This window comes from Zhongshania sp. (assembly GCF_041584495.1).
GTDB lineage: Bacteria > Pseudomonadota > Gammaproteobacteria > Pseudomonadales > Spongiibacteraceae > Spongiibacter.
Genome location: NZ_JBFHDY010000015.1, coordinates 1 through 43,880, shown reverse-complemented (window position 1 = coordinate 43,880; position 43,880 = coordinate 1). Strand labels below are relative to the sequence as shown.

The window sequence follows — 43,880 nt, the reverse complement described above, 5'->3', positions numbered from 1 at the left end:
TTTGCTCCCGGATATTGCCAGTGCCTGGAAGTCGGTAATAAAAACTGATCCGACAATTGCCGCGCAATACAACGACCCGCGCATGCTCGACACCATTAGCGAAGCAGATTCCTTAGTTGCCACCCGATTTACAATTAATATCGGCGATTTTGTTGGCGGCCTGTGGTCGATTGTGCCATGGAGTGCCATTGATGCAGTGCGCGACAGCCTAAGTGATCCCGCGCAAAGTAAGCGCAAACCTTCTAGTGATGATTGGCGAGATCGTTTGCTGGAAGGTTTGGCGTCGGCCCCGATAGAATTGGTGGCGGTGTTAGCGCAAACCAAACTGAGTTTGAAAAAAGTCGCCGGTCTCAAAGTTGGCGATATTATTGATTTGCCCTCGCCAGATGAACTGATTTTGGAAGTTGATGGTAAGCCGTTTATGCGGGGGCGATTTGGCAGTCACCAGGGAAATTTAGCGGTGAAACTCGAGGGACCAGTGCCGAAAAAGCGGCCCCAGCGCTGAGGAGGATGCATGACAGACGACGTCAATAATCAAGAATCAGTGGCAGCGGCCACTAATCGAAAAGAGGCGGTAAGCGCCGCAGAAATTAAGGAATTAAATGAACACACAAGCGCTCAGCAAACAAAGCCAGCAGCTAGCCAGTCGGGGAGTGGACGTATGAGTAATGATATGAGCCTCGATATGATTATGGATGTCAGCGTCAATGTCGCTGTTGAAGTTGGGCGAACTAAAATGAGTATCCGAGATTTGCGCGAACTTAGTCAGGGCGCGATTATTGAATTGGATCGCGCAGCAGGTACGCCGCTTGATGTTTTGGTAAACGATACGCTAGTCGCGCGTGGCGAAATTGTCGTGGTTAAAGACAAATTTGGCATTATGCTCACCGAAGTCGTGGGCCAAGAAGAGCGTGAGCGCCGGGGATGATGGTGTCATTGCGTAGGGCGGTTTATGGGGGCGGTGGCATTATAACCGCGACTGCTTTGCCCGCTTGGTGCGAGGACGTTGCCGAAACGGCAGAGCCATTAGCGATGGCAAAGACCAGTGCGGCAGCGCCAGTCTTGCCGGCGGTTGCGCCGGGCTTGGGGCAACTCGATATTAGTGGTTTGCTTGGCAGTCTATTGCTGGTGTCGCTGTGTATTGTGGTTCTAATGTGGTTGTTACGTAAAAGCCGTTTAGTGGCGGGGCCTAATCAAGCTGGCGTCGCGGTGGTTGGCCAGATTCCGTTGAGTATGAAAGAAAAACTCTTGGTGGTGCAGGTCGGTGATGAAAAACTGCTGCTAGGTTGTACCGCAACGGCGATCAATACATTGCATACCTGGTCGTCGCCGCAAGGTAGCGACGAGGTGATTCCTCAAGATTCGCCCTTTGCTAAATTATTAGCGCGCTTGCCCAAACAATCTGCACCTAAGACCTCAAGCCGCGATTCTGGGGGTGCATCATGAGTCGCATAGCTAAATCGCTGTTATTCATAGCAACGTGTCTGCCGTTATTCGCCAACGCAGCGCAGCTGTCTTTGCCCGCCGTAACCGCTATGCCTGCAGCGGGGGGAGGGCAAGAGTATACGGTATCGCTGCAATTGCTGGCGGTAATGACGGCGCTGACCTTATTGCCCGCGTTACTGTTAGGAATGACTGCGTTTACGCGGATTATGATTGTATTGTCGATACTGCGCCAAGCACTAGGCACGGGGCAGACTCCGTCAAACCAAATTTTGCTGAGTTTGGCGCTGTTTCTCACCATGTTTATTATGCAGCCAGTGGCAGAAATTGCATATAACGATGCAATTAAACCGTATATAGCGGAAGAAATACCCTTTGAACAGGCCGTTGAAGCTGGCTTTAAACCTTTTCGCGCCTTTATGCTAAGGCAGACTCGTGAAGAAGACATTGCCCGGTTTGCTGAGATCACCGGTCAAAATACCTTTGACAAACCCGAGGACGTACCCTTTGCCATTTTAATGGCCTCGTTTTTAACCAGTGAGCTGAAAACAGCCTTCCAAATTGGCTTTCTATTATTTATCCCTTTTGTAGTCATTGATTTGGTGGTCGCCAGTGTGTTGATGTCGATGGGTATGATGATGTTGTCACCGATGATGATATCGCTGCCCTTTAAAATTATGTTGTTTGTGCTAGTAGACGGCTGGAGCTTGGTAATGGGCTCATTAGCAGCGAGCTTTTACCAATGAATGCCGACACGGTTATTGAACTTGGCCGGCAGGCCATGAATGTAACGGTGTTATTGGCCGCGCCCTTATTGCTGTCGGCGCTGGCTGCTGGTTTGATGATTGGTATGTTTCAGGCAGCCACCCAAATTCAAGATATGACCTTAAGCTTTATTCCAAAGCTGGTAGTGCTTGTGGTGGTGCTGGGTATAGCGGGCCCGTGGATGCTACGTCAATTAATAGACTACACCACCCAGCTGTTTGAAATGATCCCGAGCCTGGTGGGGTGACCTTATCGTGATGGGGCTCACTGCAGACCAGCTCAGCGCCTTGCTGGCGAGTGCATGGCTGCCTTTTATACGGGTAGGTGGGGCCATGATGACGGCTCCCTTATTTAGTGCTGCTTATATTCCCGCCCGCGCTCGAATTATGGTGGCGGTGTTTATCACTGCGGTTCTGCTACCGATTTTGCCTGCCCCCCCGTCAATGAATTTACTGGGCCTAGAAACCATGCTCCTTATTGCCAATGAGTTTCTCATTGGGCTATGTCTTGGTTTTATTATTCAGCTGGTGTTTGACGCCATCATTTTGGCGGGGCAGTTAATCGCCATGGGTATGGGCTTGGGTTTTGCGATGATGGTCGACCCGCAGCGTGGCGTGCAAGTGCCGGTTTTGTCTCAGTTCTTATTGATATTTACCATGCTGCTCTTTGTCGCCATGAATGGCCATCTGGATTTTTTAGATTTATTGGCGCGAAGCTTTGAGTATTGGCCAATTGGCGGTGGCGCCTTATCTGGCGACCAGCTTGGGGTGGTTATTGTACGCGGTGCGGAGTTGTTTACCGGTGCAATTCGAGTGGCTATTCCCGCTGTGGTGGCACTGTTAGTGGTGCAGCTTGCGATGGGTGTGGTTAGCCGCGCAGCGCCCACCTTGAACTTGTTTGCGGTGGGTTTCCCAATCGCGATGTTAATTGGCTTTATGGTGGTGGATCGTCTGTTACCAAATTTATTGCCACTTTTGTCTTCTGGTCTCGGTGCTGCCTTTGTGGCCGCCGAGCAATTTCTCGGGATGTAAATCATGGCTGAGAACGAAGACGGCCAAGAACGCACAGAAGACGCATCGGAGAAAAAACTCGCCGACTCCCGCAAAAAGGGGCAGGTACCGCGCTCAAAGGAACTCACCACCATGATGGTCACCCTGTCGGGCGCCGCTATTTTGCTATTTACTGGCGGGCAGTTGGCGGTGGCATTGCAAGACCTACTGTCGAGTAGTTTGTCGCCGAGCTTTCTCATTGCTGACGAGCGAGAATTAGCAAGTCGACTCTACCAAACCTTGGTTCGTGGCTTACTAACAATTTGGCCATTAGTGCTAATCGCCATTATTGCCGTGGTGTTTTCTTCTACTATCTTAGGTGGTTGGACATTTAATTTAAGCGTTAAGCCATCGCGCATGGACCCGATTAAGGGGGTCGCTAAGTTATTTTCTCTGCGTAGCCTCGGTGAATTAGCTAAGGCGCTTATGAAAATGGTGTTTATTGGCGCGGCGGCGATATTTCTCCTCTCTGGGTTGGCCGGCGATATTCTCGGCTTGGGTTTGCAAGAGCCAAAAGAGGCGATTAAAAACAGCGCATCACTGCTGGTTTGGTTCTTTTTTATTGTGAGCCTGCCGCTACTCGCAATAGCGGCCATCGATGTGCCCTGGCAACTGTGGAATTACCACAAGGAATTGCGCATGACCCGCCAAGAAGTGCGGGATGAGCACAAAGAATCTGACGGCCGCCCAGAAGTAAAAGCCAAACTGCGGGAAATGCAGCAAGCCGCTGCCAATAACCGGATGATGGAAAAAGTCCCCACCGCCGACGTTATTATCACCAACCCCACCCATTTTGCCGTGGCCCTGAAATACGATGAAGCCCGCATGGCGGCGCCGACCTTGTTAGCAAAAGGTGCTGACAATATTGCCGCTAAGATCCGTGAGTTGGCTATGGAACACGACGTTCCCATTGTTGAATCCCCCCGTTTAGCTCGTGCCGTATTTGCGAGTACTGATTTGGACGCGGAGATTCCTGGCGGACTTTACCTAGCCGTTGCCCAGATCCTGACCTATGTCTATCAGCTGCGTAGTTGGGAGACCCTCGGTGGCGACTACCCCGAACCACCAGAACCAGAAGTGGATGATGCGTATTTGAAAGATTTGCTGTGAGCTGATCCGCGAGTTTGGCGGCAGCGTGGCGGTGATTGGTGCCATAAATTCTGCGCTGAATGCTTGACGGGAGACGTAAGACGCTAAATCAGAACGCAGCTCTTCGCGAAGCTTGTGCGTCTCCCTTCTCCCGTCAAGCCTTCTGCGTCTTCGTAGCAAGTTGGCCCTGTTGTTGCAATTACTCTCGGTAACGACGAAATTTTGGCGCTTTTGCGCGCTGAGAAATCCATCTTAAAGAGAGTGGGTATGGCAGCAGCGACACAAACTATTGCAAGGAATGGCTGGCTGGAGAAAGTCGCCAGTAGTGGCGTTGGCGTGCTGGCCATGCTTATTGCGTGCCTCGGGATGCTGGTTATCCCAATGCCGCCATTTCTGCTCGATTTACTGTTTACCTTCAATATTGCCCTGTCGCTCGTCATTATTCTGGCGGTGATTTACGTCGAACGGCCCATTGATTTTTCGGTGTTCCCCACGGTATTGCTGCTCGCGACCTTGTTGCGCTTGTCACTGAATGTCGCCTCAACTCGAGTGGTATTGCTTGAAGGCCACACTGGTCCCGGCGCCGCGGGTAAAGTAATTGAGTCCTTTGGTGAATTTGTTATTGGCGGCAATTATGTTGTCGGTATTGTTGTTTTCATTATCTTGGTTGTTATTAATTTTGTGGTGGTCACCAAGGGCGCGGGTCGTGTTTCAGAAGTCACCGCCAGATTCACCCTAGACGCGATGCCGGGTAAGCAAATGGCTATCGACTCAGATTTAAATGCGGGGCTGTTAAATCAGGAAGAGGCCAGTCGGCGCCGCGAAGAAGTGCGCACTGAAGCGGATTTCTACGGCTCTATGGACGGTGCTAGCAAGTTTGTGCGCGGCGACGCTGTGGCTGGCATTATGATTCTGTTCATCAATGTTATTGGTGGTCTGGGTGTGGGCATGAGCCAGCATGGCCTGAGCTTTGATCAGGCCATGCACAACTATACTTTGTTGACGATTGGTGACGGTTTGGTGGCGCAGCTACCGTCCTTACTGCTGTCGACCGCCGTGGCGATTATTGTTACTCGCATTTCGCGTCCCCAGAATATGGGCGAGCAGATGGCTAGTCAGATGTTTGCCAATCCCAATGTCTTGTATTTGTCGGCGACTCTAATGGCCTTAATTGGCGTTATTCCCGGCATGCCCAATTTGGTGTTTTTAATGCTCGCTGCGGCCTGTGGTGGCAGTGGCTGGTGGCTCCAAAATAAGAAAAAGAATGCCCCAGAGTTTGTTACTGAAGAGGAGTCGAATGAAGACGTGGCAGCGGCGCCCCGTGAACCCAGTGAACTGAGCTGGGATGAAGTGACGCACATGGACGTGGTGAGCTTAGAAGTGGGCTATCGCCTAATTCCCTTGGTAGACCGCAATCAAGGCGGGGAATTAATCGGCCGGATTACTGGGGTACGTAAAAAGCTCTCTAAGGATTTGGGCTTTCTGATTCAGCCGGTTCATATCCGCGATAATTTGGAGTTATCACCAGGAAGTTACCGCATTCTGCTATTGGGCGACACCATTGCCCAGGGCGATATTCAGGTCGGCAAAGACTTGGCTATTAATCCCGGCGGCGCCCAGCCCGGCTTACGAGGTGCGACCACGAAAGACCCGGCCTTTGGTATGGAGGCGATTTGGATCGACTCTAGTCAGCGCGATCAGGCGCAAACCATGGGTTATACGGTGGTTGACCCCTGTACGGTCATCGCTACTCACCTTAGCCAAGTGATTAAACAGCACGCGCACGAGTTATTGGGGCATGAAGAAGTACAGCAGCTCTTAGACAGATTAGCCAAAACGGATCCTCGCTTGGTAGAGAATGTGGTGCCCAAACAATTGCCGCTTAGTATTGTGGTTAGGGTTCTGCAGAGCTTGCTAAAAGAAGGGGTTTCGATCCGCAGTATACGAATGATCGCCGAAAGTTTGGCGGAGCAGGCACCGCGTAGCAAGAACCCTGACGAATTATTGGAGGGTGTTCGAGTGGCTTTGGGACGAATGATTGTTCAAGAAATCAATGGCTTAGATGATGAATTGCCAGTTTCTGCGCTGGATGCTGATCTGGAACAGTTGTTGCAAGATATGCTCAGAGGCAGTTCTGGGGCGGTTGGTTTGGAGCCCGGTATTGCGGAGCGATTGCAAAATGAATTGGCCGATTTCAGCCATCGTCAGGAGTTATCAGGTCAGCCTGCGGTAGTGCTGGTGTCACCGTCGATACGGGCTTGGTTATCGCGCTTTACCCGGCGCAGTGTTCCTGGCTTATCGGTGTTGTCGTATAACGAAGTACCAGATAGCAAGCAGGTGCGTTTGCTGTCTACCATTGGGCAACAGGCGCGCTTAGCGTAAAACGCGGCTTGTAGGAGAATGAGTATGCAAGTAAAGAAATATCGTGCTGCCGACAGCCAGCAAGCCATGCGCTTAGTGCGAGCTGCCCACGGCCCAGATGCGGTTATTCTGGATTTTCATACTATAGATGGCGGGGTCGAGGTGGTTGTAAGCCTTGATGACAGCAGCGACTCTATGATGACGCCGCCGCAAAATGCGCCGACTGAAACTGCCGCGCAGCAGATGGCCAGACAAATTACCCAACAATTTGCACCGGCGCAGGCCCCAGCGCCACGCCGCGAGCGCACGGCGCTCGATGCCTTATTTGATCGCCAAAAGAAGGCGACAGCATCGGCAGAGCTGCCCATGGCTGAACGCCAAGATCTTGGCGCCAGTGCACCCCAACACCACCAAAGTGAGCGCACTGCGCCGCTAGTGAGTCAAAGTCCACAGCTGGCGTGGTCGCAAAAAGATGAATTACTTACCCTTAAACAAGAGTTGTCGTCGATGAAGTCGATGCTTATGGATCAACTCAAGGGCCACAATTGGCAGCAAGCCAGTTTTAAAGCACCAGAACAGCGAGAGTTGAATTCTTATTTGGCCAGTTTGGATGTAGACCCCAGCTTAGGGCGTCGCTTATGCGCGGAGATACCGGGGGACGAGAGCGATGCGCTACAGCGTGAAATTCTCAAAATGTTATTAATCAAACAGCTGCCAACCATGACGCCACCCAGCGTCGGCGCAGTGTGCCTGGTAGGCCCCCAGGGCGCGGGTAAAACCACAACCATCGCTAAAATTGCCGCCCAGCACGTCTTAACTCATGGTCGCGAGGGCATTGCGATATTGACGACGGATGTCGCTAGAGTGGGTGCCCAGGAGCAGCTTCGAGCCTATGGTCGTATTTTGCAAATTCCAGTGCATACGGCGGTCGATCTAGAAGAGGCGGTTAAAACCTATCGTATTTTGCGTAAGAAAAAGTTGGTTTTGATCGATACCGCTGGCATGTCCTTTCGCGACAGCCGAGGTATCAATGAATTACTGCAATTGACTGCGGCTATGCAAGATGTCCAGGTTTTTGTCACCGTGCCTGCCGACGCGGAGGCCTATGTGCAAAGCGAGATAATTGATGCCTACGCGCCATTGGCGCCACTGGGCGCAATTGTGACACGCATCGACGAGGCGATGCGCTTGGGTGGCGTGATTTCTAACTTAATCCAACATCGCCTGCCGGTAGCGTGGTGTGCCAATGGTCCCAAAGTTCCACAGAACTTGTCTGCAGCAGATGGCGCTAAGCTTGTGAACATGGCGGTGCGTATGGCGCGGGCCTTTGAGCTAAAGCTCGGGCCAGAAATTGAGCATCAACCTGCGTTCGCTGAGGCTGCTCAGCAAAATGCAAATGTTGCGCCAATCGCAGTGCAAGGTGGTTTGAGTTTACGGGTGTAACGGCGTTCGACCGGCGTGCATGGACATTCAGGTTTAGTGCGGGCTTATGCGTAGAGTATTTTTGCCGGTACCGGCCTAAAATAAGCTGCGATGGTGTTTACGGGAGAATGATAATTAGATGAGCGCAGTAAAAGTAATAGCGGTAAGCAGTGGTAAGGGTGGGGTGGGTAAAACCAATGTTTCGGTTAATCTAGCCTGTCAATTAGCGCGTCGTGGCCGCCGTGTACTGTTGATGGACGCAGACCTAGGTTTGGCAAACGTCGATATTATGCTGGGTTTGCGTCCGAAATGGAATTTGTCTCATGTGTTGGATGGCCAATGTGCAATTCAAGATATTCTCGTTCCAGGGCCAGTGGGTATTACGATTATTCCGGCCGCGTCGGGAGTCAAGAAAATGGCAGATTTGGGCACCGACCAGCACGCTGCCATTGTTCGTTCGCTCAGTGAATTAAAGGACGATTACGACGTATTAATCGTCGATACTGCCGCTGGCATTTCCGATAGCGTAGTGACTTTTTGTCGCGCCAGCCAATATGTCATGGTGGTTGTTACTGATGAGCTAACGTCCATGGCCGACGCCTACGCGCTGATTAAAGTCATGAATCGTGACGCGGGTATTCGGCGGTTTAAAGTATTGCGCAATATGGTGGACAGTCATGATCAAGCCCGCGATGGCTTTGAGCGACTTAACGAAGTGGCACGGCGTTTTTTAGACGTTAGTCTAGAGTTTGCCGGATTTATTCCTCGCGACCCCTATTTAATAAAGGCCGACTCACGGCAACAGGCCGTGAGTGACTTGTATCCTGGTGCTGAATCTTCACTTGCCTTTCGCAAGTTGGCGGAGACCGTCGATAAGTGGGAAGGGCCCGCCGGACCGAGTGGCAATATTGAATTTTTTGTCGACCGAATGTTTGATAATGCAAATGCTGCAGAGTCTACGGCGGGAGTGCCAATGTGAACGGTCACGCCGCTTACCTCGATGTTCAAAACGGCAGTCGCGAAGACCTCGTTAGCCGACATGCGCCTTTGGTAAAGCGGATTGCCTATCATTTGGTTAGCCGTCTGCCCGCCAGTGTTGAGGTAGACGATTTGATTCAGGCCGGGATGATCGGTTTACTCGAGGCGGGTAGCCACTATCAGGCCGATAAAGGCGCGAGTTTCGAAACCTACGCCAGTATTCGTATTCGCGGTGCCATGATTGACCAAATGCGCCAGAGCGGCTGGGCGCCGCGCTCAGTAACTCGCCAGTTGCGCGAAATGACCGAGGCGGTGCGCCGCACCGAGGCTCGTCTAGGGCGCGAAGCGGGAAGCGCAGATATTGCTGCAGAAATGGGGGTTTCCCTCAATGAATACCATGAGCTGTTACGCGATACCAGCTCAGTACGCTTATTTAGTTTGGAGCAAGTTGGCGAAGGCGAGCAGGAACCCGCTGACATCGGCGGCGGTGACGATCGCTACGCCCCGCTAGAAAATGTATTAGAAGATGATTTTCAGCAGGCCCTCGCGACCCATATTAATAGCCTGCCCGAGCGCGAAAAGCTGGTCATGGCGCTGTATTACGACAGTGGTTTAAACCTCAAAGAAGTCGGTGAGGTTATGGACGTTAGCGAGTCACGGGTATGTCAGATTCATAGTCAAGCGATAGTGCGCTTAAAATGTCGACTTACCGACTGGACGGCAAACTAGCCTTGCGGAGTGAATATTATGGACACGAATCATCAGTTTTCCGCTTTAATTGGTAATTGGTTTGGTAGCTTGAGCGAGGTATCACTGCTCGGTTTACTGCTGAGTGTCGTCGGTGTGGGCTTATTATTATTTGCACTGAAAGCTCGGCGGCCAAGCGCCCAAGACGGCCCGCAAGCGCCGACGGCGGATGATAAAATTGCCCAGCTTGAGAAAAAAATTGAGTTTCAAAACTCTGCGATGAGCCTCTTGGGTGAGCGCGTTACCGCGCTAGAGGAATACCTGGAAATGCTCGGCTCTCGTCAACAGCGTCAAGATGCCGATAAAAAAGATGTACGTTTTTACCAGCAGGCCATTGGCCTTGCGGACAAAGGCCTTAGCGCCAAAGAGCTTGCTGAGCGCTGCGGTATTTCTGCGTCAGAAGCGGATTTGATTACGATGTTGTATCAAAAGGCACATTGAATCGACGCGTTACGCTTGACGGGAGACGGGAGACGCAAAAGACTAAACCGTACACCGAATTGGTTTAGCGTCTCCCGTCTCCCGTGCCGCGTTAAGCGGCTTTAGCCGCCACCACCGCCTGACTCGCTGCACTTAGCACTGCCTGCAATGACGCGGTAACCACATCGCGGTGCATGGCGACGCCAATGTAGCGCTGATTATTGATCGACAGATGCACATAGGCTACAGCCTGAGAGGCGGTGCCGGTGTCCAGTGCGTGTTCGCGGTAGTCGAGTACTTCTACTTTGTCGCCAAATTCCTGCTGCCAGGCGTTGACCAGCGCACTGATGGCGCCATCGCCGTGTCCTTGTAATGCGATTTCTTTGCCTTGGTATTTAAAGCTCAGCCTCAATTGATCTTGGCCGTGGTTTTCGGCGTTGTTTTGGCTAATGGCGAAATGACTTAATTCGGTGTCGCGCGCTGTTTGCAGATAGTGTTCGTCGAACAGTTCCCATATTTGCTTAGCGCTAACTTCACCGGCAATTTCCTCGGCCTTAGCCTGTACTGCGCGACTGGCGTCAATTTGCAGCCAGCGCGGTAGTTGCAGTCCATAGTCGTTTTCCAGTACCCAGCTCACCCCACCTTTACCTGACTGGCTGTTAATGCGAATCACGGCTTCGTAGCTGCGCCCAAGGTCAGCGGGGTCTATTGGTAAATACGCGACTTGCCAGTGTTCGTTCTCGCTCTGCTTGCCTAGGCACTTGCGAATGGCATCTTGATGGCTACCTGAAAACGCCGTAAATACCAGCTCACCGGCATAGGGGTGGCGAGGGTGCAGGGGAATCGTTGTACAGTGCTCAACAACGGCAATGATCTCGTCCATGTCGGCTAAGTTCAGTTTTGGGTCTACGCCTTGGCTGTAAAGGTTCATGGCCATGGTGACAATATCCATATTGCCGGTGCGCTCGCCATTACCCAGTAGGGTGCCTTCAACTCGGTCGGCACCGGCCATGACCGCAAGCTCGCCTGCAGCAACGCCACAGCCGCGATCATTGTGGGTGTGAACCGACACGGTAATGTCTTTGCGATACTGCGTGTGGCGGCAAAACCATTCCACTTGGTCGGCAAATACGTTGGGGCTGGCGCACTCGACGGTGGCGGGCAGATTAATAATGATTGGCGCGCCGGTGTCACGCCATTCGGCGATAACCGCGTCACTGATTTCAACCGCAAAATCGACTTCGGTGCTGCTGAAGCTTTCTGGCGAATATTGAAACGACCACTTTGTTTCGGGATTGCGCGCTGCATATTCTTTTACCCAGCGCGCGCCTTGTACGGCAATCGCCGTTATCCCGTCGCGTTCCAAGCCAAATACGCGCTCGCGCTGCACCGGGCTGGTGGAATTGTAAACGTGAATAATGGCTTGCTTTGCGCCTTTAAGCGCCTCGTAGCTGCGGGCGATTAATTCTTCCCTCGCCTGGGTTAAGACTTGAACCGTGACATTGTCCGGAATGCGATCACCGTCAATTAGAGCGCGAACAAAGTCAAAATCGGGCTGAGAGGCGGCGGGAAAACCCACTTCAATTTGGGTGAAGCCGAGTTTGACCAGCAAATCCCACATCCGCAATTTTTGCTGTACCGTCATGGGTTCAACCAATGCCTGGTTACCGTCACGAAGGTCCACAGAGCACCACTGGGGCGCTTGGCTGATGGTGTTGTTGGGCCACTGGCGGTCAGTCATGACAATTGCCGGTGTCGCGCGGTATTTGCGGTGGTTAAAGTCGGCCATGATGGATCTCTATTCCTTTTAGTAAGCGAGTGCGAAGATTTGGCTGCGAATGTTTTGGTATCGAAGCCCGGCGAGGCCGGGCGTTTTCATTCACTCTTGTGGTGTAAGAGCTTGGTCGCGTGTTCAGTTTGCGGGGTGTTGCAAGCTGGCTGGCGATAACGGTGAAGGGGTAACTTCACGGTTCCCAGTATAGAGATAGCGGCGCAGCAGGTGATTGCGAACTTAGTGTTAAAAAGACGTTTAATGTGTTAATAATTGCTGAGTTTTAATTTTTATTGGCATATTATGCTTATAAATACGGATGCGGTGATTTTATTGTGAAGTTAGACGCCTATGATAAGCGGATTTTAGACGCCCTACAGGCCGATGGCCGACTCAGCAACCAAGAGCTAGCAGATCGCATTGGCTTGTCGCCGTCACCCTGTTTGCGACGGGTGCGTAGGCTAGAAGAGAGCGGGGTGCTGGCCGGTTATCGGGCCCTGCTCAATGCGCGAGCGCTCGGTCTGAATCTCATGGCGTTTATTCATATCAGTATGGACAGGCACACCCCTGAACGGTTTGAAAATTTTGAGCGCCATGTGGCCGCGTGTGCCGAGGTTTTAGAGTGCCATTTAATCACCGGCCAGGCGGCCGATTACCTGCTCAAAGTCATTGTGGCCGATATGGATGGCTTTCAGGCCTTGCTATTAAATAAGATTACTCGAATTGATGGTGTCACCGGCGTACACTCAAGTTTTGTTATGAAGTCGCCAGTGAGTAAGACTGCCTTACCCTTGCTGTAATGGCGATTAACTCCGCCTGGGGCCTGTTTGCTGGCTATATAAGATAAGGCTGAAGGCAGAGCTGGGGTTAAACATACTGTTTGATTAATTCTAAGGAGCACAGAAATGGAACGAATTTTTGCAGCAAATCTTGATGAGATCGAAGAGGGCGCCTTCTTAAACAAAACCCTGGGCGGCGCCAAAGTATTGTTGACCAAAGTGAATGGTCAGATCTGCGCGGTAGAAAACCGCTGTCCACACCTTGGCTTGCCCTTGGGCAAAGGTAAAATTTGCGATGGCGCGGTGACTTGTCCGTTTCATGGCTCTAGCTTTAATTTACTAACTGGCGAAAATATCGACTGGACAAATGCTTTCATCGGCATGCCCATGCCGGGCTGGACGCATAAGTTAATCGCCCTTGGTAAAGCCCCAAAAGCCCTCAATACCTTTAAAGTAGAGTGCGAAGGCGAACAAGTTTTTGTGAATGTGTGAATTTCTTTAAGCGTGTAATTAAGGTCCTTCATGGCAGTAGAAATTGAAGTTGTCACCATCGCCCATGCGATTCAACAATCGGTTGCTCCGGTTTTTTTACTCGCGGGTATCGGCGGTATTCTCAATGTACTCACTAATCGTTTAGCGCGAATTATTGATCGCAGCCGTTCTTTGCATCATCGCCTAGAGTCACTTAGCGTTGAGCGCGGTGTGGCGGTGAATGAAGAATTAGCCATGCTAACGCGGCGCGCTCGCGTGGTACATCGCTCTATTGGCTTTAGTACAAGCAGTGCTTTGTTGGTTTGTGTGGTCATCGCCATGTTGTTCATTAGCGCGGTAATGGAGTGGAATAGCAGCTTGGTGGTGGCGGCGCTATTTGTGTTTGCCATGGTGTTTTTGATATTCGCATTAACGGGGTTTTTGCGCGAAATTCAGTTGGCAACACGGATTATGCTAAATGGCCCGTAAGGCGCAATACGCCGTCGTGTTTTAGCGAGGATAATTGCGGTGATTACATTATATGGGTTTAAGCAGGCGTATGGCCTAATCGATGCTAACCCTTTTGTGCTTAAGGTAGACGCCTTTTTAAGAATGGCGAAATTGCCCTATAAGCTGACATCATCAGTGGCGTATTTGCGCAAGTCGCTCAATGGCAAGTTGCCGTTTATTGAAGACGGCGATGCAAAAATTGGGGATTCGAGTTTGATCTTCGAGTACTTAAATCAAAAGCCTGACGTGACCCTGAATGACTGGCTTAGCGCCGAGCCGCGCGCGCAAGCCTACCTTATTGGCAAGTCTCTAGACGAAAATTTCTATTGGTGCTTGCTGTATTCCCGCTGGATCTGTGATGACAATTGGCCGAAGACACGGCAAGTATTTTTGATCATTTGCCCTTTCCATTCAGCTCGCTTGTACGGTTTGCGATGCGCAGGGTAACGCGCTCAGCGCTATTATGGTGCTGCGGCGTAATCGCTTTTGTAAGCTCGGATTTAAAGCCCGATCTTTGAGCTATATGGGTGCGAGCAATCTCATGAATATCGGTATCTATGTATACCCGAATGCCGACTTGTTGGATTTTGTTGGTCTCTTTGAGGTGTTTTCAACGGCCAGTCGACTGGCTGAACGGAAAGACGCAATTAATGTCTTTTTAGTGAGTGAAACGCCGGGCCCATTACTTGCAGGAGGTGGCTAGCGGATACCCCCCCATTACAGTTTTGCTGATCATCCAGATATCGATGTTTTGAGTGTTGGTGGTGTTCACAAGGAGGGGATGAGCAATGCGTCGGTGTCGGCGTGGATTGCCGCCCAGTCGGCGAGTAGCAAAATTACTGCCTTGATTTGCCCGGGGTATTTTTATTGGCGGGTGCGGGGGTGGTCACAGACCAAGGAGTGACCACCCACGGGCAAGATATTGCCGATTTAAAATGCAGTTTCTCGCCCTGTAGGTATGTGAAGGTGTGCGCTGGCTAGACTGGGGCGCGGTGGTAAATTCGGTGGAGATTTCTGCGGGAATCGACATGAGTTTACACCTAGTGGCGCGATTGTGCAGTCTCGACCTAGCGCTGCAAACTGCAAAGCAGATGGAATTTGATTGGTCCGTAAGCTAGTTAAATGACGGCCGGTCGATAAGGTTTAAAAATATCTTTTGGAGGTAAACGTGGTAGCAAAAATAGTGGTTGTTGGCGGTGGTGCAGGTGGCTTGCCTCTGGTCACAAAATTAGGCCGCAGTTTGGGTAAATGCGGCAACGCTGAAATTACCCTGGTCGACAGCGGCGCGAGTCATATATGGAAGCCGCGCTTTCATGAGGTTGCCACCGGTGCAATAGACTCTGATCTCGATGCGGTTGATTATCGTGCCCACGCCTATCAAAACTATTATCACTTCGCGATGGGGCAGGTTATTGGTCTTGACCGGGAACACAAAGAACTGATTTTAGATGAGATAGTCGGGCCGAGTGGTCGTGAGGTGCTGCCTAAGCGGCGTATAAGCTACGATTATTTGGTGATCGCGGTTGGCAGTCTAGGCAATGACTTTAATACCCTTGGGGTGCGAGAGCATTGTTTGTTCTTAGATACCCGCGTTCAGGCCGATCGCTTTCACGAGCGTTTTTTAAATCATTGCATGACTGCCAATTTTAATAATAGTGCTTTGTCTATTGCCATTGTCGGAGGCGGGGCGACCGGCGTTGAACTGGCCGCAGAAATTCACCATGCTGTGGCGCTACTAAAACTTTATGGTCACGAACAATTGGACCGTAGTCGCTTACAAGTACATGTTATTGAAGCAGGGCCGCGCATACTGCCCGCGCTCAAAGATGAGGTTGCCACCGCCGCGCAATCTGAGTTGGAAAAAATGGGAGTGAAAGTTCATACCAATACCAAGGTGAAGGCAGCGGATACCAGCGGTTTTGTTACCAGCGATGACAGCCGTATCGATGCCGATATTTTGGTGTGGGCCGCAGGTATTAAAGCGCCGGATATCCTCAGCACTTTAGAACTTGACGCTAATCGCATAAATCAATTGGTGGTAAATGAGCAGTTGCAAACTGCCGATCCGGCTGTTTTTGCGATAGGCGATTGCTGCGCCTGCGAACTCAGCCCAGGTAAAAATATTCCACCTAGAGCCCAGTCTGCTCAGCAGATGGCAATGCACATGGCCGCGAATCTAAAACGCATATTGGCAGGTCAGCCTTTGCAGGCATTTAAGTATCGCGATCACGGTTCGTTGGTGTCGCTTTCGAAATACTCTGCGCTGGGAAATTTAATGGGTGGCGTGCGTGGCGGCAACTTTTTTGTTGAGGGTTGGCTGGCGCGGATGATGTATATCAGTTTGTATCGCCTGCATCAAGCGGCAATATACGGTTGGGCACGTACCTTAATGTTATTATTGGCCGGTCGATTTAATCGCTTATTGCGGCCTCGGCTGAAACTGCATTGAGCAAAACCTAAGCTCAGACACGACTGCAACTTTTCAGTATAGATTTGAAGAGTCGCAGCCGTTTTACATTATTCTCGCAGCCGTTTTGCCCGTCTTTTTGCCATTCTTCTTTCTGAATACATGTGTTTCATCATGACTCGCAGCAAACCTTTGTGGGTTGTTGGCTCGCGACCCTCCGCTAAATCGATAATTTGACGGTAATACCATTGGGTGGCGGCGCCAAAGTTAAGCGTACGGATTTTCTGGTTGCTACTTTTAGGGCCAAGCCAACCGGCGCCAAGCTGCAGTGCTGCCTCCCAGTTTGGCAGGCTGCTTTGTTCGCCCGCCAGCAGCGGCTTGATGTCTGCCTGGGAACACAGTGGCCGACCTACGCCGATAACATCGAGCGCGCCGCTGTCCAGCGCTTGTTGCATGGCATCTCTGCTACGAAAACCACCGGTAATGGCGAGGGGGATTTGGGTAACATCGCGAATTCCCTGAGCATACTTTAAAAAGTAGGCTTCGCGATGGCGGCTGGTGTCTGGTGTGTCTTCATCGCCTTGATCTCCCATTAGCGCTAGCTTCTCGTAAGTCCCGCCAGATACCTCTAGTAAATCAATGCGCGCCTCTGAAAGCCACTGGGCGACGCGTAGGCTGTCTTCGTGGCTAAATCCGCCCTTGGAAAAATCAGCGGAGTTAAGTTTAACGGAAATGGCAAAGCGCGGACCAACTGCCGCGCGCACCGCAGCAACGGTCTCAAGAAGAAAGCGAGCGCGGTTTTCAAGTGAACCACCCCACTGGTCGTCTCTGGTATTGGCGATAGGCGATAGAAATTGGCTGATGAGGTAGCCGTGCGCTGCGTGTATTTGGACCCCGGTAAAGCCAGCGGCTTTTGCGCTAGCGGCAACATTTGCGTAGCGCTGAATGGTGTAGCGAATATCGGCCTCGGTCATGGGTTTGGGTCGGCCAAACATGCCAATGAGATCAATGCCAACGTCAGACGGCGCCAGCGGCTGGGCGGATACTTGGCGTTGGCACTGGCGTCCGGGATGATTGATTTGCATCCACAGCTGATTGTTTGCCGAGGTACCGGCTGACGCCCAATCCTGCAGGGCTGCTTCGCCGCCGTTGCCCTCGATAACCACATTGCCAGGGCGCTCAAGAAAGCGACGGTCGACCATGACATTGCCGGTGACGAGTGTGCCGGTACCGCCTTCAGCCCACCGCTTGTACAAAGCTGCGAGCCGTGGTGTAGCTTGATCTTTACTATTCGCCAGGCCCTCGGTCATGGCCGATTTTAATAAGCGATTTGGGAGTATCACTCCACAGGGTAATTCGAGCGGGTCGTTGAGTGCCGGCATAGTTTGGGTTGATCCTAATGTCGTTTCTGGTTCAATTTCGCGCGACGGAGGCGCTATTCATTGTCGTATTATCGCGATACCCTACATAGGTCTTGGTCACTATTATTGACTTACTGCGCCATTCTTTACTCATGGCGCTGCTGTTTTTACATTTGAGCCAAGTGGCATTGAATTAGCGTATTTGGTTTTCGTTGTTCGGTGGCCCTGACCAGCGCTTGGGCAGCTTAATTTGGCTTTGCTAAGGTGAAATTAAACGGTTTTGACGTGGAGATGTATGCAACGGCCTGAAGGCAGCGATGTCGAATTACTTCAAGCGCGCTACGCGGCATGTATAGACGCCATTATTGCGCGCGTAGGAAAAAACCTTGTGCTCGCTTTGCCACTGGGCTTGGGTAAACCCATCGAACTGGTTAACGCTATTTATGCGCGTGCCTGCCAAGACACGAGTATTTCGCTAACGATTTTAACGGCGCTCACCTTGGAGCGGCCCAGCGAGACGCATCCCATTAGAGGACGATTATTAAATCCGGTATTTGACCGTCTCTACGCTAATTATACCGAACCGAGTTATGCACAAGCGGTTCGGGAAAATGCCCTGCCAGCCAATATTGCGGTTCGCGAATTTTATTTTAAACCGGGCAGTCGCTTGGGTAATGCCGGTGCCCAGCAACATTATATTAGCTCTAATTACACTCATGCTGCGCGAGATGTGGTGGCCCAGGGTTGCAATGTGGTGATGCAACTGGTGGCACAAGATCCACAAGACACTCAGCGTTTGAGTATGAGCTGTAACCCAGATACCTCTGCCGACGTTGTACAGCGACTTGTCGCGCTTGGCCGAGACTTTGTGAGTGTGGCGGTGGTGCACCCCGATTTGCCGTATATGGTTGGTGACGCGGAAGTCAGTGCCGATCAATACGACTTCGTTCTCGACACCAATGCCAGCGAACACGGCTTATTTGTGATGCCGAAATTGCCGCCGGTATCGCCTAGCGATTATGCCATTGGTTTGCACGCCAGCTGCCTAATTGCCGATGGCGGCACACTGCAGCTTGGCATTGGCGCAATGAGCGATGCCATCGTACATGGTGTTCAGCTCCGTCACAGCCGGAATGACGACTATCAGGCCTTGCTGAGCCGCTTTAAGATCGATAGTCGCTGGGGTGATTTAATCGCCGCCTACGGTGGTAGTGATCCCTTTGTTGAGGGCTTGTACGGCGCTACCGAAATGTTTGTAGAGGGCTTTTGGCAACTTTTTGGCAGCGGCATTTTAAAGCGCGAGGTCTATGATTTTTGGGCCTTACAGCTGTTGGTGAATGAAGGTGTTTGCCAGCCACAGGCAATTAGTGCCGATTCGATTGCGGCGATGGCCGACCTTGGTGTTCGGGAGTTGCGCGGCAAAGACTTTGCGGTGCTGCAATACCACGGTTATTTTAAAGAGCAATGCCAGTATTGCGATGGCTATATTATTGCCGCTGACGGCGAGTCCGTCGCGGCGAATATGGCCAACCCTGTGAGTCAGCGCTTTATGGCTGAAAAATGTTTGGGAACGGCGCTGCGTAATGGCAAGGTTCTTCACGGCGGCTTTTTTCTGGGCAGTGAGGCGTTTTATCGCGGTTTGCGTGAACTCACGACCGAGGCACGTGGCAAGCTGGCGATGTGTGGCGTCGATAAAATCAATCAGCTGGATCTTAATCCACGTTTATATCAAGCGCAGCGTCGCCGCGCACGTTTCATTAATACCGGTTTAAATGTCAGTCTGCAGGGCGCTGTCGCCTCCGATACCCTCGAGTCAGGTCAGGTGGTATCTGGCGTGGGTGGTCAATACAATTTTGTGGCGATGGCCCATCAACTGAGCGACGGTCGCTCGATATTGATGATTCGTTCCACGCGAATGGAGAGGGGTAAGGCGCGCTCGAATATCGTCGACAATTTTGCCAGCTGCACTATTCCCCGCCATTTGCGGGACATTGTTATTACGGAATACGGTATTGCTGATTTGCGTTCTAAAACCGACGAAGAGGTTGCTAAAGCGCTGATTAATATTGCCGACTCGCGATTTCAGTCGGACCTATTGCGCAGTGCAAAGGCGGCGGGCAAGCTTGCTGCCGATTACCAAATACCGGCTGCTTATCGAGAAAACTCAGCTGCGCGGATTCAGCGGGATGTCGCGTGGGCACAAAGTCGCAAGATGATGCCAAGTTACCCATTCGGCTGTGATTTTAGTAACGATGAATTACGTGCAGCAAAGGCACTAAAAGCCCTCGCAAGCCTGCCATGGTGGCAAGCTATATTGCTGGCGATTAAACCAGCGCACCGTAGTGACGCCGCGCATAACGTATTGTTCAGCTTAGGCCTGAATACGGTTTCCGGGCTTAAGGGTAGGTTGTTGCGGCGGCTTATTTTAGCCGTTATAAAGCGTAAATCCTCGTTTCCTTAATCTAACAAGTAATTTTATTTGCGATATGGGTCACAAATTTGGCGCATTTATAACCGCTCAGGCAGTCTTTGAATTTTTTATAAGATAATGATTTTAAAGTATATTTTTGTTGTTTTTTGACGAGCCTAAGCGGAAATACGCACTGCCAATTCACGTAATAATTAACTATTGTACATCTTAGGATCACTACTGCTGTTGTAGGGAGCACATAGCCAAACGGTAGTAAGGTAAACATAGACGCGAGCAAATCATGAATAAAATTATACTTTTTAGCCTTTTATCCTGCTTTTTAGCTACTACAGTGTTAACGGTAAACGCCGAACCGGAAAATTGCTTAGACTGGGATGTGCAGAGCTTCCCTGCGAATTCAGAGCAATCGAGCTGTGCTTATTTTAATCGCGATAAGGTATCGACGCGTTTTGTGGTCAGAAATAGCTGCAGTACTAAAATCAGTGGCGTCTTCAGCTACTATAAAGATGACATCGCTAAAAAGTCAGTAATGAGCGTGCAGTCATTTAGCGTTGACCCAGGACAAAGCGAAGAAGTGGCAAACCCCTGCGATATTCATAGTAATAGTGCTTATCAAGTTTCACAGGTTAGCTTTTAACTGATTTAGGCAGCTAAGCTGCCGGTGAGTAGCGCTATAACGCAAAATCCCCGCAGAGTGAGCTGCGGGGATTTTTTTGCTTATTGTTTGTTTGACGTGAGCCAGATTAGCGCACGGTAAAGCGCTCTAAACCCATACCCATGACACTTTCCGTGCTGCTACCCATTGAACCACCATGTGCCTTAGCACGCGGCAGTAAACGAGAGAAGTAGAACTCAGCCGTTTCTAATTTCGCTTGGTAGAAGGCTGCATCGCCTTCGCCGCTAGCCAGTTTAGTGGCAGCTACTTCGGCCATTCTTGCCCAGTAGTAAGCCATTGACAAGTAGCCGCTGTACATCAGGAAGTCGTAAGACGCTGCACCCACCGCATCGCGGTTTTTAGAGGCGCGGGCAACCATCTTAACGGTGTGCCAATTCCAAGCTAAGGTGTAGCCGACAAGCTTCGCCGAATAGCCACGACGCTTGCCGCCAAGCAGATTTTTAAAGCCAAATTTATACAGCTTTTTGCAAAAGCCGCCGTAGAGTTTGAAACCGTCCAGTACGACTTTGCGGCCGATCAGGTCCATGGCTTGAATGCCGGTAGTGCCTTCGTACAACGTGGCAATACGAGCATCGCGATAAATCTGTTCCATACCGTGTTCTTTTATATAGCCGTGACCACCAAAGACCTGCATGGCATTGCTGGCAGATTCAAGACCGGTTTCAGTCAAGAACGCTTTCAAAATTGGTGTTAAAAAACCCAGTTCGTTCTCAGCTTCATCGCGCTCAGCTTGCGTTTCAGCCTGCACCATGTGGTCTGAATATTTGGCGGCGTCATAGATCATTGCGCGGCCACCTTCAGCAAAGGCTTTGGCGGTGAGTAGCATACGGCGCACGTCGGGATGATGAATAATCGCATCGCCTGGTTTGTCTGGGTTTTTAGTACCAGACAATGAACGCATGGAGTAGCGATCCATGGCGTAGGGCAGGGCATTTTGGTAAGCCAATTCAGAGGCCGCCAAACCTTGTATTGCGGTGCCGATACGGGCGGTGTTCATAAAGGTGAACATCGCGTTCAAGCCTTCATTTTCCTTGCCCAGCAAATAGCCAGTCGCGTCGTCAAAGTTGATGACGCAAGTGGCGTTACCGTGAATACCCATTTTGTGCTCAATACTGCCGCACTTAACGTTATTGCGCTCGCCTAAGCTACCGTCGGCGTTAAGGTTAACTTTCGGTACAATAAATAAGGAAATACCTTTGGTGCCTTCTGGGGCGCCGGGGGTACGGGCCAATACAATGTGGATAATATTTTCGGTCAGGTCGTGCTCGCCGGCAGAGATAAAGATTTTGCTGCCAGTGAGTTTGTAGCTGCCGTCTTCCTGTAGCTCGGCCTTGCTTTTCATTTGGCCAAGGTCAGAACCGCAGTGGGCTTCGGTTAAGCACATTGTGCCAGTCCAAGTGCCTTCGCAGAGCTTGGGCATATATTGGGCTTTTTGCTCTTCGGTGCCGTGAACGATAAGCGTGTTCATTGCACCTAAGCTTAGGCCGGGGTACATGCCCCAAGACCAGTTAGCCGTGCCAATGAGTTCTGATTTAATCAGTCCCAAAGACATTGGCAGCCCTTGGCCGCCGTATTCGCTGGGGTGAGACAAACCTTGCCAGCCACCGTCAATCCACATTTGATAGGCTTCTTTGAAGCCGGAGGGGGTGGTTACTTCGCTGTCATTCCAGGTGCATCCTTCTTCATCGCCTACTTTATTAAGGGGCGAGAGCACTTCTTCAGCGAATTTCGCTGCTTCTGCGGTGATGGCTTCTACCATATCTGGCGTAGCTTCGGCGCCAGCAGCAATCGTTTTGTAGTGGGCCTGGTAGTCTAAGACTTCATTAAGGACGAAGTCGATGTCTCTAACTGGCGCTTTAAATGTGGTCATATGGAGCCTCTGTACTTATTCCCAAGATACGGGGTATGTCAACGCGAGGGAGCATAACGGAAGCGCGCAGGCGGGCAATTGGCCGCTTTTAGCAGGGGGTGTGACGCTGCGGTCAATTTGGCGGCTAGCGGCTTAGCGCACGGCTGCCGGGAGTTTGCCTAAGTAATTACCCTTATATGGCTGAATTTAGCCTCATGGAGTGGGCAGGGTGGTCTAGGTCTTGAGCCTGCGCAAGTCTGGGAGGATACTGCTACATGACATACGCTGGCCCTTGGCGTAAGCCCCAAGGTTTGTGTGGAGACATAATAATGCAAGTTGAATACACGGTTTGTCTTGAGCGCCACCCATTACCGGCGGGGGGCTATCTGGCGCAACTCACGTTGAATGCGCCCGCGCGAATGAACGCTTTAACCTTAGAAATGGTGACCTTGCTTCGTCGTCTACTTGTGGAATTGCGTGACGATACCGAGGCGGTGGCGGTCTTTCTTGACGGTGCTGGCAGTCGCGGTTTTTGTGTGGGTGCAGATGCGTTGCGCATGCGCGCCTCGGCGCTGGCCAATCCCGGCGGCGCGGCAGTAGAAGCCGAGGCATTTTTTGCCCAAGAGTACGCGGCGGCCTACCTTATTCACACTTTTCCAAAGCCGGTAATATGTTGGGGTAACGGCATTGTGATGGGCGCTGGTTTAGGATTAATGGTGGGGGCGAGTCATCGTATTGTGACGGACGCAAGTCGTTTGGCAATGCCAGAAATTAGCATCGGATTATTCCCCAATGTTGGCGCGAGCTGGTTTTTAGGGCAGATGCCAGGACGCTGCGGTTTATTTTCGGCTTTAACTGGGGTGGAGTTATCAGCTGCCGATGCGCTTTATGCCGGGCTCGCCGACTACTGTCTTACTGACAGCAGTAAAAATCAGGTACTGCGTAAATTACTATTATTAGAGTGGTGCGATGATCCCACATGGAACGCCCAGTGCCTTACTGAGTGTTTAACCGATATCGAGGCTGAGCAGGGCGCCGAACTCGGTACGGCCTCATTAAAAGATTGTCGTGGCTGGATTGATGAGCTCTGCAGTCAAGCAGTAGTTGGAAATATCAGTAATAAACTACGGGAGTATCGCGGTGCTGATCGCTGGTTGAGCAATGCCGCGCAAGGCCATGCGCGCGGTGCAGCAAGCACCGCTAAGCTCATTTTTAGGCAATTAGAAGTCAGCCGTAATTTGAGCTTGCTCGAGATATTTCGCATGGAATTGGTCATGTCGGCAAACCGGGTGCGCGACCCAGAGTTTGCAGAGGGTGTTCGGGCAAGATTAATCGATCGCGATCGCGATCCCCGCTGGTGTTACCGTAGCATTGACGAGGTGCCAGAGTTGGAAATAGAAGCCATGTTTAAGTCGCCGTGGTCTAAAAGTCCCCTAGATGAATTAATTTGAGATATCGCATGTCGCCAGTGGTATCGGTGATTTAGAGCAGGCTGTCGATAAATGGCTCTAACTCTGGATGCTGGCGCTGCACTTGGGCAACCCCACGCGCCAAAATAGTATCGGCACGCACAGGGCCTAAGTTTTCGCACAGCAAGACATAATACTGGTTTAGTAGCTTTTGCAGAAGTGCGGATGGCGCATTATTGAGTTTTAAAGGCTGCCGCGTTCCCAGCCAATTCTGGAGTGCTTCAAGAATAGTTGGCGGCAGTTGACGCTGACGCAGCGCTGCAAAAAGCTCTATACGCAGCTTGTGCTGCAGTGATTCATCAACTTGGCTCATCATTGCTAACATTAACACGCTATAAGCTACGCTCGCCGATGCCGTTTCTGCAGTGTTTGGCGTGGCCGGCTCAGGGCCGCGGGGGTCGGCGAGCAACTCAGCGCTATCTTGTGTCATGGCGTGCAATAAACTTCGTAAAATACTGGCGCGCTTATCTTTTAGCACAGGATTTTGACATATGTCAGCTACATAGCGCTGCAGGGCAAGACTGGGTTGGTCGGAGTAGCGATTTTCCCAGTGGGTCACGGCTTGCATTAAACTCGGATCATCAAAAAATGGCTTTAGGCCAGTGTAAATCGCGCGGCGGCGATCACTGAGGCTGCGCTTATTCATGAGCGCAGACCCATATTGTTGGCGCGGTCGGCAGTATAGGCGATATTGCCAGCATTAAATTCTGGATAACCTATTTCTGCGTGCTCGCTTAAATCTAAACCGCGCTGCTCGTGTTGGCTCGGTGCACGTAAGCCCATCACAAGATCAATGGCAAAGTACATGATTAAGGCGCAGCAAAAAGTCCAGATGAAGCAGGCGGTAATGCCAATCAATTGCACTGTAATAAGGTGAGTGTCGAAGAGGTTGCCCTTGTAAAACATACCTGCCGCGAGGGTTCCCCAAGCGCCAGCAAAACCGTGGGCAGATACCGCGCCAACAACATCGTCGAGTTGCATGCGCAATAAAAGTTGGCTGCCTAACACACAGATAATCCCGCCAATGGCACCCGTTAATACAGCGTAGGCCGGAAGCATTGTGGCGCAGCCTGCGGTAATTGCAACGAGCCCGGCAATACTGCCGTTGACGGTTTCAGTGAGCAGTATGGGGCGGCGCATGGTCACAGCAAACAACATGCTTGCAGCGGCGCCGGCCGCAGCGGCGAGCTGGGTGTTTAAATTAATGAGGCCAATATCCACCGTGGCGCTAAGGGTTGATCCACCATTAAAGCCGAACCAGCCAAACCACAAGATAAAGCCGCCCAATGCCACATAGCTAAGATTGTGGCCGCGCAATTCCCGTGCCTTGCCGTGCTTGTCGAAACGGCCTAAACGAGGTCCCAAAATAATAATGCCCGCTAGGGCTGTCCATGCCCCAACGGAGTGAACAACCGTTGACCCGGCAAAATCAATAAAGCCCATTTGCGCTAACCAGCCGTCGGCGTTCCATACCCAGCTACCAAAAATGGGATAGATCACGGCGGTGATGAAGAGGGCACCCACTAAATAACCGTCAAAACGGGTGCGTTCAGCCATCGCGCCACTGGCTATGGTGACCGCGGTGGCGGCAAACATGGTTTGAAATAACAACACACCATAGCTGGCGGGGTCGCTGTCATTCATAAAAAATAAATCGGTTCCCATAAAGCCACTGGGGTTGTTGCCGAACATCAGGCCATAGCCAATAGCCCAGAAAATTAATGTGCCAAGGCAGACATCCATGTAATTTTTCATAACGACATTGAGCGCGTTTTTGCTGCGGGACATGCCGCATTCCAATAAGGCAAAACCCGCTTGCATTAAAAACACTAGGGCGCTGGCGGTGACCAGCCACACCATATTGTTTGCTGGGCTAGCCTCATCGGCAAAACAGAAAGAAGAGAACACGAGCATGAGTAATGCAAAAAGATAGTGCATTTTTTTCATGGGTAGCCTTATTTTTAAGGTGGCAGCGCACTGAGTTGGCACGGCCCGTCGTAAGCATTACTGCAACAGCTATGCCATCTTATTTCGGCTTAGTGTCGTTCCGTTTTTTATTGAATAGCGGGGCTGGGCTGAGACGGGATCGTTATAGCGATGCGCTGTGGCGTAATTTTGGTGCGCAACTTACGCGGCGGCGTGTATTTGGTGCGCTGCGGTGCATGTCTATGGTGCTCGCCTATACTATAGCATTTAGCTATTAAGTTTATTATTTTAATTTGTTTTTATTATGATTTGGCTGGGGCTATGATGGTGCTATTAGTAATGAAATGCGTAGTTCAGAAACGGTATTGGTGATTTGGTAGCTCGGGAGGCTGCAGTGAGAAAGACATTAAGTTTTGCCGCTATACACTTTGGTGTGGCCTTTTCTGTGGCATACGCGTTTACCGGTAGCGTCTTGGTCGGCGGCGCGATGGCGCTTGTCGAACCCGCGATAAACACCGTGGTATTTTACTTTCACGACAAGGCCTGGGGGAAATGGGACCAGCCGCCACGGCGATTACTGGATGATGCGGGAAGCATGGTCGCCAATGCCTAGCAAGCTTAGGCCTTTGTCTTACCAACAATAAAGCTCGCACAGGTGGTCGCGTTCGCGCTACCCCTCCCTAAATTAAATGTCATCACAGTGCGAGTATGGTTGATTTGGTAATTTCCGGCGGCGCGAGCTATTTGCTTGTAGCTGTCGAGCAGCATTCTCACGCCAGTAGCGTCTACCGGATAGCCTAATCCCATTAGGCCGCCACTCATATGCATGGGGGGTTTCCCAGTCGTGCTAATGTCACCTTTTCAATGGCTTTCCATGCGTCGCTGGGGGCGTAGAGACCACTGTGATCCGCAATCATGTACTCGGTAATGCTGAAACAGCCGTGAACTTCTAAACTGTCAATGGCGCTTAGATCATTATATATGGGACGCCGCCAGTTTGAAGCGTTTCGGCGCTATACCGGCGCCAGCAAAGCGACTCTAAGGCGACGCTTATCGGCCTTGGTTGAACAGGGGGTTATGGTAAAGCGCAGTATCTCGCCATTATCGACGCGGCAAGAGTATTGCTTAAGCGCAAAGGGCGCGGGTTTATTTCCGGTTTCATTGGTGGCGGGGCGCTGGGAGCATGAATGGCTGGGCGACGTGTCAAATAGCTCGCCCAAAAACCTTATTCCTCGCTGCTGCCAATTATCAATTGTGTCACAAGCGGTGTGTGGTGATGGTGAACTGCCTTTTCGCTTGACGAGATTCGGCTTTCGGCCGTGGCGGTATAGAGTATTAAGCACATTGAAGAAATTAAATTCTTAAGCGGCCAGCGCCGCGCGATGAGTATAAGCTTATCGTCAGGGGCGTCGCCTTTTCCTATCGTCATCGCCATGCGCCAATGGGCGGTAGCGTGGGAGGCCGACGCAAATACGGCGGCTGGTCTTTTGCGCAGTGGCTGCCATACGCTGCTCAGTATCAAGATTAAGTGTGGCGGTTGTGGTGAGATCGTGGGCCGTCAGGATATTGAATATGGCCCACAGAATGATAATGACACATAAAAAGCAGTCCAGTTGAGTATAAACAGCTATACGCAAAGCAATTTGCTTAGGCTTGAATATCACGAAAATAAAAATGAACTATGCCGTATAAATATACGTACAGGCAGCCTAAGCGAGAGAGGAAGTAAATGAAAAAAGTCATGATTTGCTCAGTGCTAATTGTGCTCTGTATAGCAATTGCCACCGGCTTAGCTTATGCGGGGGGGCAGGGCGGTTTAAATTATGGGCCTTATCCGGCACTGCTGGTGTGCGCCGTTATTGCCTTTAGTGTTCAGTGGTTAGCGTTCATACCTGCCTACGTTTTTCAAACTGAGCATTATTATGACCTCATTGGCAGTAGTACCTATGTGATTATTGTCTTGTTGGCGCTGTATCTTAGCTCGGGTGTAGGGCGGGGGCTTGATGATCGTGCCCTGTTGCTTGCTGCGCTAGTGGTGATTTGGGCCGCCCGTCTCGGGCCATTTTTGTTCAGACGAGTAAAACAAGCTGGTAAAGACGGTCGTTTCGACTTGATTAAAGTGTCGATTCCTCGGTTTTTACTAACCTGGACACTACAGGGCCTTTGGGTGTTTGTGACGCTGGTGGCGGCGCTTACGGCCATGACAAGTCAACATCGGGAACCATTGGGAATAGTCGCTGTTTTCGGCGCACTTGTTTGGTTGCTCGGCTTTGCGCTTGAGGTTGTTGCCGATGCTCAAAAGTCGGCCTTCAACAAACAGCCAGAAAATACCGGTAAATTTATTAATATTGGTTTGTGGCGCTGGTCCCGGCACCCCAATTATTTTGGTGAAATTGTATTGTGGTGCGGAATTGCCCTCATTGCCGTGCCGGTATTGCAGGGCTGGCAGGGGCTGAGTTTGATTTCTCCCTTGTTTGTGATTTTCTTGCTTACTCGCGTGAGTGGCGTGCCTTTGCTGGAAAAACGTTCTGATGAAAAATGGGGGGGGAATGCAGATTATGAACATTATAAAACTGAGACCTCTGTTTTGATTCCGCTATCCCCAAAGCGTGGTGTTTAAGCCGCTCGGCATGTCGCGCTAGTCCATACTAAAATAAGTACAATGAGGTTTTTATGATAAAGCGATTAGGTATTTTTGCACTGATATTGGCGGCGCGAGATGTATTTGCGCGGGGAACCCATCTCTAGAAGAGGTTATTATTATCGCAAAAGGCGCAAAGAAAGTCGGTAAGATGTGCCGATTTTGCTAATGGCAATTAGCGCCCAGGCGATGCAGGACGCCAATATTAACGATATGGCTGATATTGCCAATTTCACGCCCAATTTGAGTGTGTTTAGTCATCCATGGCTAACCAGCTTGCGTATTTTCGGCTTAGGATCACCTTGTGATAAGGGCGTTGAGCAATCTGCGGGCCTGTTTTTAGGTGGCGTGTATTTTGGCCGTTTGGCCTTTTTAGAGGCTGCCTTGGTAGAGGTGCTGCGTGGTCTGCAGGGAACACTGCTTAGCAAAATCACTATCTACGGCGCCATTAGCATTCGTTCGGTGCAACCCTCTTAAGAACCGGAGTTATTGGCCGACGGGGTGAGCGGTAATGAAGACCTGGCTAAATATACCGTCACCGGCAATGTACCCGTGAGTGACACCGTGGCATTGCGCGCGTCTGCGCTGGTAAATAAGCGCGACGGCACGGTATATAACACCACGCTAGATCGCGACGAGGGTGGTGTTGACTCGCGGGTAGGGGGGCAATCTCTACGGGCGCTGAACTTGATGCCGCATTTGTAACCCCCACGGACGTATCTGGCAATTTTCGGTGGCGTATTTGGACACCACCCGACTATGCCGAACGGCCCCTGTCCCGCGGGTGACGACACGCGCTGTGATTTGACCGGTAAACCGCTGGCTTTCGCACCGCTGTGGAAGGCCACCTTCAGTATGAATTACGTCCACGACTTGTGGTCTGCACCGGTGAATCTTTTGTTTGGTTCTGACGTGTTATACAAAGACGATAAACTGCTGCAATCGGATCAAGACCCTATTGATGTGCGCAACCCTGAACTTACGTTTACGATTAGAGGACGACAATGAGGGCTAGTTATTGCAGGCCTTTATCGGCAATGCCACAGACGAGTTTGCCTTAGGCGGTGGCGGCGATATCCTCTCGGCAATTGGATGTTGCATTCAGCGTTAAGTTTTAAGGGCGTTGTCGTCGCCAGTAATCTACGTGGCATTCAAAAACATCCATAAATCATAGCGGTAGCGTTTTAGAGTTATAGGTAAGGAGATGACTGGATTTATGGGGCTGGCATTCATTAAACTCCGGTTTTGACGCATGCGTACTTTACATCGGATGGCTACTCTTTTTTCATTTGTGCGTATCAGACCGTGTGTGCTGAGTATGGGTGGATGACGGGAAATTAAATATGACTCTGAGCCGGATTCTGTCTGAGTTTTTCCGCGTGAGGCAGTCTTGCCTTGCTAAATGCCCATTGCTATTATGCGCATTGTTAGTGCGCACAAGTTGTGCGGAGGAGTCCTGGAATGCGCGAGATATTTGACAAAAAACCCCCAAAAAAAGCGATAAATCTCAGTGTAAACAGTAGCTTACTTGCCGAAGCCAAAAGCTTAAAGCTAAATCTTTCTGCCACCTTTGAACGCGCTCTCGAGCTAGAAGTAAGACAGACCAAGCGGCAACAGTGGCTTGAGGAAAATAAAGCGGCGATCGAAAACTGTAATCGTTTAGCTGAGTCTGGTGGTCTATTTGCTGATAAACACCGGAATTTCTGAATGAAGCAATTTGACCTATATGAAAATACCGATCCAGATAGCCGGGGTACATATCCTTTTTTTGTTGATGTGCAAACTGGTTTACTTGAGCAGCTGAATAGCCGCGTAGTTATACCAATAGCGCCCGCAACGAATGCAAAATTGTTTCCCGCGAATCTGTGTCCAATCTTCGAAATAGACAATAAGCAATATGCGCTGCTCACCCACCAAATCACTACAGTCTCGGCATCTTTTTTAGCCCGAAGGCAAGGCTCTTTGTTACTAAATAGAGAGCAAATAATTGCCGCGCTCGATTTTTTACTAATGGGAATTTAACGTACAGGTCACCCGGAAATTACTTTCGTGTTAACGCAAATCGGTAAGTGGCAGGTAACTAATTTTTACTCTGACCCGATCTACGCAGAATTATTCTTGCCTACAATTAGGCTGTAGTTCGAAACCGCTAACGTGGCATCCAATATCGATCTGAAAATGCGAATAATTGCGTTCCTTAGCTACATGAGTTCTCAGATATTCGATTAGCGTATATAACGCTTAGCGTTTGCTGCACGTATTTGTATGATTGAAAAACCATGATTTTCCCTGTTTTTCATTTAGCGATAAAGTGGGGCTCAAAGGCTAGCTGCAGGTTTTCGGTATGACAGCCCGGTGCAGCACTGGTGCCGTTTAACGAGCATGTTAACAAGCGTGGGCGCCATACCGATTCTTTGTTTAACTCGAACAGGCGAAAAACTCAGTGACTGCTAGTGTGCTGTTTGCTATAAACTTTTCACGTTAACCTAGGTAGATTATTTACACTTATAACGTGCCAATTAAGCTGAGTGGTGAAGCTCGCCTAGGATGTAAATGATTTAAATAGCGCCAGTGCCAGCGAAATACCGACTAAGGGTAAAATCCAGCGACTGAGCTTTGCCTGTTGTTCCGGATTGGCCTTGGGGGCAAAGCGTTCAATAAGGGGAATGATAACGATCAGGGCAAAAGCCAGGATCGCGAGTATGCTGAGCAAGGTAGTCATAGGGCTCCGTCGTTGGTTTTGAGCCGCGGGCTATCAGTTGATAGCGGGCGTCGCTGAGGCGCCCGTCGGGCTTTATTTTTTCATTATGACGGAGGAACCGTGGCCAAACAAACCTTGGTTGGCGGTAATGCCGACTTTGGCATTGGCGACTTGTCGCTTACCAGCCTGACCGCGTAGCTGCCAAGTTAACTCACACACTTGCGCAAGGGCTTGCGCTGGTACCGCCTCGCCGAAGCAGGCTAGACCGCCAGAGGCGTTTACCGGCAGGCGACCACCAATTTTGGTAACGCCTTCGCGTACCATTTGGGCGGCTTCGCCTCGAGGGCAAAGCAGCAGGTCTTCATACCAATCTAGTTCCAGCGCCGAGGACAGGTCGTAGACTTCGGCCAAACTGATGTCTTCTGGGCCGATACCTGCCTGTTCGTAGGCCTGTTTGGGTAAGGCTGCACGGAAACTGTGTGCTTCTACACCGGTGGCGGCCGCAGAGTCGGTGGCAATATCTGGCATCTCTACCACTGCGCTGGCGAAGGTCGGGGTAACGGTAGATACCGCAACCACTTTCACCGCGTTAGCTTTGCCCATGCGTTTTGCGTAATCCATGCTGGTTACAATCATGGCCGCGCCGCCGTCAGAGGTTGCGCAGATCTGCAATAGCCGCAGTGGGTCGGCGACCATGGCAGAATTGAGTATTTCTTCCATGGTAAATTTTTTCTTGTAGCGGGCATTGGGGTTGGTAAAGCCATGCTCGCTGTTTTTGATTTTGACCAGACCAAAATCTTCTTCGGTGTCACCGTATAAATCCATGCGACGACGGGCGTACAGGGCAAAATAGGTTGGATTAGTAATGCCTAAGTAAAAGCGCAGCCAATCTGGGTCCTCTGGGCGGTAGCCTTTGGCGGGGGCCAAAAAGCCTTTAGGGGTGGTGTCGGCGCCAACCACTAGGGCAACTTCACATTCACCGGCCAGTATCTTGGCGCGGGCGGCGGCGAGGGCTTGGGAGCCTGAGGCGCAGGCCGCGTAAGAGGTGTTTACTTGGGCGCCCTGCCAGCCTAGGGCCTGGGCAATGGTGGCGCCGGCAACATAGCCGGGGTAGCCGCAGCGCATAGTGGCGGCGCCGGATACAAAGCCCACGTCCTGCCACGGGATTCCGGCATCTTTAAGGGCGGCGCGAGCGGCGTATACACCGTATTCGCTAAAATTCTTGCCCCATTTACCCCAGGGGTGCATGCCAACGCCCAATACTGCAATATCTTGACTCATTTTGTGCTGCTCCTTGGGCGCGCTTAGCGCACTGGCTGCCATTTCCAGGTGACTTTAATGGCGTCGTCGCCTTCGTGTAGGGTTTCGAGTACCAGCTCTGCAGATTGGCCCACTTTCAATTGATCCACATCAACGCCTTTTATTACTTGGCCGAGAATAATCATTTTTTCTTTTTCGAGCTCTACGGCGGCAATGGCGTAGGGAACATAGGGGTCGTCGGCCACAAATGGCTCGGGCGGCTTGTAGCAGGCATTGGTGTAAGACCAAATTTTGCCGGTGCGGCTCAATTCAACCTCGCTAAACGCTGCGCTGTCGCAGGCTGGATTCTTGCAAAAATTCAGGGTCTTAGGGAAGTAGTAAGTGCCGCAATGGTCGCAGCAGGCGCCAATTAAATGCGGGGTATCCGTGTTAAGGGTAAACCAGCCGTCAATAGCGGCCTGCACCGGTTTGTTACTCATGCTTTGTCTCCACTCGGTGGACAATTAGTGACACGGTTAGGGGATCTCTGAGTTGTTCAGAAGGGGCCTTAATAGATTCCCGTGTAAAGCGATCTCAATTTAACGCTGGAATCATCGCAAGTTCACGCTGCCGGGGCTATCGTCTAAATGGCTGAGAGTAGGGCGTTGCAATGTGGCGCAGGACTAAAAGCTTATGACTGCAATTGTCACTGCGGTGAGTGGTTTTGCAATTGTCGGGGCCTAGCTAAAGCTTATGATTGAAGAATAACAATGAAAGCCACGAGCGGCGAATTAAGGGGCCAGTAATGAAAGTTGAATTTACCGCAGCGCAGGACGCCCTGCGCAAAGAGTTGCGCAGTTATTTTGCGCAATTAATGACCCCAGAGTTAAGTGTTGAGTGCGACGAGGCAATGGGCGAGGGTGGTGGCCCGCTGTGGCGAGCAGCCTTGCGCCAAATGGGTAAAGACGGCTGGATTGGCGTGGGTTGGCCCAAAGAGTTGGGCGGCCGGGGAATGAGTCCTATTGAGCAGTTTATCTTTGTTGAAGAGGTAATGCGCGCGGGCTACCCCTTTCCGTTTTTAACCACGGAGTCGGTGGGGCCGCAACTGGCTGAGTTTGGCAACGAAAGCCAAAAGCGCGACATCGTTCCCAAGATCCTGGTTGGTGAGTGTCTTATCGCCATTGGCTACTCCGAGCCTGGCGCCGGTACTGACTTGGCCAGTTTGAAAACAAGCGCGGTGAAAGACGGCGATGAATGGGTGATTAACGGCCAAAAAATGTGGACCAGTCTGGCCCATTTTTGCGACTACGTGTGGTTGGCCTGCCGCACTGACCCCGATACGGACAAGCCCCATAAGGGCATTTCTATGTTTATGGTGCCTACCAGTGATCCCGGTTGGAGTTGCAGCCCAGTGGTGACCTTGGGTGGGGTGCGCACCAACGCGACCTTTTACGACAATATTAGAGTACCGGCCGATGCCATGGTAGGTGAGCTCAACGGCGGCTGGAAATTAATCACGAGTCAGCTTAATCGCGAGCGTCTCAGTCTTGTGAATTTTGGTCCCACCGCGGAAATGTTTAATAACGTGGTACGCTGGGCCCAGCAAATGGAAATGCCCGCGGGCGGCAAACTGATTGACGAGCCCTGGGTGCAGATCAACTTAGCCAAGGTGCGTGCCGGGGTCGAAGCCTTAAAGCTGGTGTGCTACAAGCAGGCCTGGGCAATGAGCGAAGGTAAGTTGGAAATGGCCGATGCCTCTGCGGCCAAGGTCTATGGCTCAGAATTCTTTATCGAAGTTTATCGCCTATTGGGCGAAATTATAGGTCAAGCAAGTTTGATTAACCGCAAGACCGAGGGCGCCAATGCAATGGCCTCGCGAATTGAGCGTTTATATCGCACGGCCTCAATCATCACCTTCGGCGGTGGCACCAACGAAATTCAGCGCGACATTATTTCTGCCGCCGGCTTATGGATGCCCCGCGCGACGCGCTAGCCCAATAACAGGAGTTAATCATGGATTTTGGATTTTCTGAACAGCAGCGCGACGTACAAAACCTGGCGCGCCAGATTCTGGGTGACAATGTAAGCCCAGAAAGTTTGGCGCAATACGACGGCTATAAAGCTGATCGTTTTGACAAGGCCCTCTGGAACAAACTGGCTGAGGCTGGCTTACTTGGTTTAGCCGTTGCCGAAGAGTACGGCGGTATGGGCTTTGGCTTTTTTGAGTTGGCTCTGCTTATTGAAGAAGCGGGCCGCAGTATTGCGCCAGTGCCGTTGAGCGCGCATTTGGTGTCGGCGGCATTGCCTATTCAGCAATTTGGCAACACAGCGCAGAAACAGCGCTATTTGCCCGGCGTGGTCAGCGGCCAAATAATGTTGAGCGCCGCACTTACGGAACCCTATAACGAAGACCCCACCCAGCCAATTTTAACGACCGCCACGGACGATGGCACTGGCCTTCGGATTAGCGGTAATAAAACGGCAGTGCCGTTTGCCCATCTTGCCGACCGAATTGTGCTGTCGGCCAAAATGGGTGGCGGTGTTGTTGTGGTGTTACTCGATCCAAAAGCAGCGGGGCTGAGCATGACGCCAATGCAGGTGACCACCTATGAGCCTCAGTTTGCTCTGAGTTTGGATAATGTCAGCATTGCTGCAGAAGATATTTTGGCCAGCGCAGACAGTGGCCGTGAAGTGATGCAGTGGCTAACCGAGCGGACTTCGGTGGCACTGTGTGCCCACCAATTGGGTGCCAGCGACAACGCCATGCGTATGACCGCCTCGTATACCGCTGAGCGCAAACAGTTCGGCGTGTTAATTTCCACCTTTCAAGCCGTTGGCCACCGCGCTGCCAATTGCTTTATTGATGTGGAGTGCTTGCGTTTGAATACCTATCAAGCAGTCAGCCGTTTGGATGGGGGGCTGGATGCCAGTAATGAAGTGCATATCGCCAAGATTTGGGCGGGTGATGTTGGTCATCGGGTCAGTTATGCCGCGCAGCATCTGCATGGTGGTACCGGCATTGATCGTGACTACCCGCTGTGGCGTTATTGCACGTGGCTGCGTTACAACGAAATGAGTTTAGGCAGTTCGGCTAAGAATTTGGCCAGCCTCGGCAAACGTATTGCCGCTGGCGAGGCTTTTTGCCGCTAGCGCTTGTCCTATTCTGTTAGAACCCTAAAAAAACCGCCACTTATGTGGTGGCTTTTGCATTCTGGCGTATTTAAGTACCCAGCCGGGCTACGCGGCGCAATCTATAGTCTAGAATCGTAGATGTTATTCATTAATCACAGTGGTAGCATCGACGTATACCTAAAATAACGAGGCAATAATAATGACGTGCACTACCGTGCGTGAAAAAGCTGGTCTGTTTGCTGTATTAATCGGATTTATAACAAGTTCGTTTGCTATTGAAAGCGGTGATATTGAAAGCCGTGTCGGCTTTATCGACGAAAGTACTGGGGCCAAAGTGGAAGCCATTGAACGCGGTGAGCAATCTGGCGAGTATCGGGTTTTAATTTCCATTCCTGGCAAGGGGGAATCGGCGGACATGGAGATCGAAGAAGTGCTGGTTAGTGCGCCGAGCATTGCACCTGACCTAGACGATAAACCGGCGCCGACCCGCTACGAATTTATTAATGATTACAGTGCCGACCGCTATGGTTTGTATATTTATATCGGTAAGAGCAAGGACTGGCCGTTTCGGATTTACTTCAAAGATCATGACAGTGAGTTAATGGATCGGCGTTAATTCTTGCCATTAATATTTGGCATTTCGCTAGAGTGATGTTCGCGGTACTGCTTGGGCGTCACACCGGTCCATTTTTTAAATGAGCGGATAAACGCACTCGGTTCGGAGAAGCCCAGCAGATAGGAAATGGTTTTTACGTCTTTGCTGTCGTGTAATAGATAGCCAATAGCCGTGTCCCGAATCAGTTCATTTTTAATTAGCCGGAAATCGCATCCTTCTTGTCGGAGTCTGCGGCGCAGGGTTTGCGGGGCGATACCTAGGGCGTTGGCTAAGTCCTCGTAATTGGGTAGCGTCGGCAGCGATTTTTTGATGAGCAGGCGTACTTGCTCGGTGTAGCTACTGGCGCGAGTGCTGCTGTGCAAAAATTCATAAGGCACTTTTGTTATGTAGTCTTCTAATTCTTGGCTTGAGCGTAGTACGGGTAATTTAAGTAGCTTCTCGTCAAAAATGATTTCGCAGTAGGGCTGGTTAAAGCACGTATCGCTAAAGAATAGATAGTGATATTCGCCACTGTGGGCGGGTGTTGGATAGTTCAAATTAACTCTGCTTAGCGGTATCGGGCTGCTTGTCAGCCAGCATAAAAACCGGTGATTCACCATTAATAGTTGTTCGTATACCCAGTTGCTCAGTACCACGCCGTAATCGGCTTCTACGCGATAATGGACGCTTTCATCGCGCCGAAGCAGGGTAAGCCTGAACCCGAAATCAAATAAATTATAAAAATGGACGTTGCGCTCCAGAGCTTGTTGTAAATCCTTAGCGGTTTGCAGATACCGTGCCAGCACGTTGAAGGTGCCCCGCTTTTGCGGGCGTCGGTAGTGACCCATACCTTCATCGCCAGTGGCTTCGGTTATCCATTTGTTGAGCTGGGATAATTGTGTTGGGCTTACTCGCGCTTGCGCGCTGTTTATCGATTTTGGGTCGACACCGGCGCGCAGCAAAAGCTGTTCGCAATAGTGGGTCGGCAGGCCACAGCCAGACACCATATTGCGAATAAACGCGATGGAGATAGTTCTGTTTTCCATGTTATTCCCAACTGTGAGAGGGATATTGCCGGGCTTTAGCCGACGAATTGCAGTCGCCAGCGCTTTTGCTGAGCTTGTGTTAAGTTTGTAACATAATGTCTATTGGATGTCATGGCTTGTCATTGCCTCGCTGTGCGATAAGGGTGACTCTTTACACTCAACATTAACGACATGTCGTCGCCACGCATTTGTACTGCGCACGGCAATGGCACGCTGCGGCGTATTGGTGCGCTGCTAGCTAAAAAATAACAGGCTAAATTTAAAAGAGGTTAAGTATTATGTTGCCGCGTAATTTTACCGAAGAGCAAATCATGTTTCGCACAGCTTACCGCAAGTTTCTTGAACAGGAGATTGCGCCACATATCGAGCAGTGGCGAGAGCAGGGCATTGTTGACCGCGAGGCTTTTGTTCGCGCTGGCGAACAAGGTTTTTTAATGATTTGGCCCGACGAAGAATACGGTGGTATGGGCGACCGCGACTTTCGTTTTGAACAAATTATTATTGAAGAAACCAGCCGTATTTACGCTGGAGATTGGGCTAATACATTGCACAGCCGCTTAGTCGGCCCTTATATTGACCGTTTTGGAAATGCCGAGCAGAAAGCGCGTTTTTTGCCTAAGTGTGTGAGTGGCGAAACCATATTGGCCATCGCCATGACGGAGCCTGATGCTGGTTCTGACTTGGCCGGAATGCGCGCACACGCTGAAGATATGGGGGATCACTGGTTACTCAACGGCACCAAGACTTATATTACCAACGGCATCAATTCTGACGTCGTTATCGTTGCGGCTAAAACTGACCCTGAGAACAACCCTCACGCCGTTGGGCTGTTTTTGATAGAGCGCGGCATGGAAGGTTTTGAGCGCGGCCGTAATTTGAAAAAAATGGGCATGAAGGCCCAAGACACCGCAGAGCTATTTTTCACAGATGTGCGCGTGCCTAAAGAAAACGTGCTGGGTGACCCAAACCACGGTTTTATTTATCTGATGCAGGGTTTAGCTGAAGAGCGATTAATTGGTGCCTGCGGCTTTTTGTCTGGCGCCCACAAAGCCTTCGAAGTGACCAGAGAGTTTACCCAGCAGCGCAAAGTGTTCGGTAAACCCTTGTCTAAAATGCAGAATACCGAATTTAAAATGGCCGACTTGCGCACTGAGTTAGATGTGGCACAAGCCTATGTTGATCAGTGTGTGGCTGCTCATAATGCTGGGTTGCTGACCTCAGAAGACGCCGCAAAAGCCAAACTGTTTACCAGTGAGCTATTATGCAAAATGGTGGACGAAGGCGTGCAACTGCATGGTGGCGCCGGTTATATGGACGAGTACCCGATAAGCCGTATGTACACTGATGCGCGTATTACTCGGATCTTTGCCGGTAGCTCAGAAATCATGAAATTGATCATTGGCCGCGATTTATATTCAGATAAATTCATCTCCTTTTTTGAATAAGGCCCGCTAACTCACCGTTAACAGTAAAGGACTTGCTATGCACGCTAAATTCAGTGCCGACGAACTGGCATTTCAGAGCGAAGTGCGCAGTTTTATGCGCGACAATTACAGCGTCGACCTCGCGGCGCGTATTCATCATCCCGACACCTTTCGCGACGCCATTGTTGAGTGGCAAAAATGCCTCGACAACAAAGGGTGGGCGGCGCACGGCTGGCCTGTTGAGCATGGTGGCCAGCCTTGGACTGCCACCGAGAAATATATCTATAGTACTGAACTGGCTGCGGCGGGCGCGCCGGACGTAGTGCCGATGGGTATCAAAATGGTTGCGCCGGTGTTGTATAGCTACGGCTCAGACGAACAAAAAGCGCGCTTTTTACCGGCCACTAAGGCCTCGGATATTTGGTGGTGCCAAGGTTATTCTGAACCGGGTGCGGGCTCGGATTTGGCGGCCTTGCAGACCAAGGCCGTGCGCGATGGTGATGACTATTTGGTGACTGGCACCAAAATTTGGACAACCTACGCTCAATATGCCGATTGGATATTTTGCCTTGTGCGCACCAGTAATGAGGGAAAGCCTCAGCAAGGTATTAGTTTCTTGCTAATTGATATGAAAAGTGCGGGAGTGACGGTGTCGCCGATTATTTCCATTGACGACGAGCACCACCTTAACGAAGTGAGCTTTGACAATGTGCGGGTGCCAATGGCAAATCGGATTGGCGAAGAAAATCAAGGCTGGACGTATGCGAAAGCGCTGCTTACCTACGAGCGCACCGCATTGTCTGGCGTACCTTATTGTAAGCGCACCTTGGCCAATATTCGCGAAATGGCGGCGCAGAATCAGAATCAATCGCCACCGCTATTGAGTTCTCCCGATTTTCAGGCGCGTTTGGCGGACGTTGAAATGAACGTAATGGCGTTGGAGTTTCTTGAGTTGCGAGTGCTGAGCGCGATTGATAGCGGCGGGGCACCGGGTATGGAGTCGTCGCTGCTGAAGCTGAAGGGTACCGAAATGCAACAGGCGGTGCAGAGTCTGCAATGGGACGTAGTAGCGAGTTTTGGCGGTGTGCTACCCGCTGAACATGGCGCGCAAGCCCTGTGGCAAAGCACTGCGAATATGGCGCGACGCAGTTATATGTTTGGTCGAGCCAGTACCATTTACGGCGGTAGTAATGAAGTACAGCGCAATATTATTGCGAAATTCGCATTGGGCTTATAACACTACGCAGGAGAGGCAGAATGGATTTTTCATTAACTGAAGAGCAGCTTATGCTCAAAGACAGCGTGGCGAAATACTTGCTTGCTAATTACAGCCCTGAACAGCGCAGCGCGAATATAATGCTAAGCGGTGGCGTGAGTCATTGGACTCACTTTGCTGAACTGGGTTGGCTCACCGTACCATTTACCGAAGAGGTGGGTGGCTTTGGTGGCAGTATTGTTGATACCTGTGTGCTTATGGAAGAGTTTGGCAAGGTCTTGGTCGTAGAACCCTATTGGCCGAGTATTGTGTTGGCGGGACAGCTAATCGCGCGCAGTAGTAATACGGCTTTATGCGAGCGTATTTTGCCCCAGTTAATGGCCGGTGAATTACAGGCGAGTTTTGCTTGGTTAGAAGCTCAAGGCACGTTTTGTATGAGTCACGTGAGCGCTACCGCTAAGCGAGATGGCGACGACTATATTCTGAATGGTCAGAAGCAGCTGGTATTAAACGCCACTGCAGATCTTATTCTGTTACCTGTGCGTACTCGCGGCGAAGTAAATAGTGAGCAGGGTATTAGTCTGTTTAACATTGAGGCCCACGATCCTGCCATAGAGCGTGAAGAGGTGGTGTTGATGGACGGTCAGCGCGCAGTGAATATTCGTTTTACTAATTTGCGTGTGCCCGCAGAAAATATGCTGACTGCTGAGGGCGACGCGTATCCGCTGATTGCCGACGTCGTTGGGGAAGCGCTTATTGCGCTCTGTGCCGAGGCGGTGGGGGCTATGGAGTACTTGTATAAAGCCACTGCAGAATACGCCAATACCCGCAAGCAATTTGGCACCGCTATTGGTAAATTTCAGGCCTTGCAACATCGTATGGTGGACATGTTCATGTTCACTGAATTGTGTCGGTCTTTACTCATTAGGGCGCAGTGCTCGGTACTTGACGGCAGCAGTGAGCGTCAGAAGGACATTGCCGCGCTTAAAGCGATGGTTGGAAAATATGGTCGCCAAGTTGCTGAAGAGGCGGTGCAATTGCATGGCGGTATGGGCGTGAGTAATGAAATGCCTATAGGTCATTATTTAAAACGTTTAATGATGATCGACAGCTATTTCGGTAATGCCATGCATCAACGTCGTGAATATTGTGAATTGAGTTACGCTTGATCATTGTGAATACGCGATGACAAGAATAAAAATAAATTGGAGAAACCATGAAAATTTTTAACAATATCAATGACCATACGGCTTACCACGCCCAGCGTCGCAGTGACGTAATGATGGCCAGCGATAATATTAAATCGTTTAACTATGCTCAGGCCTGGGCGCACATCAATGCCATTGCTGCTCACCTTCAGCTTGAGGGGATTCGCAAGGGTGACCGTGTTGCGATACTGGCTAAAAACTCCGTTGATAACCTTTGTATCTTTCTGGGATGTGCGCGTATTGGCGCGGTGGCGGTAGGGCTTAATTATCGGCTCACGGCCGCTGAACTCGATTTTATTGCCGGTGACGCCGATGTTAAATTTCTGTTTATGGATCAGGAATTTAATAGCCTGCGTGGTGATTATCTCAATAGCGTGGCGTGTGTGTGCATCGACAGTGATGAGAGCGCAAGGAGTTTGCCTGCATGGTTGGCAAGCCCAGCCAGCTTGGTTGACGTCGATATTAAGGGCGATGACATCTTGTTTCAAATGTACACCAGTGGCACTACCGGTTTGCCCAAGGGGGTGCTCATTAGCCACGCCAATGTCATGGCTAACTCCTACCAAGTGCTAATGAGTACTGGAGGGGGCTTTCGAGAAGGTGAACGTGGTCTGGTCATTGCGCCCACCTTCCATGCTGTGGGTTTAGTGGGTGCATTGCTGGGGGTGATCTACGGGGGATCTATGATTATTCACCGGGATTACGATCCGGTGGGCATGATCGAAACACTAGCCAAAGAACATATCAACACAGTTGCGGTTATTCCGGTGATGTTGCAGTTCTCGCTCGCGATGGTGCCGAATATTAAAGATTACGATTTCTCGGAATTACACACAATTAATTATGGTGCCTCGCCAATTTCTGAAACCTTGTTAAAAGAGTGTATAGACGTTTTTTCCTGCGACTTTGTGCAGGGCTACGGCCAAACTGAGGCGACGGTGGCGTTGACCTTCTTAACTGCGGCGGATCACCGTAAAGCCTTGGCTGGCCGACCTGAATTGTTACGCTCCTGTGGTCGAGCAGTGTTTGGTACTGAGATTAAAATTGTCGGTAAAGATGGTAGTGCACTCCCACTGGGTGAAATTGGTGAAATTGTGGCCAATGGGCCACAGATCATGCAGGGTTACTGGAATAACCCTGAGGCCACGGGTAAAACGGTAGTCGATGGCTGGTTGCACACTGGCGACGCTGGCCGGGTAGATGAAGAGGGCTATGTTTATATTCAAGATCGTGTGAAAGACATGATTATTTCAGGCGGCGAAAATATCTACCCTGCAGAAATAGAGAATATACTCGTTTCTCATCCACACATTCAGGATGCCTCCGTTATTGGCGTACCTGATGCGAAGTGGGGAGAGGCTCCCCTCGCAGTGCTGGTTTCTGGCGGGCAGCCAGAATTAACCGCGGAGGAACTCAGTGAATTTTGTCGAGGCAAGTTAGCATCGTATAAAATTCCGCGCAAGCTGGAGTACATCGCTGCCTTGCCGCGTAATCCCACGGGCAAGGTGCTGAAGAAAGACATTCGGTCGATGATGGCAGAGAAGTATCCAACAGTGTAATGAGCGTCGATTGATGTGGCCGTAAATAGTTTTTAAGGTGATTTTCAGCAGCCAGTAGAATTGGGACATGTATACGCGGATGTCGCCCCGCTTGACCTTTGGTTTTAGTGTATTGGTGTTCTTTGGCAAGGCTTAAATCTTGCTTTTAGGCGCCGCTGGTACAGCTCAATGTCTATTAATAAGGATGTGCCATGAGACCTATATTCGTCGCCATGTTACTGGCACTTGCCCTGATGAGTCACGCCCCTGTTTGGGCGAGTGAAGAGCTGCCGCCTTTAAAAAATTCAACAGCTCACTGACAGTGTTTATTTGCATATCTCTCATAAAGTCGTCGATGGCTTTGGCCTGGTTGATTCAAATGGCCTCGTTGTCCTCATGGGCAGCGAGGCCTATATTGTCGACACACCGTGGTCGACGCAAGATACTGAAACCTTGTTGCAGTGGATTAACACCCAAGGATTTACACTTAAAGGCATGGTTTCAACGCATTTCCGTGAAGACCGCACGGCAGGTATTGAATACCTTAATGTGAAGGCCATACCCACCTACGCTTCAGCTCGAACTAATAAAATATTGCAGCGCCAAGGTAGGCCCCTTGCGGAAAATACCTTAAATACAGATAAATTTTCGCTGGTGAAGGCGCACATAGCGGCTTTTTATCCTGGCGCAGGGCATGCCCAAGACAATGTCGTTGTCTGGCTGCCAGAGCAAAAGCTTCTTTTTGGGGGTTGTTTAATTCGCGCCAACGCGGCGACAAGCCTTGGTAATACCAGCGATGCCGTGCTTCTTAGTGCATGGTCAGCTGCGGTTGAACCTCTGCAATTCCGTTACGCCGATGCCAAACTTGTTGTCCCCCGGCCAGGGTGATGTGGGGCGATGTATCTTTGCCCGAGTACACTGGAGTGTTGGCGACAGTTGGACGGGTCGTTAAAAAATAATGGTGTAGTATCTGTTTTTAAATACTGCCTCGACCTACTTTTACCATGACACCGAAACTACCATGACAGTAATTGACACTCGGCAGCCACAAATGCTGACACGTTTGCGGCGGATAGCGCTATCTGCACAGGGGCTCTTGCAAGCACAACCGTATGGGCGCGGAATAGAGGGTGCGCGTAAGGCTATTCAGCACTTGGCGTATGTGCAAATCGATACTATTTCGGTGGTCGAGCGGGCGCATCATCATGTTTTGTAT

49 protein-coding genes and 1 pseudogene are annotated in these 43,880 nt (G+C 50.8%); 40 read left to right on the top strand and 10 right to left on the bottom strand.

The genetic code is table 11. From position 1 onward, the window contains the following. From ABYP33_RS04825 to ABYP33_RS04770, 12 genes are all read left to right on the top strand, one after another. Nucleotides 1–505: flagellar motor switch protein FliM (locus tag ABYP33_RS04825; RefSeq protein ID WP_373088957.1), on the top strand; the 505-nt coding region annotated here is incomplete at its 5' end. Between the two features lie 9 nt (nucleotides 506–514). Further along, complete coding sequence (gene fliN, locus ABYP33_RS04820) at nucleotides 515–928, top strand: flagellar motor switch protein FliN (RefSeq protein ID WP_373088955.1); 414 nt, start codon at nucleotides 515–517, stop codon at nucleotides 926–928. Further along, complete coding sequence (fliO, locus tag ABYP33_RS04815; RefSeq protein WP_373088953.1) at nucleotides 925–1,446, top strand: flagellar biosynthetic protein FliO; 522 nt, start codon at nucleotides 925–927, stop codon at nucleotides 1,444–1,446. The genes fliN and fliO overlap by 4 nt, the downstream gene beginning before the upstream one ends. Further along, the gene (gene fliP, locus ABYP33_RS04810) at nucleotides 1,443–2,189 is read left to right on the top strand and encodes a flagellar type III secretion system pore protein FliP (protein WP_373088951.1); all 747 of its coding nucleotides are present in this window, start codon (nucleotides 1,443–1,445) and stop codon (nucleotides 2,187–2,189) included. The genes fliO and fliP overlap by 4 nt, the downstream gene beginning before the upstream one ends. Then, on the top strand, nucleotides 2,186–2,455 hold the full coding sequence (gene fliQ / locus ABYP33_RS04805) for a flagellar biosynthesis protein FliQ (protein WP_008249184.1): 270 nt from the start codon (nucleotides 2,186–2,188) through the stop codon (nucleotides 2,453–2,455). Before fliP ends, fliQ begins: the two co-directional genes overlap by 4 nt. Before the next feature lie 10 nt (nucleotides 2,456–2,465). After that, nucleotides 2,466–3,239 carry a flagellar biosynthetic protein FliR gene (gene fliR / locus ABYP33_RS04800; RefSeq protein WP_373088959.1) on the top strand — a complete coding sequence of 258 codons (774 nt, stop codon included), beginning with the start codon at nucleotides 2,466–2,468 and terminating at the stop codon, nucleotides 3,237–3,239. Between the two features lie 3 nt (nucleotides 3,240–3,242). Then, on the top strand, nucleotides 3,243–4,367 hold the full coding sequence (gene flhB / locus ABYP33_RS04795) for a flagellar biosynthesis protein FlhB (protein WP_373088948.1): 1,125 nt from the start codon (nucleotides 3,243–3,245) through the stop codon (nucleotides 4,365–4,367). 246 nt (nucleotides 4,368–4,613) lie between these two features. Continuing rightward, nucleotides 4,614–6,728 carry a flagellar biosynthesis protein FlhA gene (gene flhA, locus ABYP33_RS04790; RefSeq protein WP_373088946.1) on the top strand — a complete coding sequence of 705 codons (2,115 nt, stop codon included), beginning with the start codon at nucleotides 4,614–4,616 and terminating at the stop codon, nucleotides 6,726–6,728. Between the two features lie 24 nt (nucleotides 6,729–6,752). Further along, nucleotides 6,753–8,150: a flagellar biosynthesis protein FlhF gene (gene flhF, locus ABYP33_RS04785; protein ID WP_373088944.1), complete on the top strand. Its 1,398-nt coding sequence runs from the start codon at nucleotides 6,753–6,755 to the stop codon at nucleotides 8,148–8,150. 118 nt (nucleotides 8,151–8,268) lie between these two features. Next, nucleotides 8,269–9,108, top strand: coding sequence for a MinD/ParA family protein (locus ABYP33_RS04780; RefSeq protein WP_373088942.1), 840 nt, complete (start codon nucleotides 8,269–8,271; stop codon nucleotides 9,106–9,108). Beyond that, nucleotides 9,105–9,836 carry an RNA polymerase sigma factor FliA gene (locus tag ABYP33_RS04775; protein WP_373088940.1) on the top strand — a complete coding sequence of 244 codons (732 nt, stop codon included), beginning with the start codon at nucleotides 9,105–9,107 and terminating at the stop codon, nucleotides 9,834–9,836. Before ABYP33_RS04780 ends, ABYP33_RS04775 begins: the two co-directional genes overlap by 4 nt. A gap of 18 nt (nucleotides 9,837–9,854) precedes the next feature. Continuing rightward, entirely contained in the window at nucleotides 9,855–10,295 is a 441-nt protein-coding gene (locus tag ABYP33_RS04770; RefSeq protein WP_373088938.1) for a DUF2802 domain-containing protein, read from the top strand. Between the two features lie 91 nt (nucleotides 10,296–10,386). Here the strand turns inward: ABYP33_RS04770 and leuA are convergent, their stop codons facing one another. Next, nucleotides 10,387–12,063, bottom strand: a complete 1,677-nt coding sequence (gene leuA, locus ABYP33_RS04765; RefSeq protein WP_373088936.1) for a 2-isopropylmalate synthase — start codon at nucleotides 12,061–12,063, stop codon at nucleotides 10,387–10,389. A gap of 317 nt (nucleotides 12,064–12,380) precedes the next feature. Here leuA and ABYP33_RS04760 point away from each other — a divergent pair, with 317 nt between their 5' ends. From ABYP33_RS04760 to ABYP33_RS04730, 7 genes are all read left to right on the top strand, one after another. Beyond that, a complete protein-coding gene (locus ABYP33_RS04760; RefSeq protein ID WP_373088934.1) occupies nucleotides 12,381–12,845 on the top strand; it encodes an Lrp/AsnC family transcriptional regulator in 465 nt (154 codons plus the stop codon). 105 nt (nucleotides 12,846–12,950) lie between these two features. Further along, complete coding sequence (locus tag ABYP33_RS04755) at nucleotides 12,951–13,316, top strand: Rieske (2Fe-2S) protein (protein ID WP_008246949.1); 366 nt, start codon at nucleotides 12,951–12,953, stop codon at nucleotides 13,314–13,316. Between the two features lie 30 nt (nucleotides 13,317–13,346). After that, nucleotides 13,347–13,784 (top strand): DUF2721 domain-containing protein, encoded by a 438-nt coding sequence (locus ABYP33_RS04750; protein WP_373088932.1) that lies wholly within the window; start codon nucleotides 13,347–13,349, stop codon nucleotides 13,782–13,784. Between the two features lie 39 nt (nucleotides 13,785–13,823). Further along, complete coding sequence (locus ABYP33_RS04745) at nucleotides 13,824–14,252, top strand: Tom37 metaxin N-terminal-like domain-containing protein (protein WP_373088930.1); 429 nt, start codon at nucleotides 13,824–13,826, stop codon at nucleotides 14,250–14,252. A 94-nt stretch (nucleotides 14,253–14,346) separates the two neighbouring features. Then, nucleotides 14,347–14,508: a hypothetical protein gene (locus tag ABYP33_RS04740; RefSeq protein ID WP_373088928.1), complete on the top strand. Its 162-nt coding sequence runs from the start codon at nucleotides 14,347–14,349 to the stop codon at nucleotides 14,506–14,508. Between the two features lie 265 nt (nucleotides 14,509–14,773). Beyond that, nucleotides 14,774–14,923, top strand: a complete 150-nt coding sequence (locus ABYP33_RS04735; protein ID WP_373088926.1) for a hypothetical protein — start codon at nucleotides 14,774–14,776, stop codon at nucleotides 14,921–14,923. A gap of 50 nt (nucleotides 14,924–14,973) precedes the next feature. Next, nucleotides 14,974–16,254, top strand: a complete 1,281-nt coding sequence (locus ABYP33_RS04730) for an NAD(P)/FAD-dependent oxidoreductase (protein WP_373088924.1) — start codon at nucleotides 14,974–14,976, stop codon at nucleotides 16,252–16,254. 68 nt (nucleotides 16,255–16,322) lie between these two features. Here ABYP33_RS04730 and ABYP33_RS04725 read toward each other — a convergent pair whose 3' ends face one another. Then, entirely contained in the window at nucleotides 16,323–17,594 is a 1,272-nt protein-coding gene (locus tag ABYP33_RS04725; RefSeq protein WP_373088922.1) for an NADH:flavin oxidoreductase/NADH oxidase family protein, read from the bottom strand. A 274-nt stretch (nucleotides 17,595–17,868) separates the two neighbouring features. On the opposite strand from ABYP33_RS04725, the gene ABYP33_RS04720 reads away from it, so the two are divergent. Then, the gene (locus ABYP33_RS04720) at nucleotides 17,869–20,034 is read left to right on the top strand and encodes an acetyl-CoA hydrolase/transferase C-terminal domain-containing protein (protein WP_373088920.1); all 2,166 of its coding nucleotides are present in this window, start codon (nucleotides 17,869–17,871) and stop codon (nucleotides 20,032–20,034) included. A 250-nt stretch (nucleotides 20,035–20,284) separates the two neighbouring features. After that, a complete protein-coding gene (locus tag ABYP33_RS04715) occupies nucleotides 20,285–20,641 on the top strand; it encodes a hypothetical protein (protein WP_373088918.1) in 357 nt (118 codons plus the stop codon). Nucleotides 20,642–20,747: 106 nt separating this feature from the next. Here the strand turns inward: ABYP33_RS04715 and ABYP33_RS04710 are convergent, their stop codons facing one another. Continuing rightward, entirely contained in the window at nucleotides 20,748–22,550 is a 1,803-nt protein-coding gene (locus tag ABYP33_RS04710; RefSeq protein ID WP_373088916.1) for an acyl-CoA dehydrogenase C-terminal domain-containing protein, read from the bottom strand. Nucleotides 22,551–22,858: 308 nt separating this feature from the next. On the opposite strand from ABYP33_RS04710, the gene ABYP33_RS04705 reads away from it, so the two are divergent. Beyond that, a complete protein-coding gene (locus ABYP33_RS04705) occupies nucleotides 22,859–23,980 on the top strand; it encodes an enoyl-CoA hydratase/isomerase family protein (RefSeq protein WP_373088914.1) in 1,122 nt (373 codons plus the stop codon). 31 nt (nucleotides 23,981–24,011) lie between these two features. Here ABYP33_RS04705 and ABYP33_RS04700 read toward each other — a convergent pair whose 3' ends face one another. Both ABYP33_RS04700 and ABYP33_RS04695 read right to left on the bottom strand, forming a co-directional pair. Continuing rightward, nucleotides 24,012–24,644, bottom strand: coding sequence for a hypothetical protein (locus tag ABYP33_RS04700; protein ID WP_373088912.1), 633 nt, complete (start codon nucleotides 24,642–24,644; stop codon nucleotides 24,012–24,014). After that, a complete protein-coding gene (locus ABYP33_RS04695) occupies nucleotides 24,641–25,945 on the bottom strand; it encodes an ammonium transporter (RefSeq protein ID WP_373088910.1) in 1,305 nt (434 codons plus the stop codon). Before ABYP33_RS04695 ends, ABYP33_RS04700 begins: the two co-directional genes overlap by 4 nt. A 373-nt stretch (nucleotides 25,946–26,318) precedes the next feature. Here ABYP33_RS04695 and ABYP33_RS04690 point away from each other — a divergent pair, with 373 nt between their 5' ends. Further along, on the top strand, nucleotides 26,319–26,537 hold the full coding sequence (locus ABYP33_RS04690; RefSeq protein ID WP_184461770.1) for a DUF2061 domain-containing protein: 219 nt from the start codon (nucleotides 26,319–26,321) through the stop codon (nucleotides 26,535–26,537). A 5-nt stretch (nucleotides 26,538–26,542) separates the two neighbouring features. Here the strand turns inward: ABYP33_RS04690 and ABYP33_RS04685 are convergent, their stop codons facing one another. After that, nucleotides 26,543–26,731, bottom strand: coding sequence for a hypothetical protein (locus ABYP33_RS04685; RefSeq protein WP_373088908.1), 189 nt, complete (start codon nucleotides 26,729–26,731; stop codon nucleotides 26,543–26,545). A 153-nt stretch (nucleotides 26,732–26,884) separates the two neighbouring features. Between ABYP33_RS04685 and ABYP33_RS04680 the strand changes: the two genes are divergently transcribed. The 8 genes from ABYP33_RS04680 (at nucleotide 26,885) to ABYP33_RS04645 (ending at nucleotide 30,587) form a co-directional block, all read left to right on the top strand. Then, nucleotides 26,885–27,289: a winged helix-turn-helix transcriptional regulator gene (locus tag ABYP33_RS04680; protein ID WP_373088906.1), complete on the top strand. Its 405-nt coding sequence runs from the start codon at nucleotides 26,885–26,887 to the stop codon at nucleotides 27,287–27,289. Nucleotides 27,290–27,306: 17 nt separating this feature from the next. Next, nucleotides 27,307–27,525: a hypothetical protein gene (locus ABYP33_RS04675; protein ID WP_373088904.1), complete on the top strand. Its 219-nt coding sequence runs from the start codon at nucleotides 27,307–27,309 to the stop codon at nucleotides 27,523–27,525. Nucleotides 27,526–27,653: 128 nt separating this feature from the next. After that, nucleotides 27,654–28,544, top strand: a complete 891-nt coding sequence (locus tag ABYP33_RS04670; RefSeq protein ID WP_373088902.1) for a DUF1295 domain-containing protein — start codon at nucleotides 27,654–27,656, stop codon at nucleotides 28,542–28,544. A gap of 189 nt (nucleotides 28,545–28,733) precedes the next feature. Beyond that, entirely contained in the window at nucleotides 28,734–29,042 is a 309-nt protein-coding gene (locus ABYP33_RS04665) for a hypothetical protein (protein ID WP_373088900.1), read from the top strand. Between the two features lie 12 nt (nucleotides 29,043–29,054). Then, nucleotides 29,055–29,270 (top strand): hypothetical protein, encoded by a 216-nt coding sequence (locus ABYP33_RS04660; protein WP_373088898.1) that lies wholly within the window; start codon nucleotides 29,055–29,057, stop codon nucleotides 29,268–29,270. Between the two features lie 54 nt (nucleotides 29,271–29,324). Next, nucleotides 29,325–29,573: a hypothetical protein gene (locus tag ABYP33_RS04655; protein ID WP_373088896.1), complete on the top strand. Its 249-nt coding sequence runs from the start codon at nucleotides 29,325–29,327 to the stop codon at nucleotides 29,571–29,573. Nucleotides 29,574–30,026: 453 nt separating this feature from the next. Then, nucleotides 30,027–30,272, top strand: a complete 246-nt coding sequence (locus tag ABYP33_RS04650; protein ID WP_373088894.1) for a type II toxin-antitoxin system CcdA family antitoxin — start codon at nucleotides 30,027–30,029, stop codon at nucleotides 30,270–30,272. Further along, nucleotides 30,273–30,587 (top strand): CcdB family protein, encoded by a 315-nt coding sequence (locus ABYP33_RS04645; RefSeq protein WP_373088892.1) that lies wholly within the window; start codon nucleotides 30,273–30,275, stop codon nucleotides 30,585–30,587. Between the two features lie 520 nt (nucleotides 30,588–31,107). Here the strand turns inward: ABYP33_RS04645 and ABYP33_RS04640 are convergent. The 3 genes from ABYP33_RS04640 to ABYP33_RS04630 form a co-directional block, all read right to left on the bottom strand. Then, the gene (locus ABYP33_RS04640; RefSeq protein WP_008246995.1) at nucleotides 31,108–31,287 is read right to left on the bottom strand and encodes a hypothetical protein; all 180 of its coding nucleotides are present in this window, start codon (nucleotides 31,285–31,287) and stop codon (nucleotides 31,108–31,110) included. 72 nt (nucleotides 31,288–31,359) lie between these two features. After that, nucleotides 31,360–32,547 (bottom strand): lipid-transfer protein, encoded by a 1,188-nt coding sequence (locus ABYP33_RS04635; protein WP_373088890.1) that lies wholly within the window; start codon nucleotides 32,545–32,547, stop codon nucleotides 31,360–31,362. A gap of 23 nt (nucleotides 32,548–32,570) precedes the next feature. After that, entirely contained in the window at nucleotides 32,571–33,005 is a 435-nt protein-coding gene (locus ABYP33_RS04630; RefSeq protein WP_373088888.1) for a Zn-ribbon domain-containing OB-fold protein, read from the bottom strand. A 305-nt stretch (nucleotides 33,006–33,310) separates the two neighbouring features. Here ABYP33_RS04630 and ABYP33_RS04625 point away from each other — a divergent pair, with 305 nt between their 5' ends. From ABYP33_RS04625 to ABYP33_RS04615, 3 genes are all read left to right on the top strand, one after another. After that, the gene (locus ABYP33_RS04625) at nucleotides 33,311–34,498 is read left to right on the top strand and encodes an acyl-CoA dehydrogenase family protein (RefSeq protein ID WP_373088886.1); all 1,188 of its coding nucleotides are present in this window, start codon (nucleotides 33,311–33,313) and stop codon (nucleotides 34,496–34,498) included. A gap of 20 nt (nucleotides 34,499–34,518) precedes the next feature. Further along, a complete protein-coding gene (locus tag ABYP33_RS04620) occupies nucleotides 34,519–35,655 on the top strand; it encodes an acyl-CoA dehydrogenase family protein (protein WP_373088884.1) in 1,137 nt (378 codons plus the stop codon). Between the two features lie 181 nt (nucleotides 35,656–35,836). Next, nucleotides 35,837–36,253, top strand: coding sequence for a hypothetical protein (locus ABYP33_RS04615; protein WP_373088882.1), 417 nt, complete (start codon nucleotides 35,837–35,839; stop codon nucleotides 36,251–36,253). On the opposite strand, the gene ABYP33_RS04610 is transcribed toward ABYP33_RS04615, so the two are convergent. After that, nucleotides 36,250–37,278, bottom strand: coding sequence for an AraC family transcriptional regulator (locus ABYP33_RS04610; protein ID WP_373088880.1), 1,029 nt, complete (start codon nucleotides 37,276–37,278; stop codon nucleotides 36,250–36,252). The two genes, ABYP33_RS04615 and ABYP33_RS04610, sit on opposite strands and share 4 nt — an antisense overlap. Before the next feature lie 278 nt (nucleotides 37,279–37,556). On the opposite strand from ABYP33_RS04610, the gene ABYP33_RS04605 reads away from it, so the two are divergent. The 6 genes and pseudogenes from ABYP33_RS04605 to ABYP33_RS04580 form a co-directional block, all read left to right on the top strand. Then, nucleotides 37,557–38,723 carry an acyl-CoA dehydrogenase family protein gene (locus ABYP33_RS04605; RefSeq protein WP_373088878.1) on the top strand — a complete coding sequence of 389 codons (1,167 nt, stop codon included), beginning with the start codon at nucleotides 37,557–37,559 and terminating at the stop codon, nucleotides 38,721–38,723. A 37-nt stretch (nucleotides 38,724–38,760) separates the two neighbouring features. Beyond that, nucleotides 38,761–39,939, top strand: a complete 1,179-nt coding sequence (locus ABYP33_RS04600; protein ID WP_373088876.1) for an acyl-CoA dehydrogenase family protein — start codon at nucleotides 38,761–38,763, stop codon at nucleotides 39,937–39,939. Nucleotides 39,940–39,959: 20 nt separating this feature from the next. Then, nucleotides 39,960–41,087 (top strand): acyl-CoA dehydrogenase family protein, encoded by a 1,128-nt coding sequence (locus tag ABYP33_RS04595; protein WP_373088874.1) that lies wholly within the window; start codon nucleotides 39,960–39,962, stop codon nucleotides 41,085–41,087. A gap of 47 nt (nucleotides 41,088–41,134) precedes the next feature. Further along, nucleotides 41,135–42,685: a long-chain-fatty-acid--CoA ligase gene (locus ABYP33_RS04590; RefSeq protein ID WP_373088872.1), complete on the top strand. Its 1,551-nt coding sequence runs from the start codon at nucleotides 41,135–41,137 to the stop codon at nucleotides 42,683–42,685. A gap of 309 nt (nucleotides 42,686–42,994) precedes the next feature. Continuing rightward, nucleotides 42,995–43,552, top strand: coding sequence for a metallo-beta-lactamase (bla, locus tag ABYP33_RS04585; RefSeq protein WP_373088870.1), 558 nt, complete (start codon nucleotides 42,995–42,997; stop codon nucleotides 43,550–43,552). A gap of 133 nt (nucleotides 43,553–43,685) precedes the next feature. Beyond that, nucleotides 43,686–43,880, top strand: a pseudogene (locus ABYP33_RS04580) (winged helix-turn-helix domain-containing protein); the annotation flags it as partial.

Coding starts and splice junctions, on each gene's coding strand:
- fliN (WP_373088955.1), top strand. CDS start 515: ATGACAGACGACGTCAATAATCAAGAATCAGTGGCAGCGGCCACTAAT.
- fliO (WP_373088953.1), top strand. CDS start 925: ATGATGGTGTCATTGCGTAGGGCGGTTTATGGGGGCGGTGGCATTATA.
- fliP (WP_373088951.1), top strand. CDS start 1,443: ATGAGTCGCATAGCTAAATCGCTGTTATTCATAGCAACGTGTCTGCCG.
- fliQ (WP_008249184.1), top strand. CDS start 2,186: ATGAATGCCGACACGGTTATTGAACTTGGCCGGCAGGCCATGAATGTA.
- fliR (WP_373088959.1), top strand. CDS start 2,466: ATGGGGCTCACTGCAGACCAGCTCAGCGCCTTGCTGGCGAGTGCATGG.
- flhB (WP_373088948.1), top strand. CDS start 3,243: ATGGCTGAGAACGAAGACGGCCAAGAACGCACAGAAGACGCATCGGAG.
- flhA (WP_373088946.1), top strand. CDS start 4,614: ATGGCAGCAGCGACACAAACTATTGCAAGGAATGGCTGGCTGGAGAAA.
- flhF (WP_373088944.1), top strand. CDS start 6,753: ATGCAAGTAAAGAAATATCGTGCTGCCGACAGCCAGCAAGCCATGCGC.
- ABYP33_RS04780 (WP_373088942.1), top strand. CDS start 8,269: ATGAGCGCAGTAAAAGTAATAGCGGTAAGCAGTGGTAAGGGTGGGGTG.
- ABYP33_RS04770 (WP_373088938.1), top strand. CDS start 9,855: ATGGACACGAATCATCAGTTTTCCGCTTTAATTGGTAATTGGTTTGGT.
- leuA (WP_373088936.1), bottom strand. CDS start 12,063: ATGGCCGACTTTAACCACCGCAAATACCGCGCGACACCGGCAATTGTC.
- ABYP33_RS04755 (WP_008246949.1), top strand. CDS start 12,951: ATGGAACGAATTTTTGCAGCAAATCTTGATGAGATCGAAGAGGGCGCC.
- ABYP33_RS04750 (WP_373088932.1), top strand. CDS start 13,347: ATGGCAGTAGAAATTGAAGTTGTCACCATCGCCCATGCGATTCAACAA.
- ABYP33_RS04740 (WP_373088928.1), top strand. CDS start 14,347: ATGAATATCGGTATCTATGTATACCCGAATGCCGACTTGTTGGATTTT.
- ABYP33_RS04725 (WP_373088922.1), bottom strand. CDS start 17,594: ATGCCGGCACTCAACGACCCGCTCGAATTACCCTGTGGAGTGATACTC.
- ABYP33_RS04720 (WP_373088920.1), top strand. CDS start 17,869: ATGCAACGGCCTGAAGGCAGCGATGTCGAATTACTTCAAGCGCGCTAC.
- ABYP33_RS04715 (WP_373088918.1), top strand. CDS start 20,285: ATGAATAAAATTATACTTTTTAGCCTTTTATCCTGCTTTTTAGCTACT.
- ABYP33_RS04710 (WP_373088916.1), bottom strand. CDS start 22,550: ATGACCACATTTAAAGCGCCAGTTAGAGACATCGACTTCGTCCTTAAT.
- ABYP33_RS04705 (WP_373088914.1), top strand. CDS start 22,859: ATGCAAGTTGAATACACGGTTTGTCTTGAGCGCCACCCATTACCGGCG.
- ABYP33_RS04700 (WP_373088912.1), bottom strand. CDS start 24,644: ATGAATAAGCGCAGCCTCAGTGATCGCCGCCGCGCGATTTACACTGGC.
- ABYP33_RS04695 (WP_373088910.1), bottom strand. CDS start 25,945: ATGAAAAAAATGCACTATCTTTTTGCATTACTCATGCTCGTGTTCTCT.
- ABYP33_RS04685 (WP_373088908.1), bottom strand. CDS start 26,731: ATGGGATTAGGCTATCCGGTAGACGCTACTGGCGTGAGAATGCTGCTC.
- ABYP33_RS04680 (WP_373088906.1), top strand. CDS start 26,885: ATGGCGCTTAGATCATTATATATGGGACGCCGCCAGTTTGAAGCGTTT.
- ABYP33_RS04675 (WP_373088904.1), top strand. CDS start 27,307: ATGAGTATAAGCTTATCGTCAGGGGCGTCGCCTTTTCCTATCGTCATC.
- ABYP33_RS04670 (WP_373088902.1), top strand. CDS start 27,654: ATGAAAAAAGTCATGATTTGCTCAGTGCTAATTGTGCTCTGTATAGCA.
- ABYP33_RS04665 (WP_373088900.1), top strand. CDS start 28,734: ATGGCAATTAGCGCCCAGGCGATGCAGGACGCCAATATTAACGATATG.
- ABYP33_RS04655 (WP_373088896.1), top strand. CDS start 29,325: ATGCCGAACGGCCCCTGTCCCGCGGGTGACGACACGCGCTGTGATTTG.
- ABYP33_RS04650 (WP_373088894.1), top strand. CDS start 30,027: ATGCGCGAGATATTTGACAAAAAACCCCCAAAAAAAGCGATAAATCTC.
- ABYP33_RS04645 (WP_373088892.1), top strand. CDS start 30,273: ATGAAGCAATTTGACCTATATGAAAATACCGATCCAGATAGCCGGGGT.
- ABYP33_RS04640 (WP_008246995.1), bottom strand. CDS start 31,287: ATGACTACCTTGCTCAGCATACTCGCGATCCTGGCTTTTGCCCTGATC.
- ABYP33_RS04635 (WP_373088890.1), bottom strand. CDS start 32,547: ATGAGTCAAGATATTGCAGTATTGGGCGTTGGCATGCACCCCTGGGGT.
- ABYP33_RS04630 (WP_373088888.1), bottom strand. CDS start 33,005: ATGAGTAACAAACCGGTGCAGGCCGCTATTGACGGCTGGTTTACCCTT.
- ABYP33_RS04625 (WP_373088886.1), top strand. CDS start 33,311: ATGAAAGTTGAATTTACCGCAGCGCAGGACGCCCTGCGCAAAGAGTTG.
- ABYP33_RS04620 (WP_373088884.1), top strand. CDS start 34,519: ATGGATTTTGGATTTTCTGAACAGCAGCGCGACGTACAAAACCTGGCG.
- ABYP33_RS04615 (WP_373088882.1), top strand. CDS start 35,837: ATGACGTGCACTACCGTGCGTGAAAAAGCTGGTCTGTTTGCTGTATTA.
- ABYP33_RS04610 (WP_373088880.1), bottom strand. CDS start 37,278: ATGGAAAACAGAACTATCTCCATCGCGTTTATTCGCAATATGGTGTCT.
- ABYP33_RS04605 (WP_373088878.1), top strand. CDS start 37,557: ATGTTGCCGCGTAATTTTACCGAAGAGCAAATCATGTTTCGCACAGCT.
- ABYP33_RS04600 (WP_373088876.1), top strand. CDS start 38,761: ATGCACGCTAAATTCAGTGCCGACGAACTGGCATTTCAGAGCGAAGTG.
- ABYP33_RS04595 (WP_373088874.1), top strand. CDS start 39,960: ATGGATTTTTCATTAACTGAAGAGCAGCTTATGCTCAAAGACAGCGTG.
- ABYP33_RS04590 (WP_373088872.1), top strand. CDS start 41,135: ATGAAAATTTTTAACAATATCAATGACCATACGGCTTACCACGCCCAG.